46 protein-coding genes and 1 pseudogene (1 of these 47 running past the window's edge) are annotated in these 57,671 nt (G+C 70.7%); 27 read left to right on the top strand and 20 right to left on the bottom strand.

Annotated features, from left to right (window positions below):
* The 3 genes from ACFYYH_RS00780 to ACFYYH_RS00770 all read right to left on the bottom strand — a co-directional run.
* On the bottom strand, positions 1 to 2,395 hold the 5' portion of the coding sequence (locus ACFYYH_RS00780) for a SpoIIE family protein phosphatase (RefSeq protein WP_388544019.1). It extends 41 nt beyond the left edge of the window; only the first 2,395 of its 2,436 coding nucleotides appear in the window; its start codon is at positions 2,393 to 2,395; its stop codon lies beyond the left edge, outside the window.
* Between the two features lie 136 nt (positions 2,396 to 2,531).
* Positions 2,532 to 5,000: an MFS transporter gene (locus tag ACFYYH_RS00775; protein ID WP_388544016.1), complete on the bottom strand. Its 2,469-nt coding sequence runs from the start codon at positions 4,998 to 5,000 to the stop codon at positions 2,532 to 2,534.
* Positions 5,001 to 5,388: 388 nt separating this feature from the next.
* Complete coding sequence (locus ACFYYH_RS00770; protein WP_388544014.1) at positions 5,389 to 5,880, bottom strand: SRPBCC family protein; 492 nt, start codon at positions 5,878 to 5,880, stop codon at positions 5,389 to 5,391.
* A gap of 138 nt (positions 5,881 to 6,018) precedes the next feature.
* On the opposite strand from ACFYYH_RS00770, the gene ACFYYH_RS00765 reads away from it, so the two are divergent.
* Positions 6,019 to 7,128 (top strand): Rv2578c family radical SAM protein, encoded by a 1,110-nt coding sequence (locus ACFYYH_RS00765; RefSeq protein WP_388544011.1) that lies wholly within the window; start codon positions 6,019 to 6,021, stop codon positions 7,126 to 7,128.
* Between the two features lie 69 nt (positions 7,129 to 7,197).
* Positions 7,198 to 7,884, top strand: coding sequence for a GNAT family N-acetyltransferase (locus ACFYYH_RS00760; RefSeq protein WP_388544009.1), 687 nt, complete (start codon positions 7,198 to 7,200; stop codon positions 7,882 to 7,884).
* Here the strand turns inward: ACFYYH_RS00760 and ACFYYH_RS00755 are convergent.
* Positions 7,833 to 8,399 carry an adenylosuccinate lyase gene (locus ACFYYH_RS00755; protein ID WP_388544006.1) on the bottom strand — a complete coding sequence of 189 codons (567 nt, stop codon included), beginning with the start codon at positions 8,397 to 8,399 and terminating at the stop codon, positions 7,833 to 7,835. The two genes, ACFYYH_RS00760 and ACFYYH_RS00755, sit on opposite strands and share 52 nt — an antisense overlap.
* Before the next feature lie 319 nt (positions 8,400 to 8,718).
* Between ACFYYH_RS00755 and ACFYYH_RS00750 the strand changes: the two genes are divergently transcribed.
* From ACFYYH_RS00750 to pssA, 9 genes and pseudogenes are all read left to right on the top strand, one after another.
* Positions 8,719 to 10,554 (top strand): 3-hydroxyacyl-CoA dehydrogenase family protein, encoded by a 1,836-nt coding sequence (locus tag ACFYYH_RS00750; protein ID WP_388544004.1) that lies wholly within the window; start codon positions 8,719 to 8,721, stop codon positions 10,552 to 10,554.
* A 93-nt stretch (positions 10,555 to 10,647) separates the two neighbouring features.
* The gene (locus ACFYYH_RS00745; RefSeq protein ID WP_388544001.1) at positions 10,648 to 11,466 is read left to right on the top strand and encodes a TetR family transcriptional regulator; all 819 of its coding nucleotides are present in this window, start codon (positions 10,648 to 10,650) and stop codon (positions 11,464 to 11,466) included.
* A gap of 481 nt (positions 11,467 to 11,947) precedes the next feature.
* Positions 11,948 to 13,279 (top strand): annotated as a pseudogene (gene ccrA / locus ACFYYH_RS00740) (crotonyl-CoA carboxylase/reductase); the annotation flags it as partial.
* A gap of 100 nt (positions 13,280 to 13,379) precedes the next feature.
* Entirely contained in the window at positions 13,380 to 15,392 is a 2,013-nt protein-coding gene (locus ACFYYH_RS00735; RefSeq protein WP_388543999.1) for a protein meaA, read from the top strand.
* Positions 15,389 to 16,405, top strand: coding sequence for an HpcH/HpaI aldolase/citrate lyase family protein (locus tag ACFYYH_RS00730; protein WP_388543996.1), 1,017 nt, complete (start codon positions 15,389 to 15,391; stop codon positions 16,403 to 16,405). The genes ACFYYH_RS00735 and ACFYYH_RS00730 overlap by 4 nt, the downstream gene beginning before the upstream one ends.
* Positions 16,406 to 16,408: 3 nt before the next feature.
* Positions 16,409 to 16,915 carry a MaoC family dehydratase gene (locus ACFYYH_RS00725; protein ID WP_388543993.1) on the top strand — a complete coding sequence of 169 codons (507 nt, stop codon included), beginning with the start codon at positions 16,409 to 16,411 and terminating at the stop codon, positions 16,913 to 16,915.
* A 7-nt stretch (positions 16,916 to 16,922) separates the two neighbouring features.
* Positions 16,923 to 18,128 carry an acyl-CoA dehydrogenase family protein gene (locus ACFYYH_RS00720; RefSeq protein WP_388543990.1) on the top strand — a complete coding sequence of 402 codons (1,206 nt, stop codon included), beginning with the start codon at positions 16,923 to 16,925 and terminating at the stop codon, positions 18,126 to 18,128.
* 180 nt (positions 18,129 to 18,308) lie between these two features.
* On the top strand, positions 18,309 to 18,956 hold the full coding sequence (locus ACFYYH_RS00715; protein ID WP_066943027.1) for a phosphatidylserine decarboxylase: 648 nt from the start codon (positions 18,309 to 18,311) through the stop codon (positions 18,954 to 18,956).
* Complete coding sequence (pssA, locus tag ACFYYH_RS00710; protein WP_388545242.1) at positions 18,949 to 19,803, top strand: CDP-diacylglycerol--serine O-phosphatidyltransferase; 855 nt, start codon at positions 18,949 to 18,951, stop codon at positions 19,801 to 19,803. Before ACFYYH_RS00715 ends, pssA begins: the two co-directional genes overlap by 8 nt.
* 172 nt (positions 19,804 to 19,975) lie before the next feature.
* Here pssA and ACFYYH_RS00705 read toward each other — a convergent pair whose 3' ends face one another.
* On the bottom strand, positions 19,976 to 21,097 hold the full coding sequence (locus ACFYYH_RS00705; RefSeq protein WP_388543987.1) for a lipid II:glycine glycyltransferase FemX: 1,122 nt from the start codon (positions 21,095 to 21,097) through the stop codon (positions 19,976 to 19,978).
* Positions 21,098 to 21,353: 256 nt separating this feature from the next.
* Positions 21,354 to 22,508, bottom strand: a complete 1,155-nt coding sequence (locus ACFYYH_RS00700; RefSeq protein WP_388543984.1) for a glycerate kinase — start codon at positions 22,506 to 22,508, stop codon at positions 21,354 to 21,356.
* A gap of 307 nt (positions 22,509 to 22,815) precedes the next feature.
* On the opposite strand from ACFYYH_RS00700, the gene ACFYYH_RS00695 reads away from it, so the two are divergent.
* From ACFYYH_RS00695 to ACFYYH_RS00680, 4 genes are all read left to right on the top strand, one after another.
* Entirely contained in the window at positions 22,816 to 23,310 is a 495-nt protein-coding gene (locus tag ACFYYH_RS00695) for an NUDIX domain-containing protein (RefSeq protein WP_388543981.1), read from the top strand.
* Between the two features lie 71 nt (positions 23,311 to 23,381).
* Positions 23,382 to 24,629, top strand: coding sequence for a MerR family transcriptional regulator (locus tag ACFYYH_RS00690; RefSeq protein WP_388543977.1), 1,248 nt, complete (start codon positions 23,382 to 23,384; stop codon positions 24,627 to 24,629).
* A gap of 110 nt (positions 24,630 to 24,739) precedes the next feature.
* Positions 24,740 to 26,179, top strand: a complete 1,440-nt coding sequence (locus ACFYYH_RS00685) for a hypothetical protein (RefSeq protein WP_388543974.1) — start codon at positions 24,740 to 24,742, stop codon at positions 26,177 to 26,179.
* The gene (locus ACFYYH_RS00680; RefSeq protein WP_388543971.1) at positions 26,176 to 26,898 is read left to right on the top strand and encodes an NAD-dependent deacetylase; all 723 of its coding nucleotides are present in this window, start codon (positions 26,176 to 26,178) and stop codon (positions 26,896 to 26,898) included. The genes ACFYYH_RS00685 and ACFYYH_RS00680 overlap by 4 nt, the downstream gene beginning before the upstream one ends.
* Before the next feature lie 102 nt (positions 26,899 to 27,000).
* On the opposite strand, the gene ACFYYH_RS00675 is transcribed toward ACFYYH_RS00680, so the two are convergent.
* The 3 genes from ACFYYH_RS00675 to ACFYYH_RS00665 form a co-directional block, all read right to left on the bottom strand.
* Positions 27,001 to 27,552: a methylated-DNA--[protein]-cysteine S-methyltransferase gene (locus ACFYYH_RS00675; protein ID WP_388545240.1), complete on the bottom strand. Its 552-nt coding sequence runs from the start codon at positions 27,550 to 27,552 to the stop codon at positions 27,001 to 27,003.
* Between the two features lie 136 nt (positions 27,553 to 27,688).
* Positions 27,689 to 29,308, bottom strand: a complete 1,620-nt coding sequence (locus tag ACFYYH_RS00670) for an AlkA N-terminal domain-containing protein (RefSeq protein WP_388543968.1) — start codon at positions 29,306 to 29,308, stop codon at positions 27,689 to 27,691.
* 189 nt (positions 29,309 to 29,497) lie between these two features.
* Entirely contained in the window at positions 29,498 to 29,710 is a 213-nt protein-coding gene (locus ACFYYH_RS00665) for a hypothetical protein (RefSeq protein ID WP_388543965.1), read from the bottom strand.
* On the opposite strand from ACFYYH_RS00665, the gene ACFYYH_RS00660 reads away from it, so the two are divergent.
* From ACFYYH_RS00660 to ACFYYH_RS00625, 8 genes are all read left to right on the top strand, one after another.
* Positions 29,697 to 30,413: an SDR family oxidoreductase gene (locus ACFYYH_RS00660; protein ID WP_388543963.1), complete on the top strand. Its 717-nt coding sequence runs from the start codon at positions 29,697 to 29,699 to the stop codon at positions 30,411 to 30,413. The genes ACFYYH_RS00665 and ACFYYH_RS00660 overlap by 14 nt on opposite strands.
* 166 nt (positions 30,414 to 30,579) lie before the next feature.
* Positions 30,580 to 31,500, top strand: a complete 921-nt coding sequence (locus ACFYYH_RS00655) for an SDR family oxidoreductase (protein WP_388543960.1) — start codon at positions 30,580 to 30,582, stop codon at positions 31,498 to 31,500.
* A gap of 82 nt (positions 31,501 to 31,582) precedes the next feature.
* Positions 31,583 to 32,293: a TetR/AcrR family transcriptional regulator gene (locus ACFYYH_RS00650; protein WP_388543957.1), complete on the top strand. Its 711-nt coding sequence runs from the start codon at positions 31,583 to 31,585 to the stop codon at positions 32,291 to 32,293.
* 125 nt (positions 32,294 to 32,418) lie between these two features.
* Positions 32,419 to 33,990 (top strand): acetolactate synthase large subunit, encoded by a 1,572-nt coding sequence (locus tag ACFYYH_RS00645; protein WP_388543954.1) that lies wholly within the window; start codon positions 32,419 to 32,421, stop codon positions 33,988 to 33,990.
* Positions 33,991 to 34,120: 130 nt separating this feature from the next.
* Positions 34,121 to 35,785: an NAD-dependent malic enzyme gene (locus ACFYYH_RS00640; RefSeq protein WP_388543951.1), complete on the top strand. Its 1,665-nt coding sequence runs from the start codon at positions 34,121 to 34,123 to the stop codon at positions 35,783 to 35,785.
* Positions 35,782 to 37,224 (top strand): class II fumarate hydratase, encoded by a 1,443-nt coding sequence (fumC, locus tag ACFYYH_RS00635; protein ID WP_388543948.1) that lies wholly within the window; start codon positions 35,782 to 35,784, stop codon positions 37,222 to 37,224. Before ACFYYH_RS00640 ends, fumC begins: the two co-directional genes overlap by 4 nt.
* A gap of 160 nt (positions 37,225 to 37,384) precedes the next feature.
* Positions 37,385 to 38,836, top strand: a complete 1,452-nt coding sequence (locus tag ACFYYH_RS00630) for a cytochrome ubiquinol oxidase subunit I (protein ID WP_388543946.1) — start codon at positions 37,385 to 37,387, stop codon at positions 38,834 to 38,836.
* Complete coding sequence (locus ACFYYH_RS00625; RefSeq protein WP_388543943.1) at positions 38,833 to 39,831, top strand: cytochrome d ubiquinol oxidase subunit II; 999 nt, start codon at positions 38,833 to 38,835, stop codon at positions 39,829 to 39,831. Before ACFYYH_RS00630 ends, ACFYYH_RS00625 begins: the two co-directional genes overlap by 4 nt.
* Before the next feature lie 45 nt (positions 39,832 to 39,876).
* Here ACFYYH_RS00625 and sigJ read toward each other — a convergent pair whose 3' ends face one another.
* From sigJ to ACFYYH_RS00610, 3 genes are read right to left on the bottom strand one after another with little or no spacing between them, the layout of a single operon-like run.
* Positions 39,877 to 40,848: an RNA polymerase sigma factor SigJ gene (gene sigJ / locus ACFYYH_RS00620; RefSeq protein WP_388543941.1), complete on the bottom strand. Its 972-nt coding sequence runs from the start codon at positions 40,846 to 40,848 to the stop codon at positions 39,877 to 39,879.
* 7 nt (positions 40,849 to 40,855) lie between these two features.
* Positions 40,856 to 41,608, bottom strand: coding sequence for an SDR family oxidoreductase (locus ACFYYH_RS00615; protein WP_388543938.1), 753 nt, complete (start codon positions 41,606 to 41,608; stop codon positions 40,856 to 40,858).
* Between the two features lie 34 nt (positions 41,609 to 41,642).
* Positions 41,643 to 42,071: a hypothetical protein gene (locus tag ACFYYH_RS00610; RefSeq protein WP_388543935.1), complete on the bottom strand. Its 429-nt coding sequence runs from the start codon at positions 42,069 to 42,071 to the stop codon at positions 41,643 to 41,645.
* A 498-nt stretch (positions 42,072 to 42,569) separates the two neighbouring features.
* Between ACFYYH_RS00610 and ACFYYH_RS00605 the strand changes: the two genes are divergently transcribed.
* A complete protein-coding gene (locus ACFYYH_RS00605) occupies positions 42,570 to 43,121 on the top strand; it encodes a spore-associated protein A (protein ID WP_388543932.1) in 552 nt (183 codons plus the stop codon).
* A gap of 277 nt (positions 43,122 to 43,398) precedes the next feature.
* On the opposite strand, the gene ACFYYH_RS00600 is transcribed toward ACFYYH_RS00605, so the two are convergent.
* The 6 genes from ACFYYH_RS00600 to ACFYYH_RS00575 form a co-directional block, all read right to left on the bottom strand.
* Positions 43,399 to 44,814 carry a phytoene desaturase family protein gene (locus tag ACFYYH_RS00600; protein ID WP_388543930.1) on the bottom strand — a complete coding sequence of 472 codons (1,416 nt, stop codon included), beginning with the start codon at positions 44,812 to 44,814 and terminating at the stop codon, positions 43,399 to 43,401.
* A 345-nt stretch (positions 44,815 to 45,159) separates the two neighbouring features.
* Positions 45,160 to 46,047 carry an inositol monophosphatase family protein gene (locus ACFYYH_RS00595; protein WP_388543927.1) on the bottom strand — a complete coding sequence of 296 codons (888 nt, stop codon included), beginning with the start codon at positions 46,045 to 46,047 and terminating at the stop codon, positions 45,160 to 45,162.
* Between the two features lie 66 nt (positions 46,048 to 46,113).
* Positions 46,114 to 48,030 (bottom strand): gamma-glutamyltransferase family protein, encoded by a 1,917-nt coding sequence (locus ACFYYH_RS00590; RefSeq protein ID WP_388543924.1) that lies wholly within the window; start codon positions 48,028 to 48,030, stop codon positions 46,114 to 46,116.
* A gap of 60 nt (positions 48,031 to 48,090) precedes the next feature.
* Positions 48,091 to 49,002: a TIGR03619 family F420-dependent LLM class oxidoreductase gene (locus ACFYYH_RS00585; RefSeq protein ID WP_388545237.1), complete on the bottom strand. Its 912-nt coding sequence runs from the start codon at positions 49,000 to 49,002 to the stop codon at positions 48,091 to 48,093.
* Positions 49,003 to 49,092: 90 nt separating this feature from the next.
* Entirely contained in the window at positions 49,093 to 49,860 is a 768-nt protein-coding gene (locus tag ACFYYH_RS00580) for a hemerythrin domain-containing protein (RefSeq protein WP_388543921.1), read from the bottom strand.
* Positions 49,861 to 49,956: 96 nt separating this feature from the next.
* On the bottom strand, positions 49,957 to 51,123 hold the full coding sequence (locus tag ACFYYH_RS00575; RefSeq protein WP_388543918.1) for an epoxide hydrolase family protein: 1,167 nt from the start codon (positions 51,121 to 51,123) through the stop codon (positions 49,957 to 49,959).
* A 61-nt stretch (positions 51,124 to 51,184) separates the two neighbouring features.
* Here ACFYYH_RS00575 and ACFYYH_RS00570 point away from each other — a divergent pair, with 61 nt between their 5' ends.
* Together ACFYYH_RS00570 and ACFYYH_RS00565 are read left to right on the top strand one after the other, a co-directional pair.
* Positions 51,185 to 51,721, top strand: a complete 537-nt coding sequence (locus ACFYYH_RS00570; protein ID WP_388543915.1) for a CGNR zinc finger domain-containing protein — start codon at positions 51,185 to 51,187, stop codon at positions 51,719 to 51,721.
* 375 nt (positions 51,722 to 52,096) lie between these two features.
* Positions 52,097 to 54,466 (top strand): glycoside hydrolase N-terminal domain-containing protein, encoded by a 2,370-nt coding sequence (locus tag ACFYYH_RS00565; RefSeq protein WP_388543913.1) that lies wholly within the window; start codon positions 52,097 to 52,099, stop codon positions 54,464 to 54,466.
* A 130-nt stretch (positions 54,467 to 54,596) separates the two neighbouring features.
* On the opposite strand, the gene ACFYYH_RS00560 is transcribed toward ACFYYH_RS00565, so the two are convergent.
* Complete coding sequence (locus ACFYYH_RS00560) at positions 54,597 to 55,010, bottom strand: winged helix-turn-helix transcriptional regulator (protein ID WP_388543910.1); 414 nt, start codon at positions 55,008 to 55,010, stop codon at positions 54,597 to 54,599.
* 106 nt (positions 55,011 to 55,116) lie between these two features.
* Here ACFYYH_RS00560 and ACFYYH_RS00555 point away from each other — a divergent pair, with 106 nt between their 5' ends.
* Entirely contained in the window at positions 55,117 to 56,013 is an 897-nt protein-coding gene (locus tag ACFYYH_RS00555) for an alpha/beta fold hydrolase (protein WP_388545236.1), read from the top strand.
* Positions 56,014 to 56,058: 45 nt separating this feature from the next.
* Here the strand turns inward: ACFYYH_RS00555 and ACFYYH_RS00550 are convergent, their stop codons facing one another.
* A complete protein-coding gene (locus ACFYYH_RS00550; RefSeq protein ID WP_388543907.1) occupies positions 56,059 to 57,291 on the bottom strand; it encodes an MFS transporter in 1,233 nt (410 codons plus the stop codon).
* Positions 57,292 to 57,671 lie beyond the last annotated feature (380 nt).

Raw genomic sequence — 57,671 nt, 5'->3', positions numbered from 1 at the left:
GCTCGAACCAGACCGTCTTGCCCCGTGCCGTACTGCTCGTCCCCCACTCCCGCGCCAGACTGCTCACCACCCGCAGTCCGCGCCCGGACTCGTCGTCACGGCCCGCGTCCAGCAGCGCCGCGGGGGCCGGTTCGTCGTCGGTGACCTCGCACAGCAGGGCGTCCGTACGGACCAGGCGCAGCCCGACCCGGTGGGAACGCGCGTGCCTCACGGCGTTGGTGACCAGCTCACTGACCATCAGCTCGGCCGACTCCACCGCGTCCGGCAGCGACCAGCCGAGCAGCCGGTCGCGCACCATCCGTCTCGCTCTGCGCACCTCGCGCGGGTCCAGGGCGAGTTCGTACTCGGCCACGTCCTCGTCCGGGATGCCGTTGAGCCTGGCCATCAGCAGGGCCACGTCGTCCTTGCGGCCGCCTCGGGTGTTCAGCGCGCGGATGATGGTGTCGCAGGCGTCGTCCATGGAGGCGGCGGGGTGCGCGGCGGACGCGCAGAGCGCGGCCAGGCCCTCGCCGATGTCCTCGCCGCGCACCTCGACCAGGCCGTCGGTGCACAGCACCAGCCGGTCGCCCGGCTCCACGCGTACGGTCACCGTCTCGAAGGCCACTCCGCCGACTCCTACGGGCGCACCGGTCGGGATGTCGAGCACCTCGCCGCCGCCGTCCTCGGCGCGGACCAGCACGGGTGGGATATGACCGGCGTTGGCGATCTGGATCTCGGATCTGATCGGGTCGTACACCGCGTACAGACAGGTCGCCAGATACTGCTCGCCGAGCCGCTGCGCCAGGTCGTCCAGATTGCGGAGCAGTTGGGCGGGCGGCATCTCCATGGTCGCCATGGTCTGCACGGCGGTGCGCAACTGGCCCATCATCGCGGCCGCGTTGAGCCCGTGGCCCATCACATCGCCGACCACCAGGGCGGTACGCGATCCGGGCAGTTTGACGGCGTCGAACCAGTCGCCGCCGATCCGGCCGAGCCGGGCGCCCGGCAGATACCGGGTGGCGATGTCGCAGCCGGCCATGTGCGGCGCGACCTGGGGCAGCATGCTGTCCTGGAGCGCCTCCGCGACGGTCTCCTGATACGTGTACATCCGCGCGTTGTCGAGTACGAGCCCGGCCCGCGCGGCGAGTTCGGCGCCGGTCGTCCGGTCCATGTCGTCGAACGGCTCACGGTCCCGCCGCCGCATCAGCACCATGAAACCGAGCACGACATCGCGCGCCTTCAGCGGTACCAGCAGCAAGGACCGGTGGTTGATCAGCGGACGCAGGTCCCGTTTCTCGAACTCACCGGAGATGCGGTTCCCCATCTCCTCGCTCAGCCGGGGGATCAGCACGGGTTCACCGGTGACCATGCACTGGAAGAACGGCGTGTGCTCGGGGAAGGCGATGGCCTCGCCGACCGGCACGGTGTCGTCCCAGCGGCCCGGCTCGTCGTTGTGCTCGACCCACACCCGGTGCCAGATGGTGGTCGCGTCGGGCGGGCCGTCCGGGAACCCCTCGCCCGCCAGGACGGCGGCGCGCAGATGCGTCCCCGCGAAGTCGGTGAAGCGGGGCACGGCGGCGCTGGTGACCTCACGGATCGTACGGGCCAGATCGAGCGAGGACCCGATACGGCCGCTGACGTCGTTCAGGAACTCCAGCCGCTCACGCACCGCCGCGTATTCGAGGTCGAGCTGGGGCAGGGGCACCGCCGCGCGCCGGGCCGGCCGGCCCCCCGGCTCGGGCGCGGGGCCGCCGAGCCGTCCGGCGGCCCGTCGGGGCACACCCCAGTCGGGAGTGACGGGCACCCGGTCGTGATGGCTGAACTCCAGAACCGGATAGCCCAGTTCGAGGACCTGCGCGATGATCCGGCCCGACTCGGCCGGGCCCATGTTCGGCAGGATGTCCGGCAGCCGCCGGGCCAGCGTGTCCGCGTCGGGGAACTCCGTGTGGTGGGCGAAGCCCGGGGCGATCCTGAGGATGTCCGGGTCGCTCTCCCCGTGCCCGGGACGCAACCGGCCCGCGTCCGCGGCGAGTACGAGATGGCGCCCCGGTCCCGGACCGACCAGCGGATAGGCCCACCAGAGCACATCGAGCCTGCCGTGCTCCGGATGGGAGACCTTCGCACGGCCCGCCGTCGGATATGAGCCACGGATGTGCAGTTCGGGGCCGAGGTCGTCGTAGCCGTCGTACGCGGCGTGCGCCACCCCGCGCTCCTCGGTCGCGAGCGCTCCGGCGACGGGCATCAGATCGCCGGCCGGCTGCCCGACCGCCTCCTCCTTCGGATGGCCGAAAAGCCGCCGTGCACCGGACGACCAGTGCGACACGAGGCCGTCACCGTCCACGACGACCACGGCGAGCGGAATCCGGCCGGCCGCGGCGGCCTGCTGCGGCGGTCCCGGCGGAACACCACTGTCCATGGGTGGGAGGCTCCTTCCCTGCCGCCAGGATCCGCGGCTCCGTCCTCCACGGTACGGCCCCTCGGAGCAGTTGCGCCGGGCAATGAACTAATAGGCCGCGCGCCCGCGCACACCCCCGCCGCTGACTGAATTTCAGTCAATCTTCGTGGCTCAGTTGGAGATCGCGTTCGGTACGTCCGCCGCCCGCCACCTGGAGGACCGTGGCGACCGGCGGATACCCCGCCGCGATCACCGTGTACTCGCCGGAGGAGAGATCCACGAACCGGAAGGTGCCGTCGGACCCCGTCGTCAGGGTGTCCACCACATTGCCCGCGGCGTCCAGCAGGGTGACCCGTGCGTCCTCGACGGGACGGCCGCCGCCCGCCCGTACCGTACCGCGCAGCACCGCCCCGCCGGCCAGTTCGATGTCCTGCCGGGTCTCGCGCGACGCCTGGACGCTGACCGGAAGCGCCGCGGGCCGGAAGGCGGGGGCGCTGGCGGCGAGGGTGTACTCCCCGGCGACCAGTTCGGAGATGACGTAACCGCCCTCGCGGCCGCTGCGGGTGGACGCCACGACCTCGCCCCGCACATCGGTGAGCGTCACGGCGGCGTCGCGTACCGGGGAGCCGTCGGCGGTGAGCACGGCCCCGGCCAGACGGCCCGCGCCGCCGAGGACCACATCCAGTTCCACGGGCCGTTCGCCGACGGTCACCGTGACGGCCTGGGGCTGGTGTCCCGCCGCCGCCGCGATCATCACATACGAGCCCGAGCCCGGCACACTCAGCGCGTACCGGCCGTCGCCGCCGCTCGCCCCGCGCCCGATCTGCTGCCCGTGGACATCGATGAGGGTGAGGGCGGCGTGGGGCACGTGGGACCCGTCGTGGTGCCGCACGCTGCCGCAGACGGCCACCCCCGAGGTGTACGGCGGGGCCTGCTTCGGCAGGGTGGCCGGGCCCTCCGGGGCGGGGCGCGCGCCGGGAACGGTGGGGGACTCGGCGGCTGAGGCGTTCTGGGACACCAGCGGTTTCTCCTTGAGGAAGAAGGTGATCAACAGGCCGAGGACAAGCACCGGCACGAGATAGAGGAAGATCCGCGGCATGGCGTCCGCGTACGCCTGGACATAGCTGTCGCGGACGGCGGGCGGCAGGGCGTGGATCGCCTGCGGGGTGATGGACTCGGTGTCGGGCAGACCGGTCCCGGCGGGGATGCGGTCGGCGAGCGCGTCGGTGAGCCGGTTGGCGAAGAGGGTGCCGAAGATCGCGGCCCCGACGCTCCCGCCGATCTGCCGGAAGTAGTTGTTGGCGCTGGTGGCGGTGCCGAGGTCGGCGGGCGGCACGGCGTTCTGCACGGCGAGGATGAGTACGGGCATCACCAGGCCCATGCCCAGGCCCAGTACCGCCTGCGCGACACCGCATTCGACCATGGACATATCGGTCCCCAGCCGGGACAGCAGCCACATGCCGGCCACCGAGAGCGCGCCGCCGAGCACCGGATAGATCTTGTAGCGGCCGGTGCGGCTGATGAGCTGTCCGGAGACGAGGGAGGCCAGGACGAGGCCGCCCATCATGGGCAGCATCAGCAGTCCGGACTCGGTGGCGCTGGCTCCGTCGACCATCTGGAGGAAGGTCGGCAGATAGCTGGCCGCGCCGAACAGCGCCACGCCGACGACCGCGCCGACCAGACCGGTGATGGTGAAGACGGAGTCGCGGAACAGCCGCAGCGGGATGACCGGTTCGGCCGCGTAGTGCTCGACGACCAGGAACATCAGGGTGGTTCCGGCGGCGCCCGCGGCGAGGCCCAGGATGACCCGGGAGTCCCAGGCGTACTCGGTCCCTCCCCAACTGGCCAGCAGCACCAGACAGGTGGAGGCGGCGGCGAGCATCAGCGCGCCGAGGACGTCCAGCCGGGCGGGGGCGGTCGGCCTGGGAAGTCTGAGCACCACGGCGACCACGGCGAGGGTGATCAGACCGAAGGGCACATTGAAGTAGAAGCACCAGCGCCAGGAGACATGGTCCGTGAAGAAGCCGCCGAGCAGCGGTCCGGCCACGGAGGCGAGCCCGAACGCGGCGCCGATGAGCCCCATGAAGCGGGCGCGCTCACGGGCGGGCACGATGTCCGCGATGATCGCCTGGACCCCGATCATGAGTCCGCCCGCGCCGATGCCCTGGATGGCGCGGAAGGCGATGAGCTGGTCCATGGTGCGGGACCAGCCGGCCAGCGCGGACCCGATGACGAAGACGATGATCGCGAACTGGAAGACGCCCTTGCGGCCGAAGAGGTCCCCGAGCTTGCCGTAGATCGGCAGACCGATGGTGGCCGTGAGCAGATAGGCGGTGATCGCCCAGGACATCCGGTCCAGGCCCTGGAGTTCACCAACGATCTTCGGCAGCGCCGTGGCCACGATCATCTGTTCCAGCGCGGCCAGCAGCAGGGCGAGCATCAGTCCGACGAAGACCAGACGCACCTGGCGGGGGCTGAGGGGGTCCGCGGGGGCCGCGGGAGCCGCGCCGGCGGCGGAGGGCGGTGGCGGCGGTCCGGCGGTGGCGGCCACGGCCTGCGTCACGGGCGGCGCGGCGCCGTGTTCGGTGCCCTGCTCGCCGTTCTTGACCAGAGTGGTCCCGCCCACGTACTGCTCCCCTCGTCGCACCTGCGCGGCGTCATTCTTCACATTGCACGCCAAGCAGGAGCAAGCGGAAGGCTCTTCCGCTGAACGGGGTGGTGACGGGGGCGGGTTGAGCGGCAAAGCACACGCCGTGGCGCTCATCAGGGGCTTTCCCGCGACGTCTCACGCGGGGGGCGCGCAATGGCGCCGCGGGGAAAACCACTCGAAACGGTGACCTCGGCATTGACATACCGAGACCGGCCGGGACGAGTCGTGCCGACCGGCCGGGTGGGCCGGTCGGGCCACGGTCCGCGGGGATCTCTCCGGACCGTCCGGAGCCTCTCGGCGCCGGAGGAGACCGTCGGGATCCTGCCGGGATCCGCGAGAACGGGCGGACGTCACGCGTTACGCGTCACGCCCCGGCACCGGCCCCGGTCCCCGTCCCGTTCGCGGACGCCGACGGGGTCTCGGTCTCGGCGGCGAGCCGTTCGAGGATGGTGTCGTAGATGCGTCCCAGGCCCTTGGGGGCGAAGGTCCGCTCGAAGAAGCCGCCGATGCCGCCGGCGCCGTCCCAGACCGTGGTGACGACGGCCTTCGAACGGCCCTCTCCGGCCGGTGTGACCGTCCAGGTGGTGACCATCGAGGAGTTGCGGTCCTTCTCCACGAGCCGGCCGTCGCTCGGCTCCGTCACCTCCAGCAGACAGTCGCGCACCCGCCTCTTCGTGGCCTGGAGCTTCCAGTGGACGAGGCTGCCCTCGCCGTCACCGCCCTCCCGTACCTCGTACTCGCTGAAGTGCGCGGGCAGCAGCTTCGCCCGGGTGTTCTCGTAGTCGGCCAGCGCATCGAACACTGTCCCCGGGTCCGCCGCGATGATTCGCTCCGTCGTGGCCTCGACCTGCGCCATGGCTCTTCCTCCAGCACTCGATGTTCGGTGGGGTGCGGCCACCCAACCACCCTCCGGGGCGCCCGCCCAAATCCGTGCCGCAAGCGATCAAGGGAACATGTGTTCTATTCTGAGGGGAGTGCTACCGAGGAGGTACCCATGCGCTGGGACAATCTGGTCGAGAACACCTCAAGGCCGGGAGCGACCGGGGACATCGCGCTCTTCGGGACGGACGCGGTGACCACGCGTACCTTCGACACCCCCGAATTCCGCGGGATCACCTTCCACGAGATCCGTGCCCGTTCGATCGTGAACAAGGTTCCGGGTGCGTCCCGTATGCCGTTCGAATGGACGGTGAACCCGTACCGCGGCTGCACCCACGCCTGCGTCTACTGCTTCGCCCGCAAGACCCACAGCTATCTGGACCTGGACACGGGTCTGGGCTTCGACTCCCAGATCGTCGTCAAGATCAACGCACCGGAGCTGGTCCGGCGCCAGCTCGCCTCGCGCCGCTGGCAGGGGGCGCATATCGCGATGGGCACCAATGTCGACTGCTACCAGCGCGCGGAGGGGCGGTACCGGCTCATGCCGGGCATCATCAGCGCGCTGCGCGACCGCGCCAACCCCTTCTCCATCCTCACCAAGGGCACGCTGATCCTGCGCGATCTGGAACTGCTGCGGGAGGCGGCCTCCGTCACCGAGGTGGGGATCTCGGTCTCGGTCGGCTTCATCGACCAGGAGCTGTGGCGCACGGTCGAACCCGGTACGCCCTCCCCCGAGCGCCGGCTCGACGTCGTGCGCGCGATGGCCGGGAACGGCATCGGCTGCGGGGTGCTGATGGCGCCGGTCATCCCCTTCCTGGGGGACGGCCCCGACCAGCTACGGGCGACGGTACGGGCGATAGCGGCGGCCGGTGCCACCTCCGTGACACCGCTCGTGCTGCATCTGCGGCCGGGCGCGCGCGAGTGGTTCATGGCCTGGCTGGAGCAGCACCATCCGTATCTGGTGGCGCGCTACGAGCGGCTGTACGCGGAAGGGGCCTACGCGCCCAAGTGGTACCAGCGCCGGATCACCCGGCAGGTGCACGAACTGGCGGACGAGTTCGGCATCGGACCCGCGAGCAGGGGCGAGGCCCGGCGTATCCGCGACCCCCGGGACACCGACGGTGCCGGCCGGACCGCCAGGGTCGACCGGACCGACCGGGACGACCGGACGGGGCGGCCGGGCCTGCCGGTCCGGCCGGGCGCCACCCAGCTCACACTGCTGTGAACCCGGACCGCTCGGGCGGGCGCCGAAACCCCTTGGCCCGCTGACGGCGCCGTCGGCGAGGATGACCGCATGAGCGGCCCGAGCACCGATCCGACCAGTGACCCGAGCAGTGATCCGAGCAGTGATCCGAGCAGTGACCCGGCCGGCGATCCGGCCGGCGGCTCCGCGTCCGGCCCGGCCGGCGGTCCGGCGGCCGGCCCGGCGGGTGCCCCCGTCCGTATCCGCGCGATGACCGCCGACGACTGCGAAGCCGTCGCCACGGTCCGGGTACGCGGCTGGCGGTACGCGTACGCGGGCCTGATGCCGCAGGCGTATCTGGACGCGATGAGCGTCGAGGAGGACGCGGCCCGGCGCCGGGAGTATCTGGTCGGGGGCGAGGGCCGAGTGACCGATCTGGTGGCGGAGGCGCGGGGCCGGGTGATCGGCTGGGGCTGCTGCGGACCGAGCCGCGACGCGGACGCGCCGGCGGGGTCGGCGGAACTGTACGCGCTCTATGTGCTGCCCGAGCGGCTCTCCACCGGGGTCGGCAGGGCGCTGATGGACGCGCTGGCCGAGAGGGCCGTGGCCGGGGGCGCGTCCGCTCTGCTGCTGTGGGTCCTCGCGGACAACGAACGGGCCCGCCGCTTCTACGCGAAGGCGGGCTTCGCGCCCGACGGCGCGCGGGAGCCGTTCGAGGTGGGCGGGGTCGAGGTGCCCGAGGTGCGTTACGCGAGACGGCTGAGCGCGTCCTCGGCGGCGCCGCCCAGCCGAGGATGATCCCGGGCGGCCTCCAGCACGGCACGCGCGCGGCCGTCCCCGAGCCGGCCCAGACCCTCGACACAGGCGAGCGCCACCCGCCAGTGCGGCTCGTCCGGCGCGAGCAGCCGCTCCAGCGTCATGATCAGCGCGGGAACGGACTCGGGCGCGCGTAACTCGGTGAGCAGTCGTACGGGATGGAGCGCGTAGGCCGTGCGGAGACCGTTGGTGGCGAGCGCGGCGGCGGCCCTGGGGGTACGCGGGTCACCGAGCCCGGCGAGGGCGTGGGAAGCGGCGGCACAGCGCTCGGGGTCACGGTGGTTGAGCAGCAGCACCAGCGTCTCGAACGCCCGCCGGTCGCCGGCGCGGCCGAGCCGGAACGCGGCGAACTCCCGTGCCCACAGCGGCTGTTCAGGGGCGGTGAGGACGGCGGCCAGTTCCTCGGGGTCCTCGGTGGCGATGAGCCGCTCGCATGCCTCGGACCCACCGGACTCGTCCCGCACCCGGTCCACGAGCGAGCGGAGGTCCTCATCCATATGGCCCAGCGTATGTCGCGGACTGTCGTGACCCAGCGCACAGCGACCCAGCTCTGGCGCGCTCGTTACCCGTCGGTTAATCTCAGATGAGCGGGAAAACCCCGTGGCTCCCGATGGCCTGGTGACGCAGCCGTCGTGAGCGCTGTCGGTTCAGCACCCTCGCGGTCCGGCCCGTCCGGACCGTATGGACGGCGCGACCCCGGAACAGGGTCCGCCGGCCCCTCCGCGCCCCGCTTCGGCCGCGGGCGCTCGCCGCACGACGGCGGCGCGCCCCTTTCGCGCCCTTCCTCAGTCGTCACTCATCCTCTGGAGTCCCCTGATGGACATCCCTCTCTCCACCGTCGCCGTCGTCGGTCTCGGCACCATGGGGACCGGTATCGCCGAGATCCTCGCCCGCGCCGGCCGTGAGGTCGTCGGCATCGACATCAGCGACCTCGCCGCCGCCCGGGCCGTCGCCTCGCTCGAAGCGTCCACCGCGCGGGCCGTGGAGCGCGAGCGGCTCACCGAGGAGGAGCGGCGCACGGTCCTCGCCCGGTTCCGTACCTTCTCCGATCTGCACGCCGCCGCCGGCGCCGATCTGGTGATCGAGGTGGTCCCGGAGTCGTACGACATCAAGCAGGGGGTCCTCCGGGCCCTGGACGGCATCGTCGGCCCCTCGACCATCCTCGCGACCGGCACCAACGCGCTCTCGGTGACCCGGCTGGCCGCGGACTCGGCGCACCCCGAGCGCGTGCTCGGCCTGCACTTCTTCAATCCGGCCCCGGCAATGAAGCTGGTGGAGGTGGTCTCCTCGGTCCTCACCGCCCCCCGGGCCGTGGCGGCGGTCACCGCGCTCGCCCGGGAGCTGGGCAAGGAGCCGGTCGCGGTGGGCGACCGGCCCGGCTTCGTCGCCGACGGGCTGCTCTTCGGCTATCTCAACCAGGCCGCCGCGATGTACGAGGCCAAGTACGCCTCCCGCGAGGACATCGACGCGGCGATGAGGCTGGGCTGCGGACTGCCGATGGGACCGCTCGCGCTGCTCGACCTGATCGGCGTGGACACCGCGCGCACGGTGCTGGACGCGATGTACGCGGCCTCGCACGACCGGCTGCACGCCCCCGCGCCCGTTCTCGGACAGCTCAGCGACGCCGGGCTGACCGGCCGCAAGTCCGGGCGCGGCTTCTATACGTACGAGGGTCCCGGCAGCGGCACGGTGGTGCCGGACGCGCTCACCCCGCCGCAGGCCGCCCGGCCCGGCTCAGACGGCCCGGACGATCCCGGCGGATCCGGCGGCCCCGGCCGGTCCGGAGGCCGGGCCAGGCCCGTCCGCACGGTCGGCGTCGCGGGCTCCGGCACCATGGCGAGCGGGATCGCGGAGGTCTTCGCCACAGCGGGCTTCGACGTGGTGCTCGCGGCCCGTACCCCCGAGAAGGCGGCGGACGCCGTGGGCCGTGTCGCCCAGTCCCTCAGGCGCTCCGTGGACAAGGGCCGGCTGACCACCGAGGCGCGGGACCGGGCCCTCGCGCACATCACCCCGGCCGATTCCCCGGACGCCTTCGCCGAGGCCGATCTCGTCATCGAGGCCGTGGCCGAGGACCTGGAGATCAAGCGGCAGCTCTTCGCCACGCTGGACAAGGTCTGCCGGCCGGGCGCGGTGCTGGCCACGACGACCTCCTCGCTGCCCGTGGTCGCCTGCGCCCGCGCGACCTCACGCCCGCAGGACGTGATCGGGATGCACTTCTTCAACCCGGCCCCGGCGATGAGACTGGTCGAGGTGGTCCGTACGGTCCTGACCGACGACGAGGTCCACGCCACCGCCCGCGCCGTCGCCACGGCCGTCCGCAAACACCCGGTGGACTGCGGCGACCGCGCCGGTTTCATCGTGAACGCGCTGCTCTTCCCGTATCTGAACAACGCGGTCAAGATGGTCCAGGAGCACTACGCGACGCTCGACGACATAGACGCCGCGATGAAGCTGGGCGGCGGCTATCCGATGGGCCCCTTCGAGCTGCTGGACGTGGTCGGTCTGGATGTCTCGCTGGCGATCGAACAGGTTCTGCACCGCGCGTTCCGTGACCCGGGGCTGGCCCCGGCTCCGCTGCTCGAACATCTGGTGGCCGCGGGCTGTCTCGGCCGTAAGACGGGGCGCGGCTTCCGCGAATACGCCGGACGCTGAGCGCGGACCGGCTCCGGGGCGGGGCCGGCCGTCGTGCCGGGCGCTCCGCCCCCGCGGGCGCGCCCACCCGCGCCGATGCAGTACGTTCACCTCATGTCCCAGCCCGCCAAGTCCTCCCGTACCAGCACCAGGAACGATGTTCCGGAGAGCGCCGCGGGCACCCGCGCGGCCGCGCAGCGGCTGAAGATGCGCCGGGAACTGGCGACCGCGGCGATGGAGCTGTTCGCGACCAAGGGGTACGAGGCGACGACCGTCGACGAGATCGCCGCCGCGGCCGGGGTCGCCCGCCGGACCTTCTTCCGGCACTTCCGCTCCAAGGAAGAGGCGATCTTCCCCGACCACGACGACACGCTCGTACGGGCGGAGGCGGTGCTCAACGCCGCGCCGGCCCATGAGCATCCGCTGGACACGGTCTGCCGGGGCATCAAGGAAGTCATGCGGATGTACGCGGCCTCCCCCGCGGTCTCCGTGGAGCGCTACCGCCTCACCCGAGAGGTGCCCACGCTCCGGGAGCGCGAGATCGCCTCGGTGGCCCGCTACGAGCGCCTGTTCACCCGCTATCTGCTGGGTCACTTCGACGAGCGCGACCACACCGACGGCAACGACGACCCGCTGCTGGCGGAGGTGGCCGCGTCCGCCGTCGTCACCGCGCACAACCATGTGCTGCGCCGCTGGCTGCGGGCCGGCGGCCAGGGCGATGTGGAGGCGCAGCTCGACCGGGCCTTCGCGATCGTGCGGGACACCTTCGGCGCCGGCATCGGCGCGGGCCGGACCATCGGCGGCAAGCCGGAGCACGCGGTGGCCACCACCCGCACCAGTGGGGATGTCCTGGTGACGGTGGCGCACACGGACGCCCCGCTGGACGAGGTCATGCGGACCATCAAGCAGGCACTCCGGGGCGCCGGGGCGTAGCCCCTCCCCCTCCTCCGGACACGTCCGCGCTCTTCCCGGCCCACCGGGCGGTTCCCGCCGCCTCCCTCGCGTCACGGTCGCCCGTTCGGCTCCATGATCGCGCACAGCACACCCTGCGCCCATATGGTCACATGAGGCGATACTCCCTGCGGAGGGAGCGGTACTGATTGCTCATGCGAGTCGCACCGGTGACAAGTGAGAGAGATTTTTGGCACCCAGTGCCTTGCCACGTGTCACGGAGTGCCATAACGTGAAGTTGTCCGGCTGTTCCCACGAGCCCTCCCGCTCGTGTGCCAGGACGCCTGCGTCACAGGCACCCTCCCGCGCTCACCCGGCGCCGCCGATCAGCACGATCAGCCACCCGTCGGTCAGCACTACCCGCTGATCAGCGGCGCCCGCCGAACCGACGGCACTCCTCCACCGCACACCAGCAAGCAGCCCCCTTGCATCTCGCTCCCTCAGCTTCGCCGGAGGCACCACCGTGAAGGAAATCCTGGACGCGATCCAGTCGCCGGACACCACGTCCGCCGACTTCGCCGCACTGCCCGTCCCCGGTTCGTACCGCGCGGTGACCGTGCACAAGGACGAGACCGAGATGTTCGCCGGTCTCCCCACGCGGGAGAAGGACCCCCGCGCCTCGCTCCATCTCGACGAGGTGCCGGTGCCCGAACTCGGTCCCGGCGAGGCCCTCGTGGCCGTCATGGCCAGCTCGGTGAATTACAACTCGGTCTGGACCTCGATCTTCGAGCCGCTGCCGACCTTCGGTTTCCTGGAGCGGTACGGCAAGGTCAGCGAGCTCGCCAAGCGGCACGACCTGCCGTACCACGTCATCGGCTCCGACCTCTCCGGCGTCGTGCTGCGCACCGGCCCCGGCGTCAACGCCTGGCGGCCGGGCGACGAGGTCGTCGCGCACTGTCTCTCCGTCGAGCTGGAGTCGTCCGACGGCCACAACGACACGATGCTCGACCCCGAGCAGCGGATCTGGGGCTTCGAGACCAACTTCGGCGGTCTGGCGGAGCTGGCCCTGGTGAAGTCCAACCAGCTCATGCCCAAGCCCCAGCATCTGAGCTGGGAGGAGGCGGCGGCGCCCGGCCTGGTCAACTCGACCGCGTACCGCCAGCTCGTGTCCCGCAACGGCGCCGGGATGAAGCAGGGCGACAACGTCCTGATCTGGGGCGCGAGCGGCGGACTCGGCTCGTACGCCACGCAGTTCGCGCTTGTCGGCGGGGCCAACCCGGTCTGTGTGGTCTCCAGTGACCAGAAGGCGGAGATCTGCCGGCGGATGGGCGCCGAGGCCATCATCGACCGCACCGCCGAGGACTACCGGTTCTGGAAGGACGAACACCACCAGGACCCCCGCGAGTGGAAGCGCTTCGGCAAGCACATCCGCGAACTGACCGGCGGCGAGGACGTGGACATCGTCTTCGAGCACCCGGGCCGTGAGACCTTCGGCGCGAGTGTGTATGTCACGCGCAAGGGCGGCACGATCGTCACCTGCGCCTCGACCTCCGGCTACACCCACGAGTACGACAACCGCTATCTGTGGATGTCCCTGAAACGGATCGTGGGTTCGCACTTCGCCAACTACCGCGAGGCGTGGGAGGCCAACCGGCTGGTCGCCAAGGGAAAAATCCACCCCACCCTGTCGAAGGTGTACGCCCTGGAGGACACCGGCCAGGCCGCGTACGACGTGCACAGCAACCGCCATCAGGGCAAGGTCGGTGTGCTGGCGCTGGCGCCCCGTGAGGGTCTGGGTGTACGCGACGAGGAGATGCGGGCACGGCACATCGACGCCATCAATCTGTTCCGTGACACGTCCGACGAGCGAGACGGACGGCCGCGCGTCGCCGCCGCGGCCGCTGCCACCACCGCAGCTGCCGCCGCCGTCACCACCGAAGCCTGAGGGCCCGGCCATGACCGACCGCCGGAAGGACCGGCCCTGGCTCATGCGGACCTACGCCGGTCATTCGACCGCCGAGGCGTCGAACGAGCTGTACCGGCGCAATCTCGCCAAGGGGCAGACGGGCCTGTCCGTCGCGTTCGACCTGCCCACGCAGACCGGCTACGACCCCGATCACCTCCTCGCCCGGGGCGAGGTCGGCCGGGTCGGCGTCCCGGTCTCCCACCTCGGCGACATGCGCCGGCTGTTCCAGGACATCCCGCTGGAGCGTACGAACACCTCGATGACCATCAACGCCACCGCGATGTGGCTGCTGGCGCTCTACCAGGTGGTCGCGGAGGAACAGGGCGCGGACATCGCCGCCCTCCAGGGGACGACACAGAACGACATCGTCAAGGAGTACCTCTCGCGCGGGACCCATGTCTTCCCGCCGGGGCCGAGTCTGCGGCTGACCACCGACATGATCACCTACACGGTGAACCACATCCCCCGGTGGAACCCGATCAACATCTGCAGCTACCACCTCCAGGAGGCGGGGGCGACGCCGGTCCAGGAGATCGCCTACGCGATGTCCACCGCGATCGCCGTGCTCGACGCGGTGTTCGCGTCCGGGCGTATCCCCGAGGAGCGCAAGGGGGAGGTGGTCGCCCGGATCTCGTTCTTCGTCAACGCCGGGGTCCGTTTCGTCGAGGAGATGTGCAAGATGCGGGCCTTCTCCCGTATCTGGGACGAGATCACCCGTGAGCGGTACGGCATCGAGAACGCCAGGCAGCGCCGCTTCCGCTACGGCGTCCAGGTCAACTCCCTCGGGCTGACCGAGGCCCAGCCGGAGAACAACGTCCAGCGGATCGTCCTCGAAATGCTGGCGGTGACCCTCTCCAAGGACGCCCGTGCCCGCGCCGTACAGCTCCCGGCCTGGAACGAGGCGCTGGGGCTGCCGCGGCCCTGGGACCAGCAGTGGTCCCTGCGGATACAGCAGGTGCTCGCGCACGAGAGCGATCTGCTGGAGTACGAGGACCTCTTCGACGGCTCACGGGTCGTCGAGGAGAAGGTGTCCGCCCTGGTCGCGGGGTCCCTGGAGGAGATCGACCGGATCCAGGCGATGGGCGGCGCGATGGCGGCCGTCGAGTCCGGCTATCTCAAGTCGGAGCTGGTCGCCTCGCACGCCGGACGCCGGGCGAGGATCGAGTCGGGCGAGGAGCTGATCGTCGGGGTCAACTGCTACGAGTCCACGGAGCCCAGTCCGCTCACCGCCGATCTCGGCACCGCCATCATGACGGTCGACCCGGCGAACGAGGCCCGGGTGGTGGCGGCGCTGCACACCTGGCGGGACAGCCGGGACGAGGCCCGCGCCACCGAGGCGCTGACCGCGCTGAAGAAGGCCGCCGCGGGCACCGCCGATCTGATGCCCGCCACCGTGGAGTGCGCGCGGGCCGGGGTGACGACCGGGGAGTGGTCCTGGGCGCTGCGGGACGTCTTCGGGGAGTTCCGCGCGCCGACGGGGGTGAGCGGCGCGCCGGTCGCGGTGACGGCGGAGCCGGGCACCCCGCTCGCCGTGGTCCGGGACGCCGTCGCCCGTACGGCCCGTGACCTGGGCGCGGGCAGGCTGCGGCTGCTGGTCGGCAAGCCCGGTCTGGACGGCCACTCCAACGGCGCCGAGCAGATCGCCGTCCGCGCCCGCGACGCCGGCTTCGAGGTCGTCTACCAGGGCATCCGGCTGACGCCCGAGCAGATCGTCGGTGCCGCCCTCGCCGAGGACGTGCACTGTGTGGGCCTGTCGATCCTGTCCGGCTCGCATGCCGCGCTGGTGCCCGACGTACTGGCGCGGCTGCGCGAGGCGGGCGCGGGCGACATCCCGGTGATCGTGGGCGGGATCATCCCGAACGGTGACGCCGTGGAGCTGCGGGCGGCCGGGGTGGCCGCCGTCTTCACCCCGAAGGACTTCGGGATCACCGAGATCATCGGCCGTATCGTCGACGAGATCCGGAAAGCGAACAAGCTCGACCCCTTGGAGGTCCTCGCATGACCGCGCCTGCCACGTCCGCCCCGTCCGCCCCGTCCGCCCCGCAGACGGCGGGAGCCGCCGCGAACCGGCTGCGTCCGCGCCGCTCCTGTCTGGCCGTACCGGGCTCGAACCCGCGCTTCCTGGAGAAGGCCCAGGGCCTCCCGGCCGATCAGGTCTTCCTCGATCTGGAGGACGCGTGTGCGCCGCTCGCCAAGGAGGGTGCCCGGCACACCATCGTCGACGCGCTGAACAAGGGCGACTGGACGGGCAAGATCCGCGTCGTACGGGTCAACGACTGGACGACGCACTGGACCTACCGCGATGTGATCACGGTCGTGGAGGGCGCGGGCCACAACCTCGACTGTGTGATGCTGCCCAAGGTCCAGGACGCCCAGCAGGTGGTCGCCCTCGATCTGCTGCTCACCCAGATCGAGAAGACGATGGGCTTCGAGGTCGGCAGGATCGGGATCGAGGCGCAGATCGAGAACGCCAGGGGCCTGGTCAACGTCGACGAGATCGCCGGCGCGTCCCCGCGGCTGGAGACCATCGTCTTCGGCCCCGCGGACTTCATGGCCTCGATCAATATGAAGTCGCTGGTGGTCGGGCAGCAGCCGCCCGGCTACGGCGCGGACGCCTACCACTACATCCTGATGCGCATCCTGATGGCGGCCCGTACACATGATCTCCAGGCGATCGACGGCCCGTATCTCCAGATCCGGGACGTGGACGGCTACCGCGAGGTGGCGGGCCGTGCGGCGGCGCTCGGGTACGACGGCAAGTGGGTGCTGCACCCGGGCCAGATCGAGGCGTCGAACGAGATCTTCTCGCCCTCCCAGGAGGACTACGACCACGCCGAGCTGATTCTCGACGCGTACGACTACTACACGTCGGAGGCGGGCGGCAAGAAGGGCTCCGCGATGCTCGGCGACGAGATGATCGACGAGGCGAGCCGCAAGATGGCGCTGGTCATCTCGGGCAAGGGGCGCGCCGCCGGGATGCGGCGCACCACCGCCTTCGAAGCCCCGGAGGTGTGAGGGATGCGGTTCGGCAGGACGTTCGAGGAGTTCGAGGTCGGGGCGGTCTACCGGCACTGGCCCGGCAAGACGGTCACGGAGTACGACGACCATCTGTTCTGTCTGCTCACCATGAACCACCACCCCCTGCACCTGGACAGCAACTACGCCGAGAAGACCACCGACTTCGGGAAGAACGTCGTCGTGGGCAACTACGTCTACTCGCTGCTGCTGGGCATGTCGGTGCCGGACGTCTCGGGGAAGGCCATCGCCAATCTGGAGGTCGAGTCGCTCAGGCATGTCGCGCCGACCTTCCACGGCGACACCATCTACGGCGAGACGACCGTGCTGGACAAGACCCCGTCGAGGTCGAAGAGCGACCGCGGAATCGTTTATGTGGAGACCAGGGGGTACAAGCAGGACTCCACGGTCGTCTGTGTGTTCCGCCGCAAGGTGATGGTCCCCACCGAGAAGTACATCGAGGAGCGCGGCGGCGAGCAGCCCGGCCGCCCCGAGCCGCGGGAGAAGTGACGCAGCCATGAGCCGACTCGCCCAGACAGCCGGGCTGACCGACATCCAGCGGGAGATCCTGGCGACCGTCAGGGACTTCGTCGACAAGGAGATCCTCCCGGTCGCCACGGAGCTGGAGCACCGCGACGAGTATCCGACGCAGATCGTCGAGGGCCTCAAGGAGCTCGGTCTGTTCGGGCTGATGATCCCCGAGGAGTACGGCGGTCTGGGCGAGTCGCTGCTGACCTACGCGCTCTGTGTGGAGGAGATCGCCCGGGGATGGATGTCCGTCTCCGGCATCATCAACACCCACTTCATCGTGGCGTACCTGCTGAAGCAGCACGGCACCCAGGAGCAGAAGGACGCCTTCCTGCCCCGGATGGCGGCAGGGGAGGTGCGCGGCGCGTTCTCGATGTCCGAGCCCGCTCTCGGCTCCGATGTCTCCGCGATCACGTCCAAGGGGGTGCGGGACGGTGACGCGTATGTGCTGGACGGCCAGAAGATGTGGCTCACCAATGGCGGTACGTCCACCCTGGTCGCCGTGTTGTGCCGTACGGACGAGGGCCATCCGGAGGGCACGGCCCGCCACCGGTCGATGACCACGTTCCTGGTCGAGAAGGAGGCGGGCTTCGGTGAGGTGCGGCCCGGACTCACCATCCCCGGGAAGATCGACAAGATGGGGTACAAGGGGGTCGACACCACCGAACTGATCATGGACGGACTACGCATTCCGGCCAATCGGGTTCTCGGTGGTACGACCGGCCGAGGGTTTTACCAAATGATGGACGGGGTCGAGGTGGGGCGGGTCAATGTCGCGGCGCGTGGCTGTGGCGTCGCCCAGCGTGCTTTCGAACTGGGTGTGGCATATGCCCAGCAACGTCACACCTTCGGGAAGCCCATCGCGCAGCATCAGGCGATCCAGTTCAAGCTGGCTGAAATGGCAACCAAGGTGGAAGCCGCCCATGCGATGATGGTGAACGCGGCACGCAAAAAGGACTCCGGGGAACGAAATGACCTGGAGGCAGGGATGGCGAAGTACCTCGCCTCCGAATTCTGCAAGGAAGTCGTCGAGGACGCCTTCCGGATCCACGGCGGTTACGGCTTCTCCAAGGAGTACGAGATCGAGCGCCTCTACCGCGAGGCACCGATGCTGCTGATCGGCGAGGGTACCGCCGAGATCCAGAAAATGATCATTGGCCGCCGGCTGCTGGAGGAGTACCGATCGCAGACATGATTGTCGCTTTTGATCTTATTTAGCCGCGAAGTAGATCACACCCTGTCGTCGGGAGCCACCGGCTTCCAGCCGCTCGACTCGGCTGCTGGCTTGCTCAGTTGCTGCTCGCAACCGATACCATCGCTGGAAAGCCGCCGTCCCCCGTTACCCGCGCGGCATCATCCGCTACGAAGGTCATCCATGCCCCACAGCCAAACCTCTGCACCACGCGGCCGGGTCCGCCTCGCGCGCGGAGCATCGCCGTGGCTCCTGCCCACCGTCGCCACCGCGGCGATCGGGCTGGTCCGTGCGCGCCGTTCCCGGCGCGCCGCTGTCCTCGCTGTGCCCGCCACCGCGCTCGCGGCGGGCATGCTGTGGTTCTTCCGCGACCCCGAGCGCGAGATCACGCAGGGCCGGGTCATCTCACCGGCCGACGGTGTGGTGCAGAGCATCATGCCGTGGAAGGACGGGCGCACCCGGGTCGCCATCTTCATGAGTCCGCTGAACGTCCATGTCAACCGCGCTCCCCTCGCGGGAACCGTGACCTCCGTCGAGCACATCCCCGGCGGGTTCGTTCCGGCGTTCAACAAGGAGAGCGAGAACAACGAGCGCGTTGTCTGGCACTTCGACACGGAGCTGGGCGACATCGAGATGGTGCAGATCGCGGGAGCGGTGGCCCGTCGCATCGTTCCGTACCTGCCCCAGGGAACCAAGGTGGAACAAGGCGAGCGCATCGGCCTGATCCGTTTCGGCTCGCGTGTCGACATCTACCTTCCGGAAGGTGTCGATGTCGCTGTCGAGGTCGGTCAGACCACGACCGCAGGGGTGACTCGAATTGACCGTGATTGATCCTGATACGCAAGCCGGCTGGGCCGCCGAGGCCGAGGCCGAAGCGGAGGACGACGCGGAGGACATGCCGCTGTCACTGAGGCTGTCGATAGCGGACACCCTCACACTCGGCAATGCCACCTGCGGCTTCATGGCCGTCTACTTCACCACGACCGGCATTCTCATCCCCCATCTCACGGGCAGCGACGAGAGCGGTATGGCGCGGCACTCCGCGGCGACCGCCGTGATCCTGATGCTGTGCGCGGCGATCTTCGACCTGTTCGACGGGCTCGTGGCGCGCAAGCTGCGCAGCTCCCCGATGGGCGCCGAGCTGGACAATCTCTCCGACCTGATCAGCTTCGGCCTCGCCCCCGCGTACTTCGTGCTGGTGTACGGCATGGTCGCGGACGACGCCCATCAGCGGGTCTCGGCGCTGGCGGCGGTCGTGGTGCTGCTGGCCGTGGTCCTGCGGCTGGCCAGATTCTCCTGTGTGACGATGAAGGACGGCATGTTCCAGGGCATGCCGAGCCCCTTCGGCGCGCTGACGGTCATCTCGATCGTGCTGCTGGAGCTTCCGTTCGTACCGACGCTCCTCGCGATCGTCGGGGTGGCGTGGCTGATGGTCAGCCGGGTGGAGTATCCCAAGCCGCGGGGAATTCTCGCGGTGGCGATGCTGAGCTGGATCGTGGCCGCGATGGGGCTGCTGGCGGCCTGGGCGTTCGACGCCCCGGGTGGTCAGCTCCTGCTCCAGACGGGCTGTGCGCTCCAGGTCGTGACGGGCGCGGTCATTCCGCTGTTCGCCACGGCGCGGCGGGTGAACACGTTCCGGGACAACCGCCGCGAGGCGAGGGCGGCTCAGCTTCCGTAACACGCTCGGCCGTCACACGTTCTGCCGTCATACGTTCTGCCGCAACACATCATGACCGTGAGGGCCCGGGTGCGCGAGACGCACCCGGGCCCTCACGGTGTCGTGCGCCCGACCCGAATCCGCAGGAAGGGTGTCTGTCAGCCCGGGAAGGATCCTGTCAGCGGCGTGCCATTCAGCGGCGTGCCATATAGAGGTCCAACGCCTTGTGCAGAAGCTTGTTGAGCGGGTAGTCCCACTCGCCCAGATACTCGACGGCCTCCCCGCCCGTGCCCGCCTTGAAGCGGAGCAGACCGAGGAGCTGGTTGCTCTCGTCCAGGGTGTCGGTGATGCCCCGCAGGTCGTACACGCTCGCGCCCAGCTCGTGGGCGTCGCACATCATGCGCCACTGCACGGCGTTGTTCGGCTGCACCTCGCGCCTGCGAGCGGTGGACGCGCCGTACGAATACCAGACATGGTCGCCGACGGTGAGCATGGTGGCCGCGGAGAGGACCTCGCCGTCGTGATGGGCCAGATAGAGCCGCATCCGGTCGGGGTTCTCCTTGGTCAGCGCGGTCCACATGTTCTGGAAGTAGGTCAGGGGGCGCGGCAGGAACTGATCGCGCTCCGCGGTCTCCCGGTACAGCTCGTAGAAGGCGGGGAGATCCTCGTAGCCGCCCCGTTCCACCTTCACCCCGGCCTTCTCGGCCTTCTTGACGTTGCGCCGCCACTGCTGGTTGAAGCCGCGCTGGATCTCGTCCAGCGTCCGTCCCGCGAAGGGCACATGGAAGACATGGCGGGGCTGGCCCGCGCTGAAGCCGTCGTCGGTGCCGTCCTCGCTCTGCCGCCAGCCCATGCGCTGGAGCCGGTCGGCGATCGCGAACGCGCGCGGGTCGCTCCTGTCCGGCTCGACGTCGCCCAGCCTGCGGACCTCCGGGTCCGCGATCGCCGCCTTGACCTTCTCCGCCGACCAGCGGCGGGCGACGACGGGCGGCCCCATCTTCACCGAGAACGCGCCCCGTGACTTGAGATGGGCCAGCATCGGCTGGAGCCACCGGGCCAGGTCCGGCGCGAACCAGTCGATGGCGGGTCCCTCGGGCAGATAGGCGAGATACCGCTTGATCTTCGGCACCGGCCGGTAGAGGACGAGCCCCGCGCCGATGATGCGCCCCCGTTCGTCGAACCACCCGAGGCTCTCCGCCTGCCAGTCCGGCTTCACGTCCCCCCACGCGGGAACCTGCATGTGGCTGATCGACGGTCTGGCTCCGACGAAGGCCAGATGCTCAGCACGTTTGATCGTCTTCAGGCGGTAAGCCATGGAAGTGCTCCTTCGCTCGGCGCGCAGGCCTGTGGTCAGCAGACCTCTAGTCATACGTGCCGTACGGGCGGGGGCGGGCCCGGACACGCGCGAGGGCAGGAGAGGACACACGTGAGGGCGGGCGGGACAAGGGATGACGCCCCTGTCCGGCCCTCCGCGGTTCTGTTGCCGGTCCTGTCGCCGGTCCTGTCCTTTCCCTTCCTTCCTTCCTGCCAGTCAGGTCAGGTCAGGTCAGGTCAGGTCAGGTCAGGTCAGGTCAGGTCAGGAAATCCTGTGCGATGGCCGTCGCCAGGCGTTCCAGCAGCGGACCCGCCTCCGCCATACAGACGGCGGGGTCCGGCTCCAGCTCGGTCAGGGCGTACGCGCGCCGGATGCCCGCCCGGCCCAGGGCCTCCGGGGGAAGGGCCAGCCGGCCGCAGACCGCGATGACCTCGATGTTCCGCGCGCGGGCCGCCGCCGCGACTCCCGCGGGGGCCTTGCCGTGCAGCGTCTGCTCGTCCAGCGAGCCCTCACCGGTGATGACGAGGGTCGCCCGCGAGAGGGCGGCAGCGAAGCCCAGCACATCGAGCATCACCTCGATGCCGGGGCGGAAGCTCGCGCCGAGACCGACCAGCGCGCCGTAACCGATACCGCCCGCCGCGCCCGCGCCCGGGGAGAGCGCGAGATCGGCCGCCCGGGAGCCGAGGGCCGCCTCCAGGACCGTGGCGTAGTGGGCAAGCGCCGCGTCGAGCGTGGCCACGTCCTCGGGGCTCGCACCCTTCTGCGGGCCGTAGACGGCGGGGGCGCCCTTGGGCCCGGTCAGCGGATTGTCGACATCGCTGGCGAGAACGACCTCCGTCGCGCCCAGTCGGCCGTCCAGACCGGAGAGATCGGCGGTGGCGAGATCGCGCAGACCGCCGCCGCCCGGCCCCACGGGCTGCCCGGCAGCGTCGAGGAACCGCGCGCCGAGCGCGGTGAGCATCCCGGCACCGCCGTCGGTGGTGGCGCTTCCGCCGACACCGAAGACGATGGTGCGGGCGCCCGCGTCGAGCGCGGCGCGCAGCAGTTCGCCGGACCCGTATGTCGTCGCCGTCAGCGGTGCGAAGACCCCGGCGGGGAGGTGCTGGAGGCCGGACGCCTCCGCCATCTCGACGACGGCCGTACCGTCCCGCAGGGCGTAGGCCGCGGTCAGCTCTTCGCCGAGCGGGCCGGTGACCCGTACCTCCCGCCGTTCGAAACCGGCCGCCACGGCCGCCACGACGGTGCCGTCGCCGCCGTCCGCGACGGGCAGGGTCTCGACCGTCACCTGGGGGGCGACCCGGCGCAGCCCGGCCGTCACGCGCTCCGCGACCTGCACGGCCGTGAGTGAGCCCTTGAACTTGTCCGCCGCGATCAGTACGCGGGCGACCTCGGTTACTGCTCCGTCCGTCACGTTGCATCCCTCTGCTCTCGAACAGGCAGTCGCGCCGCTCCGACCCTAGCCGCCCGGCGCCTCTCTGCCCATGCCCCGGACCGCGAGGCGGGACCCGCGAGCCCGGCACGGTCCACACGAGAGGCCCCAGGGTCTTTCGTGTGGATCAGGCTGGATGAGGGAGCGGGGTCCGGTGCTGTGGATCGCAAGGCGGAGGAGGGAGCCCACGCGGAGCGTCGGCTCCGTCCTCCGCCGTCAACGCGGCGAGGCGCGGTGCCGGGGCACGCGAGCCCAGCAAGATCCACACGAGAGGCCCTAGGCTTCTCGTGTGACGGATACGGATACCGAATACGCCGCGTACATCGCGGGCCTCCCCCGAGTCCTCGCCGGCGCGGCCATGCTGTTCAGGGACCGCGAGGGCCGCGTACTGATCGTCGAGCCCAACTATCGGGAGGGCTGGGCCCTGCCGGGCGGAACGGTCGAGTCCGACGAGGGCGAGACCCCGCGCGCGGGTGCCCGGCGGGAGACGCTCGAAGAGATAGGGCTCGACGTCGAGCCGGGCCGGCTACTGGCCGTCGACTGGGTACCGGGCAAGGCCCGCCCGCCGATCGCGGCGTATCTCTACGACGGCGGGGTGCTGGACGAGGACCAGCTCGCGGCGATCAGGCTCCAGGAGGAGGAGCTGCTGTCGTGGCGGCTGATCGACCGTGAGGAGATCCCGGTGTATCTGCTGGGGTCGCTCGGGCCGCGGGTGCTGGCGGCGCTCGACGCGGTGGAGTCGGGCGCGGGCACCGTGGAACTGGAGAACGGCCGCCGGCCGTAGGTCTCGCGGGTCCGGGGGCCGCTCACCGCTCGGTTGACCTTCAGGCTGCCTGAACGTCGACAATCGCCGCCATGGACAGCGACAGCATCACCATGGACAGCACGGCGGACGGCGCCCCGGAGCCTGCGGAGTTCCGGGAGCTACCGGAACTCCGGGAACTCCCGGGACTCCCGGAGCTCTCCGAACTGCTGAGCATCAGCACGTTCGCACGACGGGTCGGGCTCGCCCCGAGCGCGCTGCGCTTCTACGACGACTGCCGGGTGCTCCGGCCCGCGCGGGTCGACGGCGCGACCGGCTACCGCTACTACAGCCCCGGCCAGGAGCCCCGGGCCCGGCTGTTGCGCGGTCTGCGGCTGGCCGGTCTGCCGCTCGCCGACGCCGGTGTCGTACTGGACGGCCCCGCCGAGGAGGCGCGCGCCGTGCTGGAACGCCATCAGGAGGCCGTACGGAACCGGACCAGGACCGCTGACGCCACCATCACGGAGATCCTGCGCTCCCTCTCCCCCGCTGAGGACGGCGCCACGCTCCGGACCCGGGCCACGCAGAGCGGGGCCACGGACATCGCGTACCGCACCACGGTACGGCTCGGCGGTGCGGAGCTGGCCAGTGCCGTACGGCAGGTCGTACCGGCGGTGGGGCGGGACGCCGAGCACCCGGTGCTCGGCTGTGTCCTGGTGGAGATCGACGACTCCGAGGTCCGCTTGGTGGCCACCGACCGCTACCGGCTGTCCCTGCGCGTCCTGAGCCCCGCGACGGTGACCGGGCCCCCGCGCCGGCTGCTGCTGGAGGCGGCCGAGCTGATCGAGACCGGGGCGTGGGCCACCCGTCACCGGGAGGTGACCATCGAGGCGGGCCGGGACAGCGCCCGGGTGTGGAGTACGGACGAGTCCGTGTCCCGTGTGCTCGCCCCGTTCGACGGCCAATTCCCCGCGTACCGCGAGATTCTGCCGGATCTGCCCTCGTCCGGGCACCGCGTGATCGTGGACCGGGCCGCCCTTCTGGACGCTCTGTACGGCTTCGAGGACGCGCCGGGAATCGCGCTGCGGCTCGGCCGGGACGAGGCCTCGGTCTCGCTGCCCGACGGTTCCCGTATCACCGCTCTGCCCGCCGCCGTCCTGGGCGACGCGCCCCTGCGTGTCGGCTTCGATCCCGCCGTACTGGCTCCGGCCCTGGAGGCGGGTGTCGGCCCCGACGTCCTGCTGGAGATCTCCACCGCCACCCGTCCGGTCCTGGTGCGCTCCGCCGACCAGGGCAGTTTCACCACCTTGGTGATGCCGATCGCCTTGACCGGCGACACCGATCGCCCATGGTCGAATTGACGGTCCATCAACGACTATGCGCCAGGTTCATCCGGTGTCGGCCCGCCATACACCCCCGCACGGCATGATGCTCGAGTCCCACGCCCTGGTCCCACCCCCCTGGAGGACTCATGCGAAGCCGGACCCGGACCCGCGGCCGACGGGCGGCCCTGTTCATTTCTCTGTTCACCTCCCTGTGCGTGGTCCCGGCCGTCCTCGTCGGTACGACCGGCGGCACGGCGCAGGCACAGACGCAGACGCGGGTCCCGGCGCAGGAGCGGGTCCCGGTGCAGGAGCGGGTCCAGGTGCAGGAGCGGGTCCAGGCCGAGGAGCGGGTCCAGGCCGAGGCGGGGGCCCGGGTTCAGGCCCCGGTGCAGGCCGGGCGCGGGTCCGTGGACGCGGTCGGCCGCTCCGCGGACCGGCTCCCCGCGCCGCCGACGGCCGTCGACGGCGGTGCCTGGCAGTCGGGTCATCTCCAGGGCATGGCCATCGACCGCGCCAAGGGCCATATGTATTTCTCCTTCACCAACCTCCTGGTGAAGACGGATCTGCGCGGCACCCCCCTCGGCTCGGTCACCGGCCTGACCGGTCATCTCGGTGATCTGGACATCGACGCGCGGGACGGCCGGATCTACGGCTCACTGGAGTACAAGGCCGCGAAGGCCTTCTACATCGCCGTGTTCGACGGAGACCGCATCACCCGTATGAACATGGACGCCGAGTCCACGGGCGTGCTCTCCACCGTTCATCTCGAAGAGGTCGTACGGGACTACTCGGCCGACATGAACGGCGACGGTGTCTTCGACGGCGACACCGCGGGCACCCCCGACCACCGCTACGGATGCAGCGGTATCGACGGGGTCGCGTTCGGCCCGGCCTTCGACGGGAAGGGCGGAACCAGGCTGACGGTCGCCTACGGGGTCTATGCCAACACCGGCCGCCAGGACAACGACCACCAGGTGCTGCTCCAGTACGACGTACGGCGGTGGAAGCAGTACGAGCGGCCGCTCACCGAGGACGCTCCGCACACGAGCGGTCCGGCCGCCCCCGACGGCAAGTACTTCGTGTACACCGGCAACACCACGTACGGCGTACAGAACCTGGAGTACGACGCGTCCCAGGGCGATTGGCTGCTGGCCGTGTACAAGGGCACGAAGACGTCGTTCCCCAACTACTCCCTCTTCGTGGTCGACGGCTCGAAGGATCCCGTCCGGGGCACCATCCGGGGTCAGCAGCGGCCCGAGCGCGGTCTGCTGCTGTCACTCCTCCCCCACGGGCTGTACGACGCGCCCTCCGGTGTGTACGGCTGGACGTCGGCCGGTCAGTACGGGCTGGTCTCGCTCGACGACGGCCGCCACTACCTGGCCGAGGCCGGTACGGTCCAGGTCGACGGTGTCACCCACCAGACCGGCCGCGCCGTACTGCACCGCTGGACGGGCGTGGCTCCGACGCCCTTCGCGCCGCTGCCGTCCCCCGGTCCCGCGGGGTCGCCGCTGCCGTCGGCGGTGACCCCGCCCGCGGGGCAATTCGTTCGCCGCTCCCAGCCCCCGCTGCGTACGCTCGCACCATGACTCTCGTCGCGATCCTGAGCGGCGCCGGCATCTCCACCGACTCCGGCATCCCCGACTACCGGGGTCCGAACGGCCTGTGGCGGCGCGATCCCGGGGCCGAGAAGCTGGTCACGTTCGACCTGTACATGACCGACCCGGAGATCCGGCGCCGGTCCTGGCGGATGCGCAGCGACAGTCCCACACTGCGCGCCCGGCCCAACGGCGCCCATCGCGCGGTGGCGGAGCTGGACCGCTCGGGAACGGCGGTCCGGGTGATCACCCAGAACGTCGACGGACTGCACCAGCTCGCCGGGATGCCGGCCCGCAAGGTACTCGAACTGCACGGCACCGCGCGGAGGATCAGCTGTACCCGGTGCCATGCCCGGTCCTCGATGGAGGAGGCGCTGAGCCGGGTGGCGGCGGGCGAGGAGGACCCGCGCTGCCGGGTGTGCGACGGGATCCTCAAGTCGGCGACGGTGATGTTCGGCGAACGGCTCGACCCCGAGGTGCTGGCCCGGTCGATGGCGATCGCGAAGGCGTGCGAGGTGTTCATCGCGGTCGGTACGACCCTCCAGGTGCAGCCGGCCGCCTCGCTGGCGGGGATCGCCGCCGACCACGGAGCGCGGCTCATCGTGGTGAACGCCGAGCCGACGCCGTACGACGACCGCGCCGACGAGATCATTCGTGAGCCGATCGGTACGGCGCTGCCCGCGCTGCTGACGAGATACCGCGGCGACTGACGCGCCGGTCGCTCTCCCCACGGCCGCCGCGCGGACGGCCCGTCGGCGCCAGCGCCGGCGTCACGGCCGGCATCGGCATCGGCATCAGCATCAGCATCAGCATCAGAAGAGCGTGGCGGTGACCGGGACGTCGGCCGCCGCGCCCTCGAAGGCCAGCAGCCGCTGCTTGCGGTCGAGCCCGCCGCCGTAGCCGGTGAGGCTGCCGGTCGAGCCGATCACCCGGTGGCAGGGCACGATGATGCCGATCGGATTCTTGCCGTTGGCCAGCCCCACCGCGCGTGAGGCGCCCGGCCTGCCGAGAAACTCGGCCAGTTCGCCGTACGAACGGGTCTCGCCGTACGGGATCTTCAAGAGCTGCTCCCAGACACCTCGCTGGAACGGGGTGCCGTCGAGCCGCAACGGCAGATCGAACTCCGTCAGTTCGCCCTCGAAGTACGCGCCGAGCTGGCGCACCACCTCGGTGAACGGCCGGGGGTCCGGGTCCCCGAAGGTCTCCTCGGGCGGCCGATGGCGCTGCCCGACCATGTAGAGGCCCTTCAGGACACCGTCGGCCGCGACGAGCGTGAGCGGTCCGTAGGGACTGTCGATCACGGTGTGCACCGTGCGTGGGGTGTGTGTCGCGTACCTCGTGTGCGTGGTGGAGGTGGGATGCATGGTGCCGTCGGTGGGGTGCATGGTGCCGGTGGGATGCACGGTGCCGTCGGTGGGGTGCTGTCCGGTCATGGTCGAACTTCCTCGCTGGCCCGTGTGGGCTGAACCGTTGGGGTTGAACCGTTGGGGCTGAACAGGGTTATACGGGAAGGCGGTTGATGGCGTGGTCGTCGGTGGCCCAGAGATACTGCACGGCGTAGGCGCGCCAGGGGCGCCAGGCGGCGGCACGCTTCGTGAGCGCGGCGGGGGTGGACGGCAGGCCGAGGCTCCCGGCGGCCCGGCGGATACCGAGATCGGTCGGCAGGAACGCGTCGGGGTCGCCGAGCGCGCGCATCGCGATCACCTCGACCGTCCATGGCCCGAAGCCGGGCAGGGCGGTGAGTTCGGCCCGTGCCCGGTCCCAGTCGCTGTCGGCGCCGAGCCGGATCGAACCGTCGGCGAGCGCCGCGACCAGGGTGGTGAGGGTCGTACGCCGTGTGCGGGGGAGGGCCAGGGTCTCCGGGTCGAGCGCGGCCAGCGCCTCCGGGGCCGGGAAGAGATGGGTCAGCCCGCCCTCGGGATCGTCGACCGGCACCCCGTGCGCGGCGACCAGCCGGGCCGCGTGTGTCCGCGCGGCGGCGGTGGAGACCTGCTGGCCGAGCACGGCCCGTACGGCGAACTCCGCGGCGTCGACGGTACGGGGCACCCGCCGCCCCGGAGCCTTGTCGACGAGCGGTGCCAGTACCGGATCGGCGCGCAGTTGCTCGTCGACGGCGACGGGATCGGCGTCCAGGTCGAGCATCCGGCGGCAGCTGCTGATAGCGAGTGTGAGATCGCGCGGATCGGTGAGGGAGAGCCGGCAGGCGATGTGGTCGGGGCGTGGGGAGAGGGCGACGATGCCATGCCCGTACGGCAGGGAGAGCGTGCGCCGGTAGGCGCCGTCCCGCCACTCCTCGACGCCCGGAACGGCGGTGGCGACGAGATGCCCGAAGAGGTTGTCGGGGTTGAGCGGTGCGCGGAACGGCAGCCGCAGCGAGATCACGCCGGGGGTGCCTGGCCGGTGCCCGTGCGCGTCCCGTGCCGGTGCCCCGTGGGACACATCTGAGGCCCCCGCGCCGTGTGCGCTGTGTGCGCCGCGCGAGGCGCGGGAGCTGCGCGAGGTGAGGGAGCTGCGCGAGGTGAGGGAGCTGCGCGAGGTGAGCGGGGCGCCCAGGCCATGTGAGGCGCGCGTACGCAACTCGCTCGGTGACAGCGCGAAGACCTCACGAACGGTGTCGTTGAAGGCCCGGATGGAGGCGAATCCCGCCGCGAACGCGACCTCGGCCATCGGCAGGGCGGTCGTCTCGATGAGGACGCGTGCGGTCTGCGCCCGCTGCGCGCGAGCCAGCGCGAGCGGTCCCGCTCCCAGCTCGGCGAGGAGCTGGCGCTCGATCTGCCGGGCGGAGTAGCCGAGCCGCCCGGCCAGACCGGGCACCCCCTCCCGGTCGACGACGCCGTCCTGGATGAGCCGCATGGCGCGGGCGACGGTGTCGGCGCGCGCGTTCCACTCCGGCGAGCCGGGGCTGGTGTCCGGCCTGCATCGCTTGCAGGCACGGAAGCCGGCCTGCTGGCAGGCGGCGGCGCTGGGGTAGAAGGTCATGTTCTCGGCTTTGGGCGGCACGACCGGACAGCTCGGCCGGCAGTAGATCCGGGTGGTCAGCACCGCGGTGAAGAACCAGCCGTCGAAGCGCGCGTCCTTGGACCTGACGGCCCGTACGCAGCGCTCGGTATCGGTGTACATGCGTTCAAGCATCCGGCACGGAGAATCCCGGAGCTGGCAGGAAAACGACATCAGCCTTGGGCGGCCCGGAGGCCTGCCGGCGGTCCGGCAGGAGGACTCCGCCACGCCTGTCGTAGCGTCGCCACTCCCTGGAGGTAGCGCCGCTAACGAAAGGGTGTTAACGTTGCTCTCGTCGGGTCGCGAACAGCGCTACTCGGCCGAGACAAGGAGCATCGTCATGACGGAGCAGACCAACACCTCGGATTCCCTGAATTTTTCGAATTCGTCGGATTCGTCGAATTCGTCCGATTCCTCGGGATCCCCGGCTTCCCCCGCTTCCACGGCTTCCCCCGCTTCCCCGGATTCCTCGCGATCCTCGGCCCCGGCTTCCCCGGAGCGGGCGGCACGGGTGGCGATCGTCACCGGCGGATCCCGCGGGATCGGCCGGGAGAGCGCCGAGCGGCTGGCCGCCGACGGCTTCGCCGTCGTCATCAACTACGCGGGGAATGGGGAGGAGGCCGAGGCGACGGTCTCGGCCATCACCGCGGCCGGCGGCCGGGCGGTCGCCTTCCGCGCCGATGTGGCGGACGAGACGGCGGTTTCGGCCCTCTTCGACACCGCGGAGGCCACCTATGGCGGGGTCGACGTGGTCGTGCACGCGGCGGGTGTCATGACACTGGCACCGCTGGTCGAGACGGACCTGGACGCCCTGGACCGTATGCACCGCACGAACATCCGCGGGACGTTCGTCGTCGACCAGCAGGCGGCCCGCAGGCTGCGGAGCGGCGGAGCGGTCATCAACTTCTCCAGCTCCGTCGTGGGACTGGCCCTCCCCGGCTACACCGCCTATGCCGCAACCAAGGGCGCGGTCGAGGCCATGACGCTGATCCTCGCCCGTGAGCTGCGCGGACGGGACATCACCGTCAATGCCGTCGCCCCCGGGCCGACCGCCACCGCTCTGTTCCTGGACGGAAAGGACGAGCAGACCATCGCGAGGATGGCTGGTCAGGCGCCTCTGGAGCGTCTGGGCACACCGCGGGACATAGCCGAGGTCGTCGCCTTTCTCGCCGGTCCCGCCCGCTGGGTGAACGGACAGGTCCTGCGCGCCAACGGCGGCATCGTCTGACATGACCGGCTCCGTCCGGCATGCCGCACACTCACCCTTCCCCCGCCACTTCCCCCGCCCTCGCGGCGCACCGCCGCCTCTTCCGGCACCGCCTCTTCCACCGCCGCCCTTCCACCGCCGCCCTTCCACCACCAACCGATTCCACCAACAACCGAGGAGTTCTGTCATGGGTAAGACAATCGTGATCACGGGTGCCGGCTCCGGCTTCGGAGCACTGGCCGCGCGCTCCCTGGCCCGGGCCGGGCACACCGTCTACGCGGCGATGCGCGACACGACCGGCCGCAACGCCGGCCGCGTCACCGAGGCGCGGGCGTACGCGGCCGAACATCAGGTCGACCTGCGTACGGTGGAACTGGACGTGCTCTCCCAGGAGTCCGCCGACGCGGCGGTCAACACCATTCTGGCCGAGGCCGGTTCGCTGGATGTGGTGATCCACAACGCCGGGCACATGGTGACCGGCCCCACCGAGGCGTTCACCCCGGAGGAACTGGCCGCCGTCTACGACACGAATGTGCTGGGCACCCAGCGCGTCAACCGCGCCGCGCTGCCCCATCTCCGCGCCCAGCAGCACGGACTGGTCCTGTGGATCGGCTCCACGTCCAGCCGTGGCGGCACCCCGCCCTATCTCGCCCCGTACTTCGCCGCCAAGGCCGCCATGGACTCCCTCGCCGTCTCCTACGCCGCCGAGCTGGCCCGCTTCAACATCGAGACCTCCATCGTCGTGCCGGGTTCCTTCACCTCGGGCACCAACCACTTCGCCACCGGCGGCCATCCCTCGGAACAGACCGTCATCCCGGAGTACGAGGCGCGCTACGCCGGCCTGATGGACCAGGTCTCCCAGCGCCTGGCCGATCTCGCCCCCGCCGACGCCGATGTCTCCCAGGTGGCCGACGCCATCGTCGAGGTGGTCGACGCCCCGCACGGCAGCCGTCCCTTCCGGGTCCATGTCGACCCCGCCGACGACGGCTCCGAGGAAGTCAGCCGGGTCGCCGACCGTATCCGCGCCGAATTCCTCACCCGCATAGGCCTCGACGACCTCCTGGCCCCTCACACCGCCGCCCCCGCTCCCACCACCGCGACAAAGTGAGGTCACCATGTGCCCTCCGCCACGCCGGCCCCGCGAGCAGGCCCCGCGGCTGCCCGTGAGTACGCGGCGAAGGATCCTGGAAGTGGCCGCGGCCCTGGTCGCGGAATCCCCGAACGGTGATGTCTCCGTACGGGCCGTGTGTGAGGCCGCGCGGGTGGGAGCCCCGGCCCTCTACCGGAACTTCGGGGACAAGGAGGGGCTGTTGTCGGCCGTGGTCGACCACGGCTTCGACACCTATCTCGCGACGAAGCGGCATGGCCGTCCCCACGCGGACCCCGTGGAGGATCTGCGCGACGGCTGGGACAGCCATGTGGACTTCGCCCTGGGCAATCCCAACCGGTACCGGCTGATGAATTCGCCCGCGATGCGCACACCCCCGGGCGCGGCCCTGGAGTCCCACCGGATCCTCGAACGGGACCTGGGACGGGCCGCGGCCCAGGGCAGGCTGCGCCTCACCCCCGGACTGGCCGCGCAGGTCGTCATGTCGGCCAATGTCGGTGTGGCCCTCATGCTCGTCTCCCGTCCCTCGGCCTTCACCGACCCGGGCACCTCGCGTCGCGTGCGCGACGCGGTGCACGCCGCCGTCCTCGTCCCGGGGGTGCCGGGGCCCCGGCCTACCACCTCCGCCGAGGACACCCCCGCGGACGGCGCCGACGGCGGGACCGGGACACAGGTGGCCTCGGCGGCGGGCCGTTTGAGTGCCCTGCTGCGCGGGCCGGGCGGTTCGGCCCTCAGCACCACGGAGAGGGCTCTGCTGACCGAGTGGCTGGACCGGCTCTCGAACGCTCCCTGAAGCACGTGAGGGGGTTGACCGGGTACGGCGGTGCGTCGGTGCTCAAGGGACATGCCCGTCGGGACGATAAGCAGGTGGTCGCTTGTCATATGTGCCGCAGCAGTGACTGATCGAGGGAGGAAACGGTGACCAGGACCGGCGCGGTATCAGGAGCCGAAGCGCTTCTGCACAGTCTGGTCGGGGCGGGTGTCGATGTGTGCTTCATGAATCCCGGGACGTCGGAGCTGCATTTCGTGCACGCGCTGGACTCCGTCCGCGAGATGCGTGGGGTCCTGGCCCTGTTCGAGGGGGTCGCCACGGGCGCGGCGGACGGTTATGCCCGGATGACCGGCCGCCCCGCCGCGGTACTGCTGCATCTGGGGCCCGGTCTGGGCAACGGTCTGGCGAATCTGCACAATGCCCGCCGGGCGCACAGCCCGCTGCTGTGTGTCGTCGGTTCCCACGCGACCGGTCATGTCCGCTTCGACGCTCCCCTGCAGTCGGACATCGAAGCGCTCGCTCGCACGGTGTCGGGCTGGGTCCACACCTCGGGGACCGCGCGGGACGTGGCCACCGACGCGGTACGGGCGGTGCGGGCCACGAGCCACGACGGCGGTCAGGTGGCGACTCTGGTGCTGCCCGCCGATGTCTCCTGGGAGAGCGGTGCCGCCCCGGTCCCGCCCCGGGCGCCCGTGCCGCCCGATCCGGTGGACGGGCGGACGACGGCCGAGGCGGCGCGGGCGCTGGGCGAGGGCGGGGACACGCTGCTGCTGCTCGGCGGGCGTGCCCTGGCCGAGGCGGGGCTGCGGGCCGCCGACCGCATCGGCCGGGCCACCGGGGCGCGGCTGCTGACCGAGACCTTCCCGGCCCGTATGGAGTGCGGGGCCGGGGTGCCCACGGTGGAGATGCTGGGGTACTTCGTCGACCGGGCCACCGAGCAGTTGTCCGGGGTCCGGCGTATCGTCCTGGCCGGCGCCCGTGCGCCGGTGTCCTTCTTCGCCTACCCCGGCAGGGACGGTGATCTGGTGCCGAAGGGCTGCCAGGTCCTGGAGCTCGCCGAGCCCGGACAGGATGTCATCGCCGCCCTCGAAGAGATCGCGGCGAGGATCGCTCCCGGCGAACGGCCGCGGTCGGCCGTCGCGGTCACGGAGCCGCCGGAGCCGGGTCCCCTGTCGGTGCGGAGTCTGGCACGGGCGGTGGCCCTGACGCTTCCCCCCGGCGCGATCGTGGTCGAGGAGGCCATCACCTCCGGTCTCGCGCTGCCGCCCGTGATGGCCACGGCCGCCCGGCATACGCTGCTGACGCTGACCGGCGGCGCGATCGGCCAGGGCATGCCGGTCGCCACCGGAGCGGCCATCGCCTCGCCGGACCGGCCCGTACTGTCCCTGGAAGCGGACGGCAGTGCCCTGTACACCATCCAGGCGCTGTGGACCCAGGCCCGCGAGCGGCTCGATGTCACCACCGTGATCATCAACAATTCCGCCTACGCGATCCTGCGGATGGAAATGGCCCAGGTGCGCGCGGGAGCCTCCGGCGACCGGTCGGCGCGCATGCTGGATCTCTCGGACCCGGTCACCGACTTCGTCTCCCTCAGCCAGGGCCTGGGCGTACCGGCTCGACGGGTGACCACCGCCGAAGCACTCTCCGACGCCCTCCGTGACGCCTATGCCACCAGCGGTCCCCATCTCGTCGAAGCCATGGTTCCGCCCGCCGTCTGAGGCGCCGTCCGGCGGCGGCCGACCGGGCACCGGCCGCGCACCGGCCGCACCCGTCTGCACGAGCGAGGCGCACGGATGGGAGTGACGATGGAAGAACGCGGATCCCGGATCGTCGACAAGGAGGGTTCCCGTGTCCCAGGCCCTGCCTCCCGTCCTGTCCAATCCCCTGACCAATCGCGGCACCGCGTTCACCACGGAGGAACGCGAGAGACTGGAGCTGGTGGGCTGGCTGCCGGATGCCGTCCTGTCCTTGGACGAGCAGCTCCAGCGCGCGTACGAGCAGCTCCAGCGCCAGCCCGACGCGCTGGCCAAGAATGTGTATCTGGAGCAGTTGCACGACCGCAACGAGGTTCTGTACTACCGGGTGCTGGCCGACCATCTCGCGGAACTGCTGCCGATCGTCTACGACCCCACGGTGGGGGACGCGATCAAGCGGTACAGCCATGAGTTCCGCCGCCCGCGCGGGGTGTATCTGTCCATCGACCACCCACAGGACATCCGGACCGCCTTCGAGCAGCAGGGTCTGGGGCCCGACGATGTCGACATGCTGGTGGTCACCGACGCGCAGGAGATCCTCGGTATCGGTGACTGGGGGGTCAACGGTGTGCAGATCTCGGTGGGCAAACTCGCCGTCTACACCGCGGCGGCCGGTCTGCATCCCGACCGCTGCCTGCCCGTCGTGCTGGACGTGGGCACCGACAACGAAACGCTGCTCAACGACCCCCTCTATCTCGGCGTACGGCGCAGCCGCGCCCGAGGCGCGCGTTACGACGATTTCGTCGCCTCCTATCTGGAGACGGCCGCCGATCTGTTCCCGCACGCGCTGCTGCACTTCGAGGATTTCGGGCCGGACAACGCCCGTCGCATCCTGGAGCAGAACGCCGACCGCTACCGGATCTTCAACGACGATCTCCAGGGCACGGGGGCGATCACCCTCGCCGCCGTGATCTCCGCCGTGAAGGTCACCAAGACCCCGTTCCGCGATCAGCGGGTGGTGGTCTTCGGAGCCGGCACCGCGGGGGTGGGGATCGCCGACCAGCTCGTGGAGGCGATGGTCAGGGACGGTCTGGAACCGGCCGACGCGGTGCGCCGGGTGTGGCTGGTGGACAAGCAGGGGCTGCTCACCGACGACATGGACGGTCTGCGGGACTACCAGCACGAGTACGCCCGCCCCGCGGCCGAGGTGAGTGACTGGTCGGACCGGGACGGTATCGGCCTGCTGGCCACGGTGCGCCATGCGCGGCCCACCCTTCTGATCGGAACGTCCACCGCCCCGGGCACCTTCACCCGGGAGGTGGTGAGCGCGATGGCCGGGCATGTCGAGCGGCCGGTGATCTTCCCGCTCTCCAACCCCACGGAGCGGATCGAGGCGATGCCCGCCGACATCCTCGCCTGGAGCGACGGCAAAGCGCTGACCACCGCGGGCATCCCCGTCGACCCCGTCGAGCTGAACGGCGTCCGGCATGTCATCGGCCAGGCGAACAACGCCCTGCTCTACCCGGGACTGGGCCTGGGCACCGTTGTCTCGCGGGCCCGGCGGGTGACCCCCGGCATGCTGCTGGCCGCCGCGGAAGCGGTCGCGGAACAGGCGCGGGTGGGCGCGCCGGGCGCGTCCCTGCTGCCGCCGGTGTCGGACCTGCGCGCCTCCTCCGCCACCGTGGCCGTCGCCGTCGCGCGCGCCGCGATCTCGGAGGGCGTCGCCGAGAACGCCCCGGAGGATCTGGTGCAGGCCGTGCAGGACGCGATGTGGCAGCCGCGGTACGGCCCCCTGCCCGACGAGGGGAGTGTCCGATGAGCGGCACGCCTCCGGTGGTGCGGGATCTGCCGATCGGCATCGAGGCCGAGGGCGCCCGTACCGAACGTGACTCACTGGGCGCCGTGGAGGTGCCCGCCGACCGGTACTGGGGCGCGCAGACGCAGCGCTCGCTGATCCACTTCTCGATCGGCGACGACCGGATGCCCAAGGCCGTCTACCACGCCTACGGCTATGTCAAGAAGGCCGCCGCCCTGGTCAACGGCCGCGACGGCCGGCTGCCCCGCTGGCAGTCGGATCTGATCGCCAAGGTCGCCGACGAGGTGATCGCCGGGGATCTCGACGCGCACTTCCCGCTCTATGTCTGGCAGACCGGCTCCGGCACCCAGAGCAATATGAATGTCAACGAGGTGATCGGCAACCGCGCGATCCAGCTCGTCGGCGGCGCCCTCGGTTCGCGTACGCCGGTCCACCCCAATGACCACGTCAATATGGGGCAGTCCTCGAACGACACGTTTCCCACCGCGATGCATCTCGCCACCGTGCGGGCGCTGCACGACGATGTACTGCCCTCGCTGGCGGCGCTCACCCAGGCCGTCTCGGACAAGGCCGAGTCATGGCGCGAGGTGGTCAAGGTCGGGCGTACGCATCTCCAGGACGCGGTCCCGCTGACCGTCGGCCAGGAGTGGTCCGGCTACGCCGCCCAGCTCGCCGACGCCCATGAGCGTGTCCGCGCCACCCTGCCCGCGCTGTACGAGCTGGCGATCGGCGGGACCGCCGTCGGCACCGGGCTCAACGCTCCCGAGAACTTCGGTACCGCGGTCGCCGCCGAGCTGGCCCGTCTCACCGGCCGTCCCTTCCGGGTGGCGGCCAACCATTTCGCGGCTCAGGGCGGGCTGGACGCGATGGCCGCCGCCTCCGCGGGACTGCGCGCGGTGGCTGTGCCGCTGATGAAGATCGCCAACGATCTGCGCTGGCTGGCCTCCGGGCCGCGCTGCGGTCTGGGCGAACTCGCCCTGCCCGCCAACGAGCCCGGCAGCTCGATCATGCCCGGCAAGATCAACCCGACCCAGTGCGAAGCCATGGTGATGGTCTGCATCCAGGTCCTCGGCGAGGACAGCGCCGTCGCCCTCGCGGCGAGCCAGGGCAATTTCGAACTCAACGCCATGCGTCCGGTCATCATCAGCAATGTGCTGCACTGCGCCCGGATCCTCGCCGACGCGAGCGAGAAACTGCGGGTCTACTGCATCGAGGGCACCGAACTCCACCGTGACCGTATCGACGAGGACGTCGCGCGCTCGTTGATGCTGGTCACCGCCCTCTCCCCCGAGATCGGTTACGACCGGGCCAGCGAGATCGCCCACCGGGCCGCCGAGGAGGGCACCACCCTGCGCGAAACCGCGCTCGCCACCGGCTATCTCAGCGCGGAGGAGTACGACCGCGTCATCAACCCCCGCGCGATGGCCGGGCTTTCCGGCTGACACCGTGAGGCCCCCGGGCCCGAAGCGCCGGGACCCGAAGGCGCCCGGGGCGGACGTGGTTCGCAGACGGTCATGGTTGCCGGTCACCTGAACGGGTGTCACTCGCCGCCGGTCCGTGTCGCCGGACCACCGCGCCGACCCGCGCGGGGACGATGCGGGAATGCCATCCTCCACATACGCCGCCGGAATTCTGCTGCGGGCCGCGGCCTCGGCCGGTGACCCGCCGCAGCTTCTGCCCGCCCGGGAGCAGATGGCCTTCACTCTCGGTTTCCACATCATCCTGGTGCCGTTCGGGGTGGCGCTCACTGCCCTGATGCTCATCGCCAACTACCGGGGTCTGCGGCACGGCGACGACCAGGCCCTGCTGCTCGCCCAGCGCTGGTCGAAGGTCGCCGCCGTACTGCTCGCCGTGGGAGCGGTCACCGGTACGGTGCTGAGCTTCGAACTCGGCATCCTGTGGCCGGGGCTGATGGGCAGATACGGCGCCGCGTTCGGTTTCCCGTTCGCGATCGAAGGCATCTTCTTCTTCCTGGAAGCGATCTTCGTCTCGATCTATATCTACGGCTGGAAGCGGCTGCCTCCCTGGGCGCACTTCTGGACGGGCGTCCCCGTGGTCCTGGCGAGCATGGGCGGCACCGCCGCCGTCGTGGCCGCGAACAGCTGGATGAACCAGCCGGGCGGTATCACCCTGCGCGACGGCCGTGTCGTGGAGGTCCGCCCGGCCGAGGTGTTCTTCAACGGTGCCTTCTGGTTCGAGACCGTGCACATGCTGCTCGCCGCCTATATCGTCGCCGGGTTCTCGGTGGCCGGGGTCTACGCGGTCGGCATGCTCAAGGGCCGCCGCGACCACTACCACCGGCTCGGCTTCCTCATCGGGTTCGTCGTGGCGGGCGTCATCCTGCCCGTACAGATCTATGTCGGTGATGTCGTCGCCCGGCAGGTCTTCCACAGCGAGCCCGCGAAGTTCGCCGCGATCGAGCTGCTGCCCGACACCGGAACCCATGTCCCCGAGACACTGGGCGGAGTGCTGGTGGACGGCGAGGTGCGGTACGGACTCAGGATTCCGGATGTGGCCTCGCTGCTCGCCGGGTTCCGTCCCTCCACGGAGATCCGCGGACTCGACGCGATCGCCCCCGCGGTACGCCCCGACGACGCGACGGTGAGCGTCGTGCATCTCGCGTTCGACGTCATGGTGGGAACGGCCTCCCTGCTGCTCCTCCTGGTCCTCTGGTTCGCCTGGCTCTGCCGGCGCCGACGGCAGGTGCCCACCAACCGGTGGTTCCTGCGCTGCGCCGCCCTCAGCGGAGTCGTCGCCGTGGTGTGCCTGGAGAGCGGCTGGGTGGTCACCGAGGTGGGCCGGCAGCCGTGGACGGTGGTCGGTCTGCTGCTCACCCGGGACGCCGTGGCGACACAGGGCAATCTCTGGCCGTTCTTCGCCGCCGCCCTGGCCATCTACGGCGCGGTGGGCACCGGCGCCGTACTGATCCTGCGGTCCCTGACCAGACGATGGAGATCCGGCGGGGGCGAGGGGGACGACGAGGGGCTGGATGTCCCCTACGGTCCCAACCGGCCGCTGACCGACGCACACACGGGAGAAGGCCGGCAGACATGAGTGACACCGTCTCGGTCCTGCTGTTCATCGGCGTCATCGCCTACGCCCTCTTCGGCGGCGCCGACTTCGGCGCCGGCTTCTGGGACCTGACCGCCGGCGGCGCGGCGCGCGGCAGCAGGCCCCGCCATCTCGTCGATGTGTCCATCGGCCCCGTCTGGGAGGCCAACCACACCTGGCTGATCTACTGCCTCGTCATGCTGTGGAGCGGTTTCCCCGCCGCGTTCGCGGCCATCACCACCACGCTCTACCTCCCCCTGGGCCTCGCCGCCCTGGGAATCGTCCTGCGCGGCGCGGGCTTCGCCTTCCGCAAGGCGTCGATGCGCACTCCCGAGCAGCGCATCTACGGCGCGTCGTTCGCGCTGTCCTCGGTGCTCACCCCCTACTGCTTCGGCAGCGTGGCCGGTGCCATCGCGTCCGGCCGGGTCCCCACGGCGGGCAACGGCGACGCGGTCGGAAGCTGGATCAACCCGACGTCCGTCCTGGGCGGGGTACTGGCCGTATCGGTGTGCGCCTACCTCGCCGCCGTCTATCTGACCACCGCCGCCCGGCAACAGGAGAGCCCCTGGCTCGAAAAGTGGTTCCGCCGCCGTGCGCTGCTCGCGGGGATCGCCACCGGTGTGGTCGGTCTGGCCGGGATCTTCGTGCTCCAGGCCGACTCCCCCCGGCTGTTCCACCAGTTGAGCCACCGCGGGCTGCCGCTGCTCATCGTCTCGGCGCTGTGCGGGCTGCTCAGCCTCTTCCTCCTGCGCCGCGAGAAGCCCTACGCCCTGCGCGTGCTGGCCGCCCTGGCCGTGGCGACGGTCGTCTGCGGCTGGGGCGTGGCGCAGTACCCGTTCCTGCTGGGCACCCACCTCACCATCGCCGAGGCGGCGGCGCCGGTGCCCACGCTCTGGGTGCTCACCGCCGTGGCCGTGGCCGCCGGGGTGCTCATCGCCCCGTCGCTGGCCGCCCTCTACATCCTCCAGAACCGTGGAAGGCTGGAGTCACGGACCTGACGCGGCGGTTCGGGGACCCAGGAGGGCGGCCGGGGCCGGTGGGTGTCACCGGGTCCTGTGGTCCCGGCCGGCGGAAGGTCCGCCGGAGGTCCACCCGTGCAGCTTGTCCGGATTGACCATCAGCCACAGATGGGTGATCAGACCGTCGCGCACCTCCAGGGTGAGGACGGCCACGGTGGTTCCGGCGACGCGGACCGTCAGACCAGGGGCGCCGTTGATGCCCTCCTCCCCGAGTTCCACCTCGGGTTCCCTGCGCATCAGGCCGAGGAAGAGACGGGCCACCTTGTCGCGGCCGACGACCGGGCGCAGGGCCGCCCGCACCTTGCCGCCCCCGTCGCTGCGCGACTCGGCATCGGGATCGAGGAGGGCGACGAGCGCGGCGAGGTCACCGGTCTCGCACGCCTCACGGAACGCGGAGACGACCCGTCCGTGCTCCGGCCCCGTACCGCCGACGGGCCGCCGGTGGGCGAGGCGGCGACGGGCGGAGGAGGCGAGCTGACGGCAGGCCGCGGGAGAGCGGCCCACCGTCTCCGCGATCTCGGTGAACGGCACGCCGAAGACATCGTGGAGGACGAAGGCGACCCGTTCCGCGGGAGTGATCGAGTCCAGGACCACGAGCATCCCCATGCCGACCGACTCGTCGAGGGTGATCCGGTCGGCCGGATCGCCCGCGCCCCCGCCGGCCGCGCTGGTCCACGCGGCACCGCCCCGGACGGGCTCGGGCAGCCACTCGCCGGTGTACCGCTCACGGCGCACCCGCGCCGAGGCGAGGTGGTCGAGGCAGACGCGCGAGGCGACCCGGGTCAGCCACGCCAGCGGTGTGTCGACCGCCTGCTGCTCCTCCTCGGACAGGGCGTACCAGCGGGCGTAGGTCTCCTGGACGACGTCCTCGGCGTCCTGTACGGAACCGAGCATGCGGTAGCCGACGTCGAGCAGCCTGCGGCGCTCGGCCATGAGGGAGCCGAGGGTCGGGTCCCGCCCGGGTCCTGACGGCCCGGGTCCTGAGGGGGTGGGCACGGCTTCCTCATCCTTCCCGGGCGACGCTCTCGGCGAGCCATTCCTCGAAGGTACGGCTGCCCCGGGGCCCCTCCCCGGCCGGCAGCTGGCCGTCGCCCGCCATGGCGGCGCCCGCCGGGCCGGGGAACGTGACCGGCAGCACCAGCCGGCGCCGGTGTCCGGCCCGCGGCAGCGCGCGCACCATGTCGACGAGCTGCTCCACCCGTGGTCCGGCGAGTTCCGGAGCCATGCCCCGCGCCGGGCCGAGGACGAGTTCCACGAGGTGCTGGGCCACTTCACGGGCCGCGACCGGCTGGGTACGCATCCGGGGCACGACCACGACAGGTCCCGGGCCCCGGTCGCACGTCTGCTGGGCGAACTCGTGGAACTGGGTGGCGCGCAGCACGGTCCAGGGCACCCGCCCGTCCTTCACCCTCTCCTCCTGGCGGAGTTTGCCCTGGTAGTAGCCATGACCGACCCGGTCGATGCCGACGATCGACAGCACCACGTGGTGCCGCACCCCGACCCGCGCACCGGCGTCCAGCAGGTTGCCTCCGACGGCTTCGAAGAACGGGACCGCCTTCCGGCGGCTCATCGTCGTCACATTGCTCACATCGACGACCGCCTCCACCCCCGCCATGGCCGCGTCGAGTCCCGTGCCCGTGACGAGGTCCACACCTCGCGACCGTGCCAGTACGACCGGTTCCTGCCCCGCCGCCGACAGTTGCTCGACCACGTGCCGTCCCACCAGCCCGGTTCCGCCCGCCACCGCTACCCGCATGCCGGGCCTCCCGCCGTCCCTGTGTTCGCGTACGTCATCGTGCGTGCCCGTCCCGTCGTCCGGGGAGGGCAGGCATCAGCAGGAGGACCGACACCATGACCAGCGCGGACAGGAGGACGGCGTTGAGCGCTTGGTCCACTGTCCCGTACATGTCGAGGTGCTGCATGTGGTAGATGAGGTGCGGCACGTTGAAGGCCAGCCACACGGCACCTGTCGTCCGGACGAACCGGTTGTTCCGCACCTGGCGCAGCGCGATGATCGTCAGAAGCGCCAGCGCCAGGAACATGGCCCCGTCATCCTTGGCGAGATGCTCGTTGTAGGGGCCGAGCTGCGGCAGCCAGCTCCGTCCGAAGCCGGGGAAGTTCGCGTACCACCCCGCGGGGGAGAAGTAGGCCCACAGGCCTGTGTACAGCGCGACCACGGCCAGGAGGCCGAGCACGGCGTACCGGATTCTGATGTTCATACCCCTATGACGAGACAGCCCCCGCCGATGTGAGGTGTGAACCGTCCCGCGCCGCCGGAGTGCCACGATCCGGCGTGCCGGGGTCTCTTCCCGAAAGGGGCGGAGCGGCTAGTTGCTGTGCCTGGTCAGGCTGTAGACCAGAATGAGTATCGCGCCGATCATCACCGTCACATGCAGCCACGCGGGAGCGGCCGAGGCATCCCCGGCGGCCGTCATCAGTCCGGTCATCATGACCTCCCTGTTGTCTCGTCGTGCGTCGGCGGATGGGGTGTTTTTCGTGTCATGTCCCGCGTGTACCCCGGGATGAGTGGGTGACACGCCGTCAATTCGCGGGCGTACGGCCGCGGGTCGCCGCTCGCGAGGCGGTGCCGCGAAGGTGTCACCGCGGCGCCGGTGGCAGTCCTCAAGTAGAGGCCGCGGTTCCGTACAACGAGGTGCGTGATCCACGGGTCCTACTGGATGAGATGCACAAGCATCCGGGGAAACAGGGGGAAAGACATGCGCACATCACGTCGCGCGGCAGCGGTGGCGGCCTTCGCCGCGCTCGCCGTGGGAAGCACGGCCACCGTCATGGCCCAGCCGGCGGCCGCCGCACCGGCCGCGCCGGCCGCCGCCGCTGCCGCTCAGGCCGCGTACAACGGCGTCTGCGGGAGCGGGTACACGGTGGTGAACTGGGCGGACATCGGCAAGCAGGGCACGGTGTACCTCACGTACAACTCCGGCAGCGGGAAGAACTGTGTGGTGACGATCCGCAAGACGAGCGGAGCGCCGGTGTACATGTTCTCCTACCTGGGGATTCCCGAGACGGGTCAGGGGGACTACGACGGGGACTACTACTACTCGTACGCGGGTCCGGTGTACGCCTACGGGCGTGGCCTGTGCGCGGACTGGGCCGGTGGTATCTCCAACCAGGAGACCTGGACCTACGGTTCGAACTGCGGCTCGCTCACGGCGACCCGTGTGACGAAGGACGGTGGGACGACCGCTCGCTCGAAGGTGGCCGAGCCCTCCGCCGCGCCGCGCGCGGGCGTCACCGCCGGCACACGCTGACCCACCGGGTCACCAGGTGGGGCCACCGGGTCACCGGGTCACCAGGTCACCAGGTCACCAGGCGATGGACCCACGGGGCCACACCACACACAGCACGGACCCGGTGCACGGATCTCCGTGCGCCGGACGGCCGCCGTCGGTGACACCATGCCGGCGGCGGCCACGCCGAGTCCGACGACGACGGCCCGGTGTGACACCTTCGTCCCACACCACACCGCACCGCACCACACCGCACCACACCGCTCCCCCGCCCCGTGCTCGGGACGGCCGCCCGGTCTCAGGCCTCGCGCAGCCGCCGCCAGACCGCCTTCGCCGCGTTGTGCCCGGACATGCCGTGCACACCGGGGCCCGGTGGGGTCGCGGAGGAGCAGATGAAGACGGCGGGGTGCGGGGTGGCGTACGGGAAGAGGGAGATCTTGGGACGCAGCAGGAGCTGGAATCCCGAGGCGGCCCCGCAGGCGATGTCCCCGCCGACATAGTTGGCGTTGCGGGCGGCCAGCTCGGGCGGGCCCGCGGTGGCACGGGCCAGCACGCGGTCGCGGAAGCCGGGTGCGAAGCGCTCCACCTGCCGCTCGACGGCGTCGGTGAGATCGCCCCGCCAGCCGTTGGGGACATGACCGTACGCCCAGAAGACATGTTTGCCCTCGGGAGCCCGGGACGGATCGACCAGGCTGGGCTGGGCCGTGATCAGGAACGGTGTCACGGGCGGCTCCCCGTTCACGACCCGGCGCAGCGCGGTGCCGATCTCCCCGCTGGTGGGGCCGATCTGGACGGTACCGGCCCGCCGCGGCTCCTCCGCCGTCCAGGGCACGGGCCCGTCCATCGCGTAGTCGATCTTGAAGACGCTCGCCCCGTAGCGGTAACCGTCGTACGCGCGGCCGAGACCCGCGATACGGGCCAGGGCGGTCGGCGAGGTGTCGAAGACATAGGCACGGGCGGGCGGCAGCTCGTCCAGGCGCTTGACCTCGTAGCCGGTGTGGACCGAACCGCCCAGATCACGGAGGTACGCCGCGAGGGCGTCGGAGATCGACTGTGAGCCGCCGCGCGGCAGCGGCCAGCCGCCCGCGTGCGCGGCGAGCGCGAAGATCAGCCCGACGGCGCCGGTGGCGATCCCGCTCAGAGGAGCCATGACATGGCCGACCAGCCCCGCGAACAGGGCCCGTGCCTTCTCGTCCCGGAAGCGGCGCGACAGCCAGGTCGACGGCGGCAGCCCGGCCAGCCCGAACCGGGCGAGGGTGACGGGGTCGCGCGGCAGCGCGGTCAGCGGCAGGGACATGAAGTCCCGGGCGAGGGTGTCCCACCGGCCGAGGAAGGGCGCGACCAGACGGCGGTAGGTGCCCGCGTCACGGGGACCGAAGGACGCGGCCGTCTCGGCGACCGAGCGGGACAGCACCGCCGCCGTGCCGTCGTCGAACGGATGCGCCATCGGCAGTTCGGGGTGCAGCCATTCCAGTCCGTACCGGCCGAGGGGCATCGTCCCGAAGACGGGCGAGCCGACGCCCAGCGGGTGCACGGCCGAGCAGGGGTCGTGCCGGAAGCCGGGCAGCGTCAGCTCCTCCGTCCTGGCGCCCCCGCCCACGGTGTCCTTGGCCTCGAAAACGGCCACCGAGAAGCCACGCCGGGCCAGCTCCACGGCGGCGGTCAGCCCGTTGGGTCCCGCTCCCACGACGACGGCATCGAGCATCGACGTCACCTTCGGACTCCTTCGTAGCCGATGGCAAGAAGCCCCAGGATATTCCCGGGCACCGACAGCCCGAGAGCGGGTACGGTCCGCGCCGATGAACGCCATGACGGACGGCACCACGAACGGCACCACGGACAGCGCGGCGGACAGCGCGGCGGACGCGAGCGTGAACCGGAGCGTCGAGGACATGGCGGCGCGGCTGACGCGGCCACCCGGTGCGGGTCGCGGGCCCCTGGGAGTGGGGCCCCTGGGTGAACGGCGGGGCCTGGCTGTCCGTGGACGGCGTCGCGGTGGGGGCGGCGGGCGTGCTCGTGAGGGAGGTACGGACCGTGCTGGACGCGCGGCCGCGCGCGGTCACGCCCCCGTCAGCAGCCGCTCCCGTACCCGTCGCGCCGTGGCCGCGTCGCGGGCCGCGGTGAAGGGCAGCGCGTTCCCGCCCGTGATACGGAAAGGATCGCCCGTGAGCGTCCCCTGCGCGCCGCCCGCCTCCGTCACCAGCAGCAGACCCGCCGCGTGGTCCCAGGCCAGCTCCCAGTTGAAGGCCACCGCGTCGAGCGCGCCCCGCGCGACATCCAGATACTCCAGCCCCGCCGAGCCGCACGGGCGGGCGTCGATGCCCTCGGTACGCAGGCCCAGGAGGGCGCGCTTCTGCGCGTCCGTGGTGTAGTCCGGGTGGGACATGGCGACCGACAGCACCGCGCCGGGCACGGGCGAACCGGAGCGCAGCGGGACGCCGTCGAGCCAGGCGCCCCGGCCCCGGACGGCGATCGCCATCACGTCCAGCGCCGCCGCGTACGTCCAGGACGCCAGCACCTCGCCGCCCTGCGCGAGGGCGACGAGTGTGCAGAACCCCGGCTCGCCCCGGACGAACTGGCGGGTGCCGTCGACCGGGTCGACGATCCACACGGGCGCGTCCGCGCGCAGCGCGTCGTACACCGAGGGGTCCGCGTGGACCGCCTCCTCACCGACCACCACCGAGCCGGGCAGCAGCGCGGTCAGGGAGGCGGTGAGATGGTCCTCCGCGCGCCGGTCCGCGACCGTCACCAGATCGTGCGGACCGCTCTTCTCGACGATCTCGTGCGCGGCGAGCTGCTGGAAGCGCGGCATGATCTCGGCGGCGGCCGCCGCCCGTACCGCCTCCTCGACGGCGGACACGCGGAGGCCGGCGGACGTCCCCGGTCCCGTCCGCCCGTCCGCCGTCTCCGGCAGGGGAACCGTTCCGTACACAGAGTCATCGATCATGCCCACCAGCCAATCACGCCCCGGTGACACGCCGGAGGGCAGGCCGTGTGACGGCTCGGGGGACGCTCAGCGTCCTACGGCATAACCCTGCATGCCCCGGGGGTTCGCCGCGGCGGACAGGACACCGGTCTCCGGATCCCTGGCGACCGCGCACAGCCGCCCCTCGGACCAGGGCTCGCCGACGGTCACCGCGTGGCCGCGCCGCCGCAGGCCCTCGATGACGTCCGGGTCCGTGCCCGCCTCGACGGTCACACTGCCGGGCCGCATCCCGCGCGGGTAGAAGGAGCCGGGGAAGCTGTCGTTGTGCCAGTTGGGCGCGTCGACGGCGCCCTGGAGGTCGAGTCCGCCACGGACGGGCGCGCGCAGGGCGAGCGCCAGGAAGAAGTGCACCTGCCACTGGTCCTGCTGATCGCCGCCGGGTGTGCCGAAGGCCAGCACCGGTACGCCGTCGCGCAGCGCGAGCGAGGGGGTGAGGGTGGTACGGGGCCGGCGGCCGGGGGTCAGCGAGTTCGGCAGTCCGGGGTCCAGCCAGGCCATCTGGAGCCGGGTGCCCAGCGGAAAGCCCAGCTCGGGGACGACCGGGTTGGACTGGAGCCAGCCGCCGCTGGGAGTGGCGGCCACCATGTTGCCCCAGCGGTCGACGATGTCGAGGTGGCAGGTGTCACCGCGGGTGGCACCGTCCTTGGCGACGGTCGGCTCCCCGGCCCCCGCGGGGAGTCCGAGCGCGTCGAAGCCGGGCTCGCCCGTGGCGACGGCGGTGGCGTGGGTGCTCAGGACCGGCGTCCGGCCCTCCGGGCTGCCGGGGCGCAGCGCGTACGAGGCGCGCTCGCCTATCAGTGCGCGGCGGGCGGTGTTGTACGGCTCGGAGAGCAGCGCGGCGAGCGGTATCCCGGCGCTGGCGCCGGACCCACTGGCACCGGACCCACTGGCGCCGGACCCACTGCCGTCGGGACCGCTGCCATCGGGCCCGCTGTCGCTGGGCCGGGCGCTGTCGCCGGGCCAGGCGTCGCCGTACCAGGCCTCCCGGTCGGCCATGGCGAGCTTGCAGCCCTCGACGAGCAGATGGACGTACTCCGCCGAGCCGTACGCGGGCAGGTCCGCCGCGCGGGAGGGCAGCAGGGCCAACTGCTGGAGGAAGACGGGCCCCTGGCTCCAGGGGCCCGCCTTGCAGAGGGTCCAGCCGTCCCATTCGTAGGTGGCGGGCGCCTCGTACGCCGCCGACCAGCCGGTGAGATCGGACGCGGTCAGGGTGCCCGTGTGGCGTGAGCCGCTGGTGTCCCTGGTGGGACTGGCGGACTGGCGCAGCAGCGCCTCTGCTATGAAACCCTCGCGCCAGACGGTACGGGCGGCCTCGATCTGGACCACCCGGTCCGTGCCCGCCGACTCGGCCTCGGAGATCAGCCGGCGCCAGGTCGCGGCCAGCGCGGGGTTGCGGAACAGTTCCCCGGGCGCCGGCGCCTTGCCGCCGGGGAGGTAGACCTCGGCGGAGGAGGTCCACTCGGTCTCGAAGAGTTCACGGACCGACTCGACGGTCTCACCGACGCGTTCGACGGGCGCGTGGCCGTCCTCGGCGTATCCGACGGCGTAACGCAGCACCTGGGCCAGGGACTTGGTGCCGTGGTCGCGCAGCAGCACCATCCACGCGTCGAAGGCGCCGGGGACCGCGGCGGCCAGCGGCCCGGTGCCGGGGACCAGTTCCAGTCCGAGGGAGCGGTAGTGCTCGATGGTCGCGCCCGCGGGCGCGGGGCCCTGGCCGCAGAGCACCTGGACCTCGCCGCCGGCGGGCGCGAGGATGATCGGCACCTCTCCGCCGGGACCGTTGAGATGCGGCTCGACGACATGGAGGACGAAGCCCGCGGCGACGGCGGCGTCGAAGGCGTTGCCGCCGTCCTCCAGTACGGCCATCGCGGACTGCGAGGCGAGCCAGTGGGTGGAGGACACCATGCCGAAGGTCCCCTGGAGGGTCGGTCGGGTCGTGAACACAGGGCCCCTTACCTCGCTGTTCATGTGCACCGGTCCGGAGGTGTTGCCCGGCCAGATCGGTCAGGTGTTGCGTGCACGGTTCAGGATATGGCTGATCAATTCGAGTGCGTGGTCGATGTCCTGGCCGACTTCCATGAGGTCGACGAACGCGTGCTCCACGGGGGTGTGCCGCTCCGCGCCGGTGAGGGCGTCGACGATCTGGTCCACGGTGGCTTCCTCGGTCGGGTAGACGCGAAGGACGAGATCGAGTTGGGAGGGATCCCGGCCGTGTTCCACCGCCCTGTTCCTGAGCTGGTCGACCGGGCCGTTGATCTGGGCGGCGTCGAACTCCCAGGGTGTGCCGTAACCCGGCCTGACCACCGGCAACCAGCCGTCTGCGCGCCGGGCCGCCCGGCCCATCGCCGCCGGGGAGTATCCGCCCAGGTAGATCGGCGGCCGGGGACGCTGTACGGGTTTGAGATCCGCGTATGTCGCCGGAACGGTCCAGTGCCTGCCCCGATATTCGACCGGATTCTGAGACCAGTAGGCGTCCAGGGCGTCGAGGCACTCGTCCAGGCGTGCCCCGCGCTCCACCATGGGAACGCCTGCGGCAACGTATTCCTCCGGCGACCAGCCCACCCCGAACCCCAGGACCAGTCTGCCGCCGCTGACCAGGTCGATACTGGTCAGGGAACGGGCCAGCAAAGCTGGTGGATACCAGGGGGCGTTGAGGACGTTCGTACCGATCTGGACCCGCTCGGTGGAGACCGCTGCGACCGACAGGAGGACGAACGGGTCCAGCAGCGCGTGGAAGGCGGCAGGGATGGTGTCGCCGCCGCCGTATCCCACGGTCGGGTTGACCGGGGCCAGTAGTCGGTCGCCCACCCACAGGCTGTCCGCGCCCAGTTGCTCGGCCTGTTGAGCGAATCGCGCGACCTCGCGCGGGTAATGAGCCAGAGCTCCGATCTGCGGGAGCGTGAATCCGATGCGCACCATGTTCTCCACTTCGTGCAAGGTTGATCAGTCGGTGAACGGCGCCCCTGCGCCGCACGGTCCGGGCGGGTAATGGTCCACTCGCGTTTGTCAGTTCCGGGGTCCCAGCGGGGCGCTGCGGCAGGGGGTGGAAGTCCCGTGGACACGTTCGGAATACATCGCGAAATCACGGGTCCCCTGCTCCTGCAACAGGGTGCGTACCTCCGACGGCAGCGACGAGAGGGTGTTCTCGATCACCTCGGGGTCAGCCTCGTACAAGGTCATGCCGAAGACCAGTGGCATTTTGCCCGGCGGCAGGCCCGCTCCGCTGGTACCCGCCATGGCACGCCATTCCGCGGCCGTCACATATTTCTCAGCCAGCGGCAGGATGCGCTGCTCCTCCAGAGCCATGTGCTCGTAGAGCACTTCGGCCAAGCGTCGCAGAACATGCGCCAGCGCTGCGGCCTGCTCCGTTGTCGCACGCTCACGCCACCCGGCCAGCGCCGCGGCCACCTGGGCCGCAAGTTCTTCGATCCGTTCGTGGTGACCCTCCATCACCTGGACGACGGGAGCTATTTCATCGGTCCCGCGGTCCAGGAGCTTGGGCCACAAGTGAATGTCTTCAGCGCGGTGATGAGCCTCCAGCACACCGGACAGAAAGCTGATGTGATCTGCCACCACGGCCCGGCGCTCCGCGTCTTCGGCCGCCACACCGCGCACCAGCGCCGGCAATGCCGCGAATTCGCGCCGGAACATGGTGTGCACCATGTACATGTCCCGGGTATCGGCCGGTGCCTCCCGCGCCCCGGAGCCCCTTATTGAGGACCTCGGGACCGCCTGCCCGGCTTCCCCGCTCATGTCCACAGCTTCATCGTCCATGGTCTTACTGATTCCTTGAATAGAGAGCAGAATACAAAATGATGTTGTTTTGTTTTGTTTTTATCATGGAAGGAGCGCAGCCACTCACCCGGACTGCTACGCCTCTGCCGTCTGCCGGAAGAAGGCGGTGATGTCGTCGGCCAGCAGTTCGGGTTCTTCGTGGGCGGGGAAGTGGCCGCCGCGCGGCAGGTGCGTGTAGCGGGTGAGGTGGTATTTGCGTTCCACGAAGCTGCGGGGTGCGACGACGCCGAGGTTGGCGGGGAACAGGGCGAGCGCGGTCGGCACTTCGACACGTCCGAGCGTGGGCACGAGCCCCTGGCCGCGTTCGTAGTAGGGCACGAATGATGTCGAGATCGTGTTGGTGAACCAGTACAGCGAGGCTTGGGTGAGCAGGAAGTCGTCGCTGAACCGGGTGGCGAGATCTCCGTCGCAGTCGCTCCAGGCCCGGTACTTCTCCAGTATCCAGGCGAGCAGGCCCGAGGGGGAGTCGCTCAGTCCTTGGGCCAGGGTGAGCGGGCGGGTGCGCTGCTGGTGGGCGAACGCGCCTTCTTCCTGGGCCCAGGCGCCGAAGGCGTTCAGGTAGGCACGTTCCTCGTCGGTCAGTTCGGCGCCGGCGTCGGGCGGTGTGCTCACGACGTCCAACAGATGGATGCCGACGACGGACTCGGGATGGGCCTGGGCCAGCAGGGCGGTGATTCCCGCGCCGAGATCGCCGCCGTGGGCGCCGTAGCGGGCGAAGCCGAGTTCGTCGCGCATGAGCCGGTGCCAGAGTTCGTGCGTGGGAAGCGTCCGGTCCAGGGTCGGGAGCTGGGGGGAGAAGGTGAATCCGGGGAGGGACGGCACGATGACCGTGAAGGCGTCCCGCGGATCACCGCCGTACCGTGAGGGCGTCGAGAGCCTTCGTGCCAGTTCGATCATTTCGTAGAACGTGCTCGGCCAGCCATTGGTCAGGACGATGGGCAGGGCTCCCTCGCGCTCGGCGTCGAAGCGCAGGTAGTGCAGGAGCGTGCCGTCGATGTCGGCGAACCGGGACGGCAGCGCGTTGACGGCGGCCTCGTGCCTGCGCCAGTCGTAGCCGGAGGCCCAGTAGTCGACCAGCCGCCTCAACTCCTCACCGTCGGTGCCCGCCTCCCATCCGGCGACAGGCCACGGCTTCGCCCACCTCGTCCCGCGCAGTCGGGCTCGCAGATCGTCGAGGTCGGCGTCGGGCACCGCCAGCAGGGGGTCGGCATTTGTCTTCGGGGCCTTCTGTGAGTTCAACACCGCTAAAAGCTATAGCCGGTGTCGCGAGTCGTCAACACCAGCTTGTCGTTACAGTGGTGTCATGACTGGCGGCGCCGTGGATCTGGATGTGGTCGAGCAGTTCCTCAACACGCTCGACGAGAGGACCTTCAGCTGGCACGGGGAGAAGTTCGTCCCCGGCGACGGGCTCAGCTCGGTCGAGGACCTGTCCGCCTGGCTCGAGAAGCACGGCCTGGCCACCGCGGGGCAGGAACTGCGCCCGTCCGACCTGGCCCTCGCCGTCGCCCTGCGTGACACCCTGCGAGAAGCGCTCACCGATGGCACCGACAGCGCGAAAGCCGCGCAGGCACTCGCCTCGTTTCCCCTGCGGCTGGCACCGGACCCGTCCGGGCACCTGCGCATCGCCGCCGCCAGCGGCGTGGCCGGCCTCGACGCCATCATCGAGACGGTGGCGACGAGCGTGGCCGGCGGCGGCTGGAAGCGCATGAAGCTGTGCTCCTCGGCCGACTGCCGCCGGGCCTTCTACGACACCTCACGCAACGGCAGCGGCCGCTGGTGCCGGATGGAGGTATGCGGCAACCGGCACAAGACCCGCGCCTACCGTCGCCGCCAACAGTAGGAGTCGGTCCCTCGGTGACGGCTTCGGGGTACGCGGGCCGCTTCTCATGTTCGGCCAGGAACCCGGCAGATGCCGGGCAGGCTCAGGCTTCGCCCCTCGCGCCTGCCGGTGGGTCGGAACACCACGCCGCACAACGCCACTGACACCGGGCATCAGGCAGCAGACATCAGGCATCCGACCTCATACGTTCACACCGGAACACAAGGCGGGATGCAGGCCGCACAAAAGCCCGAAAAGACGCAAACTCGACGCAAACCCGAAAGGGTAAGGGCAAGAGATCGGATGACTGTGTGCGCCGACCGTTGACGCGGTCGAAAAATTAGGAATAGTTGACGACGCCATCCCGCGCGCTCCCCCTGGAAGGGATCCCTCGCCGTGCCCGCTTCCTCGCGTCGCGATTTTCTCCGTCTCACCGGTGCCGCCGCCGGCGGCGGTCTCGCGCTGACCGGCGGCCTCCCCCCGTTCGTCGCGCACGCCGCGCCGGTCCGCCCGCCCACTGTGGACATCGTCCCCCAGGACGAGGCCACCACGATCTGGTACCGCACGCCCGCCGTTGAGGCGCGCATCATTGAAGAGGCCCTGCCCGTGGGCAACGGCCGACTGGGCGCACTCGTCGGATGCGACCCGGAGGACGATTTCCTCTACCTCACCGACGGCGCGTTCTGGACCGGCGGCACCAACGACACCTTGACCGATGACGGGCAACTGCCCTATGGCAAGGACGACTTCGGCAGCTTCGGGCTGCTGGCCAAGCTCCGCGTCGCGCTGCCCGGCCACTCGGGCGACCAGTTGAGCGACTACCGCCGCCAGCTCGACCTGAGCAACGGTGTGGTGTCCGCCACCTACCGGCTGCGTGGCGTCCGCTACCGTCGCGAGATCTATGCCAGCCACCCGGACGACGCGGTCGTGATCCGGCTCAGCGGCGACGGCCCGCACACGGGCAGCATCGCGCTCGCCGGCACACACGACGAGACCACGTCCGGCGACCGTGGACTGCTGTCGTTCACCGGGACGCTGGGCAACGGCCTGGACTACGCCGCCGCGGTGACCGCGGTCAGCACCGGCGGCCGGGTCAGGGTGGACAGCGGCAGGATAACCTTCGACGGCTGCCGCGAGGTACTGATCGTGGTGAGCGGTGGCACCAACTACAGCCCCGACGCCGCCAAGCAGTACCGGGATCCGGACACGGTCCCCCTCACCGTGGCGCGCGCCAAGGTGACCGCCACGGCGAAGGTGTCGGCCGACAAGCTGCTGCACACTCACGTGGCCGACTACCAGCGGCTCTACAACCGGTTCTCGATCGATCTGGGCAGGTCGTCGCAGGTGCAGCGGTCGCTGGACTCGTGGTCACGCATCGCGGTCCGGCACACCGACAGCTCCACGCCGGACCCGGAGCTGGAGGCCGCCTACGTCCAGTACGGCCGGTACCTGACCATCACCGGCTCGCGCGACTGGCTCCCGATGAACCTCCAGGGGATCTGGGTGCACAACAACAACCCGGACTGGTACGCGGATTACCACACCGACATCAACATCCAGATGAACTACTGGCTGGCCGACCCGGCGGGGCTGGGCGACAACTCCCTGGCCCTGGCCAAGTACTGCGTGTCGCAGCTTCCTGTCTGGACCGATGTCACCAAGAGACTGTTCAACAACGAGCACAACCGCTTCCGCAACAGTTCGGGGAAGATCGCCGGCTGGGCGGTCGCGTTCTCCACCAACATCCACGGCGGCAGCGGCTGGGTGTGGCACCCGTCCGGCAACGCCTGGCTCTGCAACTCGCTCTGGCGCCACTACGAGTACAGCCAGGACCGCTCCTACCTGGAGCTGATCTACCCGGTCCTCAAGGGCGCCGCCGAATTCTGGCAGGCGCGCCTGATCCCCACGACGGTCACCGACCCGGACGGGACGACCCGCGAGGTGCTGATCGACGACACCGCCTGGTCACCGGAGCACGGAGGAGACAGCAAGGGCATCACCTACGCGCAGGAACTGGCGTGGGAGCTGTTCGAAGAATTCAGGACCGCCTCCCGCGTGCTCGGCCGGGACGCGGAGCTGGCCTCCGCGCTCACCGCGACGCAGGCCAAGCTCTACCTGCCGCGAGTCAGCCCCAAGACCGGGTGGCTCGAAGAGTGGATGAGCCCGGACAACCTCGGCGAGACCACGCACCGGCACCTGTCTCCGCTGATCGGCTTCTACCCCGGCGACAGGATCGCCGCCGACACCAGTCCGGCCGCGCTGCTCGAAGGCGTCCGCGCGCTGCTGACCGCGCGGGGCATGGACAGTTACGGCTGGGCGTGCGCGTGGCGGTCCCTGTGCTGGTCCCGTCTGAAGGACGCCGAGAAGGCGTACCAGCTCTATCTGACCATCCTGCGGCCGTCGATGAACAACGGGAACGGCACCTCCGCCAACTGGTTCGACATGTACAGCCAGGGCAGCTACACGATCTTCCAGATCGACGCGAACCTGGGCGGCGCCACTGCCGCTCTGGAGATGATCCTCTACTCCCGGCCGGGAGTGATCGAACTGCTCCCCGCTCTCCCCGCCGCCTGGGCCGACAAGGGATCGGTGACCGGAATCGGTGCCCGCGGCGGCTTCGAGGTGGACCTGTCCTGGCGCGACGGAAGGGCCAGGCTGGCGACCATTCGCAGCGTGGGCGGGACGACGACCGAGCTGCGCGCCGGTGACTTCCGCAAGAAGATCTTCCTGAAGCCCCACGAGTCCGTGACGGTGCGCATTCCCTGAGCCCGCAGGCCTGATGAGGGCGGCCGCGTCCATGGGGTCGACGTGGCCGGCCTCGAAGCGGCAGGCGCCCGGGGCTGGGCGCCCTGCCCGGCCTCCGGCCGGCTGGACCACCGGGACTCGGCCATCCCGATCACGAGTCCGTCGGCCCGCTTCGGGAACTGAGTTCGTTCGCGCGGTCGACCTCGGGCATGTGCTCCTGTGCCCAGGCGCGGACCACGGCCAGAGCGGCTTCGAGCGACAGACCGAGTTCGGTGAGCCGGTAGTGCACACGCGGCGGCACCGACGGCTCGACCCTGCGTGTGACCAGCCCGTCCCTCGTCAGGTTGTGCAGGGTCACCGACAACATCTTCTGTGAGATTCCAGGCATGCGGCGCTGTAGCTCACCGAACCGCACCTCCTGGGGTGACGCTTCCGCCAGCACCCTGACCGCCAGCGACGTCCACTTCGTTCCGATCCGGTCGAGCAGCCGGCCTGTCGGGCACTGCGGGTTGGACAACACATCCCCCGGTGAGTCGGAAGACCCACGTCCGACCTGGGAGGTCACCTGGAACTCACCACCTGAGCGAAAAGTGCGGCCTTGGATACCTCACCCTACCCACCTAGGATTTTCGCTGTAGGTAATTGTTACTGAAGGAGCCCTTATGTCTCCCATGTCTGTCCCGGTGTCCCCCGATATCCAGCACTCCGATATCCAGCACCCCGGGATCGAACTGCGCCGGGTCAAGACCAACGGCACGGAACTCAACGTCGCGACAGCCGGGCAGGGTCCCGCCGTCCTTCTGCTGCACGGCTTCCCCCAGACCTGGCAGATGTGGATACCTGTCATGGCCGAACTGGCCCAGCGGTACCGGGTCATCGCGCCGGATCTGCGGGGCTTCGGCGCCAGTGCCCGCGAGGCGGACGGTTATGACGCGATCACGCTGGCCGCCGACGCCGAAGGTCTCCTGGAGGCACTGGGCGAGACCTCCGTGGCCGTGGTGGGCATTGACATAGGTGTACCGCCCGCGTTTCTTCTGGCCATGCGCAGGCAGGATCTCGTGCGGCGGCTGGTACTCATGGAATCACTGCTCGGCCAACTGCCCGGCGCCGAGGGCGAGGAATTCCTCACCGCCGACCCGCCGTGGTGGTTCGGCTTCCACAGTGTGCCCGGCCTCGCCGAGTCCGTGCTGCCCGGACACGAGGAGATCTACGTCGACTGGTTCCTCGACCGGGGTACTTCCGGGCGGGGCATCCGTCCGGACATACGCGAGGCGATCGTCCGGGGCTACACCGGAAGTGAGGCGCTGCGCTGTGCGTTCTCCGTGTACCGAGCCCGGCCGCTCACCGCCCGCCAGATCCAGGAGGCCGTCAACTCCACCCGCCTGACGATCCCCACGATGGTGATCGGCGCCAACCCGGTGGGCCGGGCACTGGAGCTCCAAGTGCGCCCGCATGCCGACGATGTGGAGGGCCATGTCCTGACCGACTGCGGGCACATCATCCCGCTGGACCGTCCTGATGCCTTGCTGACCCTCCTACGGCCCTTCCTTTCCACGGACGGCCGCTGACGGAGCGCAGGGCGTGGCCGGTGACATGGGTCGACGCCGGCAGGGCTACGGCTGTTCCAGGGGCGGGGCGGTGCGCAGGGCGCCGCGGCGGGCCACGAGCCAGAGCAGGCACGCGAGGACGGACAGCGCGGCTCCGGTGAGGCAGACGGCCCGCCAGCCGCCCGCCGACCAGAGCAGCGCGGCGGCGAAGGAACCGAGGGAGCCTCCGACGAAGTTGCCGGCGATGTATGCCGTGTTGAGGCGGCTGCGCGCGGCGGCGGAGATCTGGAAGATCCTCGACTGGTTGAGGATGTTCTGGCCCTGGACGCCGATGTCGAGCAGCACGATGCCGACGAGCACGAAGACGAGGAGGTGACCGCCGAATCCCGAGATGACCCAGGCGACGGTCACGAGCAGCCAGGCCAGCCCCGTACCGGTGACCGACCAGCCGCGGTCGTGCACCCGCCCCGCGCCCTGGGCCGCGACCGCGCCGACCAGGCCCGCGATACCGAAGAGACCGATCGCCCAGATCGGATAGCGGTACGGCGGATCGCTCAGCAGAAAGGTGAGCGCCGTCCAGAACATCGTGAACAGACCGAAGCCGGTCGCCCCCAGCACCATGGTGACCTGGAGCCTGCGCTCGTGTGCGATCAGCGAGAAGACCGATCGCAGCACCGCGCCGTAGGAGATCGCCGTCGTCTTCGGGGCGAGCCGGGGGATCGAGCGCCGCAGCAGGAGGGCGAGGACGAGCGCGATGGCCGCGGCGATGAGGAACACCACCCGCCAACTGGTGGCCTCGGCGATCAGTCCGCTGAAGATCCGGGCCACCAGGATCCCCGAGAGCAGCCCGCTGACGACCATGCCGACGACTCTTCCCCGGGACGCGTCGTCGGCGAGGTCCCCCGCGAGCGGGGTGAGGATCTGTCCCGACACCGTCGTCACCCCCACCGCGACCATGGCGAGGGCCAGGGTGATGATCTCGGGCGCGACCGCGCAGGCCACCAGGGCGACGGCCGAGAGCGTCATCATCAGGGGGATCAGCCGGCGCCGGTCGCGGAAGTCGCCGAGCGGGACGATGAACAGGATGCCCAGCGCGTAACCGATCTGCGTCGCCGTGATCAGCAGGCCGACGGCCCCCTGGCTGACCCGCAGATCCCCCGCGATGACGTCCAGCAGCGGCTGCGCGTAGTAGAGGCTCCCTACGGCGGCGCCTCCCGCGATCGCGAACAGCAGGGTCAGCGCCCGTGTCATACGGGGCGGGGGCGCGGCGACCCCGGACGCGGACTCACGCGCGGTCACTGTGGCCTCCCATCGGCGGTGCGGGTCCCCGCTACCGGATCACTTCCCCCACCATGCCGGGAGAAGGCGCCCCGGACGGGCAGACGGGCCGCACCCGCCCCCGGTGCGACCGTACGGGGTACATCCCTCCGGGCTCCGCACGACGGGCCGACCGGCCGACGAGCCGCGAAAGACAGCCGGGCCGTAAAAGGCAGCCCGGCCGACAGGGCGGCCGGGAAGACCGACGCGGCGCCACACCGTCACGGGCGCCACAACGACAGGGGTGGGGGGGGGGCCGCGCCCGGCGCCCCCCCCCCCCCCCGCGGGGCCCCCGGCGCCCGCCCCCCGCCCCCCCCCCCCCCCCCCCCCCCCCCCCCCCCCCCCCCCCCCCCCCCCCCCGT

The organism is Streptomyces sp. NPDC002018, from assembly GCF_042890865.1.
Taxonomy (GTDB): Bacteria; Actinomycetota; Actinomycetes; order Streptomycetales; family Streptomycetaceae; genus Streptomyces.
The sequence above is the reverse complement of the archived record's forward strand: the minus strand, read 5'-3'. Positions and strand labels throughout refer to the sequence as shown.

Excerpts from the sequence above, each read along its gene's own strand:
- ACFYYH_RS00770 (WP_388544014.1), bottom strand. The coding sequence starts at position 5,880 with ATGGCGCAGGTCGAGGCCACGACGGAGCGAATCATCGCGGCGGACCCG.
- ACFYYH_RS00765 (WP_388544011.1), top strand. The coding sequence starts at position 6,019 with ATGCGCTGGGACAATCTGGTCGAGAACACCTCAAGGCCGGGAGCGACC.
- ACFYYH_RS00760 (WP_388544009.1), top strand. The coding sequence starts at position 7,198 with ATGAGCGGCCCGAGCACCGATCCGACCAGTGACCCGAGCAGTGATCCG.
- ACFYYH_RS00755 (WP_388544006.1), bottom strand. The coding sequence starts at position 8,399 with ATGGATGAGGACCTCCGCTCGCTCGTGGACCGGGTGCGGGACGAGTCC.
- ACFYYH_RS00750 (WP_388544004.1), top strand. The coding sequence starts at position 8,719 with ATGGACATCCCTCTCTCCACCGTCGCCGTCGTCGGTCTCGGCACCATG.
- ACFYYH_RS00745 (WP_388544001.1), top strand. The coding sequence starts at position 10,648 with ATGTCCCAGCCCGCCAAGTCCTCCCGTACCAGCACCAGGAACGATGTT.
- ACFYYH_RS00735 (WP_388543999.1), top strand. The coding sequence starts at position 13,380 with ATGACCGACCGCCGGAAGGACCGGCCCTGGCTCATGCGGACCTACGCC.
- ACFYYH_RS00730 (WP_388543996.1), top strand. The coding sequence starts at position 15,389 with ATGACCGCGCCTGCCACGTCCGCCCCGTCCGCCCCGTCCGCCCCGCAG.
- ACFYYH_RS00725 (WP_388543993.1), top strand. The coding sequence starts at position 16,409 with ATGCGGTTCGGCAGGACGTTCGAGGAGTTCGAGGTCGGGGCGGTCTAC.
- ACFYYH_RS00720 (WP_388543990.1), top strand. The coding sequence starts at position 16,923 with ATGAGCCGACTCGCCCAGACAGCCGGGCTGACCGACATCCAGCGGGAG.
- ACFYYH_RS00715 (WP_066943027.1), top strand. The coding sequence starts at position 18,309 with ATGCCCCACAGCCAAACCTCTGCACCACGCGGCCGGGTCCGCCTCGCG.
- ACFYYH_RS00705 (WP_388543987.1), bottom strand. The coding sequence starts at position 21,097 with ATGGCTTACCGCCTGAAGACGATCAAACGTGCTGAGCATCTGGCCTTC.
- ACFYYH_RS00690 (WP_388543977.1), top strand. The coding sequence starts at position 23,382 with ATGGACAGCGACAGCATCACCATGGACAGCACGGCGGACGGCGCCCCG.
- ACFYYH_RS00685 (WP_388543974.1), top strand. The coding sequence starts at position 24,740 with ATGCGAAGCCGGACCCGGACCCGCGGCCGACGGGCGGCCCTGTTCATT.
- ACFYYH_RS00680 (WP_388543971.1), top strand. The coding sequence starts at position 26,176 with ATGACTCTCGTCGCGATCCTGAGCGGCGCCGGCATCTCCACCGACTCC.
- ACFYYH_RS00675 (WP_388545240.1), bottom strand. The coding sequence starts at position 27,552 with ATGCATCCCACCTCCACCACGCACACGAGGTACGCGACACACACCCCA.
- ACFYYH_RS00670 (WP_388543968.1), bottom strand. The coding sequence starts at position 29,308 with ATGTACACCGATACCGAGCGCTGCGTACGGGCCGTCAGGTCCAAGGAC.
- ACFYYH_RS00655 (WP_388543960.1), top strand. The coding sequence starts at position 30,580 with ATGGGTAAGACAATCGTGATCACGGGTGCCGGCTCCGGCTTCGGAGCA.
- fumC (WP_388543948.1), top strand. The coding sequence starts at position 35,782 with ATGAGCGGCACGCCTCCGGTGGTGCGGGATCTGCCGATCGGCATCGAG.
- ACFYYH_RS00630 (WP_388543946.1), top strand. The coding sequence starts at position 37,385 with ATGCCATCCTCCACATACGCCGCCGGAATTCTGCTGCGGGCCGCGGCC.
- ACFYYH_RS00625 (WP_388543943.1), top strand. The coding sequence starts at position 38,833 with ATGAGTGACACCGTCTCGGTCCTGCTGTTCATCGGCGTCATCGCCTAC.
- ACFYYH_RS00615 (WP_388543938.1), bottom strand. The coding sequence starts at position 41,608 with ATGCGGGTAGCGGTGGCGGGCGGAACCGGGCTGGTGGGACGGCACGTG.
- ACFYYH_RS00610 (WP_388543935.1), bottom strand. The coding sequence starts at position 42,071 with ATGAACATCAGAATCCGGTACGCCGTGCTCGGCCTCCTGGCCGTGGTC.
- ACFYYH_RS00605 (WP_388543932.1), top strand. The coding sequence starts at position 42,570 with ATGCGCACATCACGTCGCGCGGCAGCGGTGGCGGCCTTCGCCGCGCTC.
- ACFYYH_RS00595 (WP_388543927.1), bottom strand. The coding sequence starts at position 46,047 with ATGATCGATGACTCTGTGTACGGAACGGTTCCCCTGCCGGAGACGGCG.
- ACFYYH_RS00580 (WP_388543921.1), bottom strand. The coding sequence starts at position 49,860 with ATGGACGATGAAGCTGTGGACATGAGCGGGGAAGCCGGGCAGGCGGTC.
- ACFYYH_RS00570 (WP_388543915.1), top strand. The coding sequence starts at position 51,185 with ATGACTGGCGGCGCCGTGGATCTGGATGTGGTCGAGCAGTTCCTCAAC.
- ACFYYH_RS00555 (WP_388545236.1), top strand. The coding sequence starts at position 55,117 with ATGTCTGTCCCGGTGTCCCCCGATATCCAGCACTCCGATATCCAGCAC.